Source organism: Kaistia soli DSM 19436 (genome assembly GCF_900129325.1).
Taxonomy (GTDB): Bacteria; Pseudomonadota; Alphaproteobacteria; order Rhizobiales; family Kaistiaceae; genus Kaistia; species Kaistia soli.
In genome coordinates, this window is record NZ_FQUP01000004.1 from 1 (window position 1) to 55,155 (window position 55,155).

General features: G+C 63.5%; 58 protein-coding genes, 1 tRNA gene and 2 pseudogenes (1 of these 61 only partly in view). 21 read left to right on the forward strand and 40 right to left on the reverse strand.

What is annotated here, in order from left to right; genetic code table 11:
• The 5 genes and pseudogenes from BUB39_RS16750 to BUB39_RS16770 all read right to left on the reverse strand — a co-directional run.
• Positions 1-510: pseudogene (locus BUB39_RS16750) on the reverse strand (phosphomannomutase/phosphoglucomutase); the annotation flags it as partial.
• A gap of 135 nt (positions 511-645) precedes the next feature.
• Positions 646-1,149 (reverse strand): retropepsin-like aspartic protease family protein, encoded by a 504-nt coding sequence (locus BUB39_RS16755; RefSeq protein WP_073055700.1) that lies wholly within the window; start codon positions 1,147-1,149, stop codon positions 646-648.
• A gap of 118 nt (positions 1,150-1,267) precedes the next feature.
• Positions 1,268-2,188: a polyprenyl synthetase family protein gene (locus BUB39_RS16760; protein ID WP_073055702.1), complete on the reverse strand. Its 921-nt coding sequence runs from the start codon at positions 2,186-2,188 to the stop codon at positions 1,268-1,270.
• A 60-nt stretch (positions 2,189-2,248) separates the two neighbouring features.
• On the reverse strand, positions 2,249-2,776 hold the full coding sequence (gene ahpD / locus BUB39_RS16765) for an alkylhydroperoxidase, AhpD family (RefSeq protein WP_073055704.1): 528 nt from the start codon (positions 2,774-2,776) through the stop codon (positions 2,249-2,251).
• A 100-nt stretch (positions 2,777-2,876) separates the two neighbouring features.
• Positions 2,877-3,428, reverse strand: coding sequence for a peroxiredoxin (locus tag BUB39_RS16770; protein WP_073055706.1), 552 nt, complete (start codon positions 3,426-3,428; stop codon positions 2,877-2,879).
• Between the two features lie 178 nt (positions 3,429-3,606).
• On the opposite strand from BUB39_RS16770, the gene BUB39_RS16775 reads away from it, so the two are divergent.
• Positions 3,607-4,524 (forward strand): hydrogen peroxide-inducible genes activator, encoded by a 918-nt coding sequence (locus tag BUB39_RS16775; protein ID WP_073056789.1) that lies wholly within the window; start codon positions 3,607-3,609, stop codon positions 4,522-4,524.
• Positions 4,521-5,291 (forward strand): monofunctional biosynthetic peptidoglycan transglycosylase, encoded by a 771-nt coding sequence (mtgA, locus tag BUB39_RS16780; protein WP_342169301.1) that lies wholly within the window; start codon positions 4,521-4,523, stop codon positions 5,289-5,291. Before BUB39_RS16775 ends, mtgA begins: the two co-directional genes overlap by 4 nt.
• A gap of 9 nt (positions 5,292-5,300) precedes the next feature.
• On the opposite strand, the gene BUB39_RS16785 is transcribed toward mtgA, so the two are convergent.
• The 13 genes from BUB39_RS16785 to BUB39_RS16845 form a co-directional block, all read right to left on the reverse strand.
• Complete coding sequence (locus BUB39_RS16785; RefSeq protein ID WP_084527545.1) at positions 5,301-5,981, reverse strand: GntR family transcriptional regulator; 681 nt, start codon at positions 5,979-5,981, stop codon at positions 5,301-5,303.
• Entirely contained in the window at positions 5,975-6,379 is a 405-nt protein-coding gene (hpxZ, locus tag BUB39_RS16790) for an oxalurate catabolism protein HpxZ (protein ID WP_073056794.1), read from the reverse strand. The genes BUB39_RS16785 and hpxZ overlap by 7 nt, the downstream gene beginning before the upstream one ends.
• A 16-nt stretch (positions 6,380-6,395) precedes the next feature.
• Positions 6,396-7,175: a 5-formyltetrahydrofolate cyclo-ligase gene (locus BUB39_RS16795; protein ID WP_073055710.1), complete on the reverse strand. Its 780-nt coding sequence runs from the start codon at positions 7,173-7,175 to the stop codon at positions 6,396-6,398.
• Positions 7,172-8,587, reverse strand: coding sequence for an AtzE family amidohydrolase (locus BUB39_RS16800; RefSeq protein ID WP_244540283.1), 1,416 nt, complete (start codon positions 8,585-8,587; stop codon positions 7,172-7,174). The genes BUB39_RS16795 and BUB39_RS16800 overlap by 4 nt, the downstream gene beginning before the upstream one ends.
• Positions 8,584-8,766: a DUF4089 domain-containing protein gene (locus tag BUB39_RS16805; protein ID WP_073055713.1), complete on the reverse strand. Its 183-nt coding sequence runs from the start codon at positions 8,764-8,766 to the stop codon at positions 8,584-8,586. Before BUB39_RS16805 ends, BUB39_RS16800 begins: the two co-directional genes overlap by 4 nt.
• A 15-nt stretch (positions 8,767-8,781) precedes the next feature.
• Positions 8,782-9,444, reverse strand: a complete 663-nt coding sequence (locus tag BUB39_RS16810; RefSeq protein WP_073055715.1) for a cysteine hydrolase family protein — start codon at positions 9,442-9,444, stop codon at positions 8,782-8,784.
• Between the two features lie 2 nt (positions 9,445-9,446).
• The gene (locus BUB39_RS16815) at positions 9,447-10,988 is read right to left on the reverse strand and encodes an ABC transporter ATP-binding protein (RefSeq protein WP_073055717.1); all 1,542 of its coding nucleotides are present in this window, start codon (positions 10,986-10,988) and stop codon (positions 9,447-9,449) included.
• The gene (gene atzD, locus BUB39_RS16820) at positions 10,985-12,124 is read right to left on the reverse strand and encodes a cyanuric acid amidohydrolase (protein WP_175561906.1); all 1,140 of its coding nucleotides are present in this window, start codon (positions 12,122-12,124) and stop codon (positions 10,985-10,987) included. The genes BUB39_RS16815 and atzD overlap by 4 nt, the downstream gene beginning before the upstream one ends.
• Entirely contained in the window at positions 12,121-12,849 is a 729-nt protein-coding gene (gene biuH / locus BUB39_RS16825) for a biuret amidohydrolase (RefSeq protein WP_073055721.1), read from the reverse strand. Before biuH ends, atzD begins: the two co-directional genes overlap by 4 nt.
• A gap of 9 nt (positions 12,850-12,858) precedes the next feature.
• On the reverse strand, positions 12,859-13,890 hold the full coding sequence (locus BUB39_RS16830; RefSeq protein ID WP_073055723.1) for a formamidase: 1,032 nt from the start codon (positions 13,888-13,890) through the stop codon (positions 12,859-12,861).
• 10 nt (positions 13,891-13,900) lie between these two features.
• A complete protein-coding gene (locus BUB39_RS16835) occupies positions 13,901-14,827 on the reverse strand; it encodes an ABC transporter permease (RefSeq protein ID WP_073055725.1) in 927 nt (308 codons plus the stop codon).
• Positions 14,824-15,942 (reverse strand): ABC transporter permease, encoded by a 1,119-nt coding sequence (locus tag BUB39_RS16840; RefSeq protein WP_073055727.1) that lies wholly within the window; start codon positions 15,940-15,942, stop codon positions 14,824-14,826. The genes BUB39_RS16835 and BUB39_RS16840 overlap by 4 nt, the downstream gene beginning before the upstream one ends.
• 111 nt (positions 15,943-16,053) lie before the next feature.
• Positions 16,054-17,169, reverse strand: a complete 1,116-nt coding sequence (locus BUB39_RS16845) for a BMP family ABC transporter substrate-binding protein (RefSeq protein WP_073055729.1) — start codon at positions 17,167-17,169, stop codon at positions 16,054-16,056.
• 427 nt (positions 17,170-17,596) lie between these two features.
• Here BUB39_RS16845 and BUB39_RS16850 point away from each other — a divergent pair, with 427 nt between their 5' ends.
• Positions 17,597-18,772, forward strand: coding sequence for a fumarylacetoacetate hydrolase family protein (locus BUB39_RS16850; protein ID WP_073055731.1), 1,176 nt, complete (start codon positions 17,597-17,599; stop codon positions 18,770-18,772).
• 63 nt (positions 18,773-18,835) lie between these two features.
• On the opposite strand, the gene BUB39_RS16855 is transcribed toward BUB39_RS16850, so the two are convergent.
• Positions 18,836-20,704 (reverse strand): ABC transporter ATP-binding protein, encoded by a 1,869-nt coding sequence (locus BUB39_RS16855; RefSeq protein WP_084527547.1) that lies wholly within the window; start codon positions 20,702-20,704, stop codon positions 18,836-18,838.
• Between the two features lie 237 nt (positions 20,705-20,941).
• Between BUB39_RS16855 and guaD the strand changes: the two genes are divergently transcribed.
• The gene (guaD, locus tag BUB39_RS16860; RefSeq protein WP_139251521.1) at positions 20,942-22,279 is read left to right on the forward strand and encodes a guanine deaminase; all 1,338 of its coding nucleotides are present in this window, start codon (positions 20,942-20,944) and stop codon (positions 22,277-22,279) included.
• Here the strand turns inward: guaD and BUB39_RS16865 are convergent.
• Positions 22,267-23,655 carry a glycoside hydrolase family 1 protein gene (locus tag BUB39_RS16865; protein ID WP_073055735.1) on the reverse strand — a complete coding sequence of 463 codons (1,389 nt, stop codon included), beginning with the start codon at positions 23,653-23,655 and terminating at the stop codon, positions 22,267-22,269. The two genes, guaD and BUB39_RS16865, sit on opposite strands and share 13 nt — an antisense overlap.
• A gap of 163 nt (positions 23,656-23,818) precedes the next feature.
• On the opposite strand from BUB39_RS16865, the gene BUB39_RS16870 reads away from it, so the two are divergent.
• From BUB39_RS16870 to BUB39_RS16885, 4 genes are all read left to right on the forward strand, one after another.
• Positions 23,819-24,769: a ring-cleaving dioxygenase gene (locus tag BUB39_RS16870; RefSeq protein WP_073055737.1), complete on the forward strand. Its 951-nt coding sequence runs from the start codon at positions 23,819-23,821 to the stop codon at positions 24,767-24,769.
• Positions 24,770-24,830: 61 nt separating this feature from the next.
• The gene (locus BUB39_RS16875) at positions 24,831-25,496 is read left to right on the forward strand and encodes an alpha/beta hydrolase (protein ID WP_073055739.1); all 666 of its coding nucleotides are present in this window, start codon (positions 24,831-24,833) and stop codon (positions 25,494-25,496) included.
• 56 nt (positions 25,497-25,552) lie between these two features.
• A complete protein-coding gene (locus tag BUB39_RS16880) occupies positions 25,553-25,738 on the forward strand; it encodes a tautomerase family protein (protein WP_073055741.1) in 186 nt (61 codons plus the stop codon).
• Between the two features lie 165 nt (positions 25,739-25,903).
• Positions 25,904-25,993: transfer RNA gene (locus tag BUB39_RS16885), tRNA-Ser, on the forward strand.
• A gap of 475 nt (positions 25,994-26,468) precedes the next feature.
• On the opposite strand, the gene BUB39_RS16890 is transcribed toward BUB39_RS16885, so the two are convergent.
• From BUB39_RS16890 to BUB39_RS16910, 5 genes are all read right to left on the reverse strand, one after another.
• Positions 26,469-28,334, reverse strand: coding sequence for a recombinase family protein (locus tag BUB39_RS16890; protein ID WP_244540284.1), 1,866 nt, complete (start codon positions 28,332-28,334; stop codon positions 26,469-26,471).
• On the reverse strand, positions 28,327-28,875 hold the full coding sequence (locus BUB39_RS16895) for a DUF2924 domain-containing protein (RefSeq protein ID WP_244540285.1): 549 nt from the start codon (positions 28,873-28,875) through the stop codon (positions 28,327-28,329). Before BUB39_RS16895 ends, BUB39_RS16890 begins: the two co-directional genes overlap by 8 nt.
• Before the next feature lie 11 nt (positions 28,876-28,886).
• Complete coding sequence (locus tag BUB39_RS16900) at positions 28,887-29,105, reverse strand: DUF3489 domain-containing protein (RefSeq protein WP_073055748.1); 219 nt, start codon at positions 29,103-29,105, stop codon at positions 28,887-28,889.
• Entirely contained in the window at positions 29,057-29,527 is a 471-nt protein-coding gene (locus BUB39_RS16905; protein ID WP_073055751.1) for a hypothetical protein, read from the reverse strand. Before BUB39_RS16905 ends, BUB39_RS16900 begins: the two co-directional genes overlap by 49 nt.
• Before the next feature lie 338 nt (positions 29,528-29,865).
• Entirely contained in the window at positions 29,866-30,741 is an 876-nt protein-coding gene (locus BUB39_RS16910) for a LysR family transcriptional regulator (protein ID WP_073055754.1), read from the reverse strand.
• A gap of 107 nt (positions 30,742-30,848) precedes the next feature.
• On the opposite strand from BUB39_RS16910, the gene BUB39_RS16915 reads away from it, so the two are divergent.
• The 4 genes from BUB39_RS16915 (at position 30,849) to BUB39_RS16930 (ending at position 33,849) form a co-directional block, all read left to right on the forward strand.
• Entirely contained in the window at positions 30,849-31,481 is a 633-nt protein-coding gene (locus tag BUB39_RS16915; RefSeq protein ID WP_073055756.1) for a glutathione S-transferase family protein, read from the forward strand.
• A 69-nt stretch (positions 31,482-31,550) separates the two neighbouring features.
• Positions 31,551-32,321 carry an enoyl-CoA hydratase/isomerase family protein gene (locus tag BUB39_RS16920; RefSeq protein ID WP_073055758.1) on the forward strand — a complete coding sequence of 257 codons (771 nt, stop codon included), beginning with the start codon at positions 31,551-31,553 and terminating at the stop codon, positions 32,319-32,321.
• A 79-nt stretch (positions 32,322-32,400) separates the two neighbouring features.
• Positions 32,401-33,078 carry a peroxiredoxin-like family protein gene (locus tag BUB39_RS16925; protein ID WP_073055761.1) on the forward strand — a complete coding sequence of 226 codons (678 nt, stop codon included), beginning with the start codon at positions 32,401-32,403 and terminating at the stop codon, positions 33,076-33,078.
• Between the two features lie 57 nt (positions 33,079-33,135).
• On the forward strand, positions 33,136-33,849 hold the full coding sequence (locus BUB39_RS16930) for an SDR family oxidoreductase (RefSeq protein WP_073055763.1): 714 nt from the start codon (positions 33,136-33,138) through the stop codon (positions 33,847-33,849).
• A 236-nt stretch (positions 33,850-34,085) separates the two neighbouring features.
• On the opposite strand, the gene BUB39_RS16935 is transcribed toward BUB39_RS16930, so the two are convergent.
• From BUB39_RS16935 to BUB39_RS16945, 3 genes are read right to left on the reverse strand one after another with little or no spacing between them, the layout of a single operon-like run.
• Positions 34,086-34,589, reverse strand: a complete 504-nt coding sequence (locus tag BUB39_RS16935) for an SRPBCC family protein (RefSeq protein ID WP_073055765.1) — start codon at positions 34,587-34,589, stop codon at positions 34,086-34,088.
• On the reverse strand, positions 34,586-34,930 hold the full coding sequence (locus BUB39_RS16940) for an ArsR/SmtB family transcription factor (RefSeq protein WP_073055768.1): 345 nt from the start codon (positions 34,928-34,930) through the stop codon (positions 34,586-34,588). The genes BUB39_RS16935 and BUB39_RS16940 overlap by 4 nt, the downstream gene beginning before the upstream one ends.
• Before the next feature lie 5 nt (positions 34,931-34,935).
• Positions 34,936-35,193, reverse strand: a complete 258-nt coding sequence (locus BUB39_RS16945) for an SDR family oxidoreductase (RefSeq protein ID WP_073055770.1) — start codon at positions 35,191-35,193, stop codon at positions 34,936-34,938.
• Between the two features lie 254 nt (positions 35,194-35,447).
• On the opposite strand from BUB39_RS16945, the gene greA reads away from it, so the two are divergent.
• Positions 35,448-35,939: a transcription elongation factor GreA gene (gene greA / locus BUB39_RS16950; protein WP_073055772.1), complete on the forward strand. Its 492-nt coding sequence runs from the start codon at positions 35,448-35,450 to the stop codon at positions 35,937-35,939.
• A 140-nt stretch (positions 35,940-36,079) separates the two neighbouring features.
• On the forward strand, positions 36,080-36,259 hold the full coding sequence (locus BUB39_RS16955) for a hypothetical protein (protein ID WP_073056801.1): 180 nt from the start codon (positions 36,080-36,082) through the stop codon (positions 36,257-36,259).
• 85 nt (positions 36,260-36,344) lie between these two features.
• Here BUB39_RS16955 and BUB39_RS16960 read toward each other — a convergent pair whose 3' ends face one another.
• Together BUB39_RS16960 and BUB39_RS16965 are read right to left on the reverse strand one after the other, a co-directional pair.
• On the reverse strand, positions 36,345-37,346 hold the full coding sequence (locus tag BUB39_RS16960; protein WP_073055774.1) for a phosphotransferase family protein: 1,002 nt from the start codon (positions 37,344-37,346) through the stop codon (positions 36,345-36,347).
• An 876-nt stretch (positions 37,347-38,222) separates the two neighbouring features.
• Entirely contained in the window at positions 38,223-38,981 is a 759-nt protein-coding gene (locus BUB39_RS16965; RefSeq protein WP_073055776.1) for an SDR family NAD(P)-dependent oxidoreductase, read from the reverse strand.
• A 96-nt stretch (positions 38,982-39,077) separates the two neighbouring features.
• On the opposite strand from BUB39_RS16965, the gene BUB39_RS16970 reads away from it, so the two are divergent.
• Complete coding sequence (locus BUB39_RS16970; protein ID WP_073055778.1) at positions 39,078-40,025, forward strand: helix-turn-helix transcriptional regulator; 948 nt, start codon at positions 39,078-39,080, stop codon at positions 40,023-40,025.
• Between the two features lie 644 nt (positions 40,026-40,669).
• On the opposite strand, the gene BUB39_RS16975 is transcribed toward BUB39_RS16970, so the two are convergent.
• The gene (locus tag BUB39_RS16975; RefSeq protein ID WP_073055780.1) at positions 40,670-40,951 is read right to left on the reverse strand and encodes a hypothetical protein; all 282 of its coding nucleotides are present in this window, start codon (positions 40,949-40,951) and stop codon (positions 40,670-40,672) included.
• Positions 40,952-41,119: 168 nt separating this feature from the next.
• Between BUB39_RS16975 and BUB39_RS16980 the strand changes: the two genes are divergently transcribed.
• Positions 41,120-43,213: a catalase gene (locus tag BUB39_RS16980; RefSeq protein ID WP_073055782.1), complete on the forward strand. Its 2,094-nt coding sequence runs from the start codon at positions 41,120-41,122 to the stop codon at positions 43,211-43,213.
• A gap of 116 nt (positions 43,214-43,329) precedes the next feature.
• A pseudogene (locus BUB39_RS16985) lies at positions 43,330-43,656 on the forward strand (HNH endonuclease); the annotation flags it as partial.
• A 130-nt stretch (positions 43,657-43,786) separates the two neighbouring features.
• Here the strand turns inward: BUB39_RS16985 and BUB39_RS25525 are convergent.
• On the reverse strand, positions 43,787-43,963 hold the full coding sequence (locus tag BUB39_RS25525) for a hypothetical protein (RefSeq protein ID WP_175561892.1): 177 nt from the start codon (positions 43,961-43,963) through the stop codon (positions 43,787-43,789).
• Positions 43,964-44,183: 220 nt separating this feature from the next.
• Between BUB39_RS25525 and BUB39_RS16990 the strand changes: the two genes are divergently transcribed.
• Positions 44,184-44,963 (forward strand): restriction endonuclease, encoded by a 780-nt coding sequence (locus BUB39_RS16990; RefSeq protein ID WP_073055784.1) that lies wholly within the window; start codon positions 44,184-44,186, stop codon positions 44,961-44,963.
• Positions 44,960-45,124 (forward strand): hypothetical protein, encoded by a 165-nt coding sequence (locus BUB39_RS25530; RefSeq protein ID WP_175561893.1) that lies wholly within the window; start codon positions 44,960-44,962, stop codon positions 45,122-45,124. The genes BUB39_RS16990 and BUB39_RS25530 overlap by 4 nt, the downstream gene beginning before the upstream one ends.
• Positions 45,125-45,228: 104 nt before the next feature.
• Here the strand turns inward: BUB39_RS25530 and BUB39_RS16995 are convergent, their stop codons facing one another.
• The 3 genes from BUB39_RS16995 to BUB39_RS17005 are packed head-to-tail and all read right to left on the reverse strand — an operon-like array spanning position 45,229 to position 47,541.
• On the reverse strand, positions 45,229-45,645 hold the full coding sequence (locus tag BUB39_RS16995; protein WP_073055786.1) for a DUF5681 domain-containing protein: 417 nt from the start codon (positions 45,643-45,645) through the stop codon (positions 45,229-45,231).
• Positions 45,632-46,171, reverse strand: a complete 540-nt coding sequence (locus tag BUB39_RS17000; RefSeq protein ID WP_073055789.1) for a DUF5681 domain-containing protein — start codon at positions 46,169-46,171, stop codon at positions 45,632-45,634. The genes BUB39_RS16995 and BUB39_RS17000 overlap by 14 nt, the downstream gene beginning before the upstream one ends.
• Complete coding sequence (locus BUB39_RS17005; RefSeq protein WP_073055791.1) at positions 46,168-47,541, reverse strand: site-specific DNA-methyltransferase; 1,374 nt, start codon at positions 47,539-47,541, stop codon at positions 46,168-46,170. The genes BUB39_RS17000 and BUB39_RS17005 overlap by 4 nt, the downstream gene beginning before the upstream one ends.
• A gap of 445 nt (positions 47,542-47,986) precedes the next feature.
• Here BUB39_RS17005 and BUB39_RS17010 point away from each other — a divergent pair, with 445 nt between their 5' ends.
• Together BUB39_RS17010 and BUB39_RS17015 are read left to right on the forward strand one after the other, a co-directional pair.
• A complete protein-coding gene (locus BUB39_RS17010; RefSeq protein WP_073055793.1) occupies positions 47,987-48,394 on the forward strand; it encodes a site-specific integrase in 408 nt (135 codons plus the stop codon).
• Between the two features lie 237 nt (positions 48,395-48,631).
• A complete protein-coding gene (locus BUB39_RS17015) occupies positions 48,632-49,549 on the forward strand; it encodes a GntR family transcriptional regulator (protein ID WP_073055795.1) in 918 nt (305 codons plus the stop codon).
• 1,271 nt (positions 49,550-50,820) lie between these two features.
• Here BUB39_RS17015 and BUB39_RS17025 read toward each other — a convergent pair.
• From BUB39_RS17025 to BUB39_RS17045, 5 genes are all read right to left on the reverse strand, one after another.
• Positions 50,821-51,639 (reverse strand): phytanoyl-CoA dioxygenase family protein, encoded by an 819-nt coding sequence (locus tag BUB39_RS17025; RefSeq protein WP_073055797.1) that lies wholly within the window; start codon positions 51,637-51,639, stop codon positions 50,821-50,823.
• A 34-nt stretch (positions 51,640-51,673) separates the two neighbouring features.
• Positions 51,674-52,504, reverse strand: a complete 831-nt coding sequence (locus tag BUB39_RS17030) for a carbohydrate ABC transporter permease (protein ID WP_073055799.1) — start codon at positions 52,502-52,504, stop codon at positions 51,674-51,676.
• On the reverse strand, positions 52,501-53,457 hold the full coding sequence (locus BUB39_RS17035; protein ID WP_073055801.1) for a carbohydrate ABC transporter permease: 957 nt from the start codon (positions 53,455-53,457) through the stop codon (positions 52,501-52,503). Before BUB39_RS17035 ends, BUB39_RS17030 begins: the two co-directional genes overlap by 4 nt.
• A 16-nt stretch (positions 53,458-53,473) precedes the next feature.
• Positions 53,474-54,685, reverse strand: a complete 1,212-nt coding sequence (locus BUB39_RS17040) for an ABC transporter substrate-binding protein (RefSeq protein ID WP_210187095.1) — start codon at positions 54,683-54,685, stop codon at positions 53,474-53,476.
• A 191-nt stretch (positions 54,686-54,876) separates the two neighbouring features.
• Positions 54,877-55,155, reverse strand: the end of a protein-coding gene (locus BUB39_RS17045) for a LacI family DNA-binding transcriptional regulator (RefSeq protein ID WP_175561894.1). The gene runs 381 nt beyond the window's last position; 279 of the gene's 660 nt are visible here — the last part of the coding sequence; the start codon falls outside the window, past its right edge — the gene reads right to left on this strand; its stop codon occupies positions 54,877-54,879.

A 55,155-nucleotide genomic window follows, 5' to 3' on the forward strand; every position in this document is an offset into this window, starting at 1 on the left:
GTCGTGGAACTGGTAGGAGCCGCCGCCCGTCAGGTTGAACGCGGCGGAAAGCACGATCTCCTTCAGCCGGCTCATCTCGTCCGGGCCGAAGGTCAGCGGCCGCGCCGCGCCCATCTTGACGCCGGTCCAGCCATTCTCGTTATGCGACGCGGTCACCATGGCGACGGCGGGAACGTCGAGCTCGAACTGGGCGAAATAGGCCATCGGCGTCACGGCAAGGCCGATATCATGCACCTTGCAGCCAGCCGCCATCAGGCCCGTGGCGAGCGCCAGCTTGATCGAGGCCGAATAGGACCGGTAGTCATGGCCGGTCACGATCTCGCGCTTGATGCCCATCTCGCCGAGCAGCGTACCAAGGCCCATGCCAAGCGCCTGCACGCCCATCAGGTTGATTTCGTCGTTGAACAGCCAGCGCGCGTCATATTCGCGGAACCCGGTCGGCTTGACCATCGGCTTCGATTCAAACGCGTAGGTGTTGCGCAGGAGCTTGGCGACCGGTTTCGGAAACACGTTGGGGAAACTCCCGTTGTGGATGGCTGGGCTGAGATTTGCGCAGAAGTCTGCTGCAAAGCAACCTTCGACCCGCGCATATCCCAATCTCCGTGTCGAGACAAAGACATGTATCGGCGAAACGGGCACGATGGCTCAGGGGGTGAGCGTCATTTGGCGGCCGCTGACCTTGATGCCGGAAAGGCGCGAGAGGAACGTCATGCCGAGCAGATCGACCGAAAGCGCGCCCTCCGGCATCACGACGGCGTCGACATCCGCAACGCGCAGCCCGCCAATGCGGATCTCCCGAAGGCGGATCGGGGCCACTGCAACGACGCCGTTGGCGGTGCGGCTGGCATTGGTGAACGCCGCGCCTAAGGGCATGATGCCAAGCCGTTTCGCTGTCTCGGCGGAGAGAGCGACAGCTGTCGCGCCCGTATCCACGACAAACCGCACCGGCCTGCCGTCCACCTGGGCATCGACGAAATAGTGTCCGCTCACATCGGCTGTCAGCGTAACCGGCTGACGCGCTGAGGCTGGCGTCGGCGCTGCGGCCTGTGGCGTCACCATAGAAGCCAGCCGGTCAAGCATCCCACTGCCGGACAGCGCGCCGACGGCAACAAGGATGACGGCAGCGAAAAGGGCGAAGCGGGCGAGCATCGATGTCCTCGCGGAGATGCCTTTGCCTGCCCGATCGCCCCTAACGGCGCGTCAACAGGAGAACCCTCGCTCCCATCATGCTGAAGAGCTGGTAAACGGCTTCCGATCCAAGCAGCCCTCAACTCTCGCGCAGCGCCACGAAGCGCGCGGCTTCGGCGAGCGGGGCGGCGGCCGGCCCAAACGGCGCCAGCAACCCCTCGGCCTCGGCGACGAGATTGGCGAGCCGCGCCCGCGTCTCCTGGATGCCATAGAGCGCGACGAGTGTCGCCTTGCCGCGCGCCTGGTCCTTGGCGGTCGCCTTGCCCAGCGCCTCGGGCGTCGCGGTGGCGTCAAGCAGGTCATCAGCGAGCTGGAAGGCGAGACCGATGATTTCGCCATAGCGGCGGATGCGGCGGCACGCCTCGGCATCGGCGCGCCCGAGGATCGCGCCCGCCTCGCAGGAGAAACGGATCAGAGCACCGGTCTTCATCGCCTGCATCTCGAGCGTTGCGGCTTCGCCAAGCCTGCTGCTCTCGGCCTCGAGGTCCAGCATCTGGCCGCCCGCCATGCCGCCGAGACCGGACGCGCGGGCAAGCCCCAGGACAAGTTCGGCACGGACGAGGGCGTCGTCGTCGGTCTCAGGCGCGGCGATGATATCGAAGGCGAGAGTCTGGAGCGCATCCCCGCACAGGATCGCCGTCGCCTCATCGAAGGCCTTGTGGACCGTCGGCCGGCCGCGGCGAATGTCGTCGTCGTCCATGGAAGGCAGATCATCATGCACGAGGCTGTAGCCATGCAGGCACTCGATGGCGGCGGCGACGCGCATCACGCCGGCATCGGCTCGGCCGAACAGCCGCGCAACCTCAAGCGTCAGCGCAGGTCGAAGCCGCTTGCCGCCGCCGAGCATGGCGTGGCGCATGGCCGCCAGCAGTCGCGCCGGTCGAGCGATCTCACCGGGCTGCGGTTTCTCGGCGAGGAGGTCGCCGAGCAGCGCCTCGACATCACGGGCAGTTTCGGAAAGACGGTCGGCAAAGTCTTGCAAGCGAAAGCTCCGGGCCATCGCCCGGAGCGCGTCGATGCGGATCGGGCGATGCCGAATTGGCAGCTTGCCGGGAAGGCGTCAAGCGGCCTCGGCGGCCTCGAGTGCGATCGCGGCGGACTGGATGATTGCCGCAAATCGCACGGCCGTCTGCACGACTTCGGTCGGGACCTCGGCCTTCTTCAGCACAGCCTCATGACTGTCCATGCACATGCCGCAGCCATTGATGGCCGAAACCGCCAGCGACCACAGCTCGAAGTCGACCTTGTCGACGCCGGGATTGCCGATGACGTTCATGCGCAGCTTCGCGGGCAGCGTGCGATATTCGTCGTTCGAGACCAGATGCGTGAAGCGGTAATAGACATTGTTCATGCCCATGATCGCAGCGGCCGATTTGGCAGCAGAGAGCGCGGCCGGCGTCAGATGCTGGGCGGCCTCGGCTTCGAGGGCCGCGCGCACCGCCGGATTGCGACTTGCGATGCCGCAGGCGACCATGAGGCCGTATTTCTGCTGCGGCGTCAGCGTCTCGTCGGAGCCGAGCGTCGACAGATTCAGACGAACGTCCTTGGCGAAATCAGGGATGCGGGACTTCAGGCTGTCGATCGACATGGGGCGCTCTTCACACTCGCTTCAAAAGGACATGCTCCGGAAAGCCGAAGCGTGAGAACTGGCCGGCGCCGGGGTGCTACCCGCGCGCCGGCCAGATCGATCAGGCCGCCAGCGTATTGCCGCCGACTTCGCGGTTGCAGGCGCAGAGCTCGTCGGTCTGCAACGCGTCGAGCACGCGCAGCGTGTCCTTCGGGTTGCGGCCGACATTGAGATTGGTCGCGTAGACGTGCTGGATGGTGCCTTCCGGATCGACGATGAACGTCACGCGATAGGCGACGCCATCGGGCGAGCGCACGCCGAGGCCATCGACCAGCGCACCATTGGTGTCGGCGAACGACCAGATCGGCAGCCGGTCGAGATCCTTATGGTCGCGGCGCCAGGCCAGCTTGACGAACTCGTTGTCGGTCGAACCGCCGAGGACGACGGCGTCGCGATCCTCAAAATCGCCGGCGAGGCGGGCGAACTCGGCGATCTCGGTCGGGCAGACAAAGGTGAAATCCTTCGGATAGAAGAAGATCACCTTCCACTTGCCGGGAAACGAGGCAGCGGTCAGCGTCTCAAAGGCGCTCTCGCCATTTTCCTCATGCTTGTTGAAGCCGGGCTTGACGCCGGTGATCGAGAATTCAGGCAGCTTGTCGCCGATGCCGAGCATGTCTTACTCCTGAGGATGTTGAGGCGAGCGCTTCGGCAGCGCACACAAAAACAGAGAGGCGCTGCTGCATATGCGAGAAGGTGCCATGCTGCATCGCATCGGTCAAACCGTTAAAATCGAAAGCGACGATCGGATTTATCGATTGCCGGTGATCGGCCTGACCGGTATTGCAGGATCGATGCAGCTCCCGACACTCCGCCAGATGCAGTATTTTGTCGCGCTCGCCGAGAGCGGCTCGTTCAGCCGCGCGGCGGCGGCTTGCAATGTCACGCAATCGACCCTTTCTGATGCCATCCGCCAGCTCGAGGAAACGGTCGGCGTCGTCCTTGTCGACCGTTCCAACCGCATGGTCGCGCTGACCGCAGCGGGCGAAGCGATCCTCGAACGGATGAAGGCGCTGCTGGTCGATGCGCGGGAAATGGTCGACGCGGCGCGCGCGTCTCATGCGCCGTTGGCCGGACGGATCCGTCTCGGCGTCATTCCATCGATCGCCCCCTATTTCCTGCCGCGGGCTTTGCCGCAGCTTCGTCGCCTCTATCCCGACCTCCGGCTGCACCTGCGCGAAGACCTGACGCGCCCAATGCTGGAGGACCTTCGCGGCGGTCGGCTCGATGTCGTGTTGATCGCCCTGCCGGCCCCGGTTGAAGGCCTGATGGTGGACATCATCGCCGAGGACAGCCTGTTGCTCGCCGTGAATGGCGATCACAAGCTGGCGGGACGAAGGACCGTGGCCGCATCCGAACTCGACGCCGAAACGCTCCTGTTGCTGGAAGACGGCCACTGCCTCAGCGACCATATCCGCGCGGCCGCGCCGGAACTCGTCGCCCGCGAGAGTGAGGACATCCAGGCTTCCAGCCTCTCGACTTTGGTGCAAATGGTCGATAACGGCCTCGGCATCACCTTCCTGCCGCGCATCGCGACCGAGGCCGGCATTCTCTCCGGCACGGACATTGCGCTGATGACCATCGACCAGCGACCGACGCGGCGAAGCCTGGCCCTCTGCTGGCGCAAGGGCACCAGCCGCGAGCCCGACTTCCGCCTGCTGGCCCGCTGCCTCGGCAGCTTTGCCCTCGAGCCGGCGCGGACAGCGGCATGACCCTGCCCGCCAGCGACCCCACCACCAGTCCCGATGGCCATGCCGAGTTTTCGGCCAGTTCGGATGTCGCGACAACCGCTGAGACGGAGATCGCCATGCCGGCAAGACGTCGCCGCCGCTGGCTCTCCCTTGCCCTCAAGATCGCGATCGTCATCATCGCTCTGCCGCTCGTGCTGACGCCGATCTACTGGGTCATCCCACCGGTTTCGACACTGATGCTCTGGTCGGGCCTGACCTTCCAAGGCATGCAGCGCGACTGGGTGTCCTTCGACGCCATTGCGCCGGCGATGGTCAATTCGGTCATCATGTCGGAGGATGGCCGCTTCTGCGAGCATGCCGGCGTCGACTGGGACCAGCTCAATCTGGTCATGGGAGCCAAGGGCGGGCCTTCGCGCGGCGCTAGCACCATCCCCATGCAGACGGTCAAGAACCTCTATCTCTGGCAGTCGCGCAGCTATATCCGCAAAGGCTTGGAAATCCCCCTCGCCTATTACGCCGATTTCATCTGGTCGAAGCGCCGCATGATCGAGATCTATCTCAACATCGCGCAATGGGGGCCCGGGCTGTTCGGCATCGAGGCGGCATCGGAACACTATTTCGGACGTCCGGCCCGTGACCTCACAACCCGGCAGGCGGCACTCCTCGCCGCGGCGCTGCCAAACCCGATCACTCGCAATCCCGCCAAGCCTTCCCGCGTCATGCAGGGCACCGCGCGCATCATCGAGCGCAGGGCGAGGCAGGCCGGTCCCTATGTCGACTGCCTCTGAGGCCTTGGCTCAGCGGCCTTCCATATAGCGGTCGAAGGCTTCCTTGACCGTTCCGATATGGGCCCGCATCTCGCGGGTTGCCTGCTCGCGGTCGCCGCGCAGGATCGACTCCACGATGCGGTCGTGCTCGTCGAAGGAATCCGCCAGTCGGCCGACGCGGCGGAACTGCGCCCGGCGAAATGGGGCGAGCCTCGCCCGCGTCGCCAATGTCAGCTCGGCGAGATAGCCGTTATGAGCCCCGGCATAGATCGCGCCGTGAAAGCGCTCATTGGCCTCGGCATAGCGCAACGGGTCGCCAGACTTCACGAGTTCGCCAAGAACACTGTGCACGCGCTCCAGTTCTCGACGCTCCAGCAGGCTCATCGCCTCGGCCGCCAGCGCGGCGCAGAGGCTTTCGAGCTCCGCCATGACGATGAACATCTCCATCAACCGGCTTTCGGACGGCCGGGTGACGATGGCCCCCCGATGTGCACGAATCTCGACCAGTCCGCTCGCGGCAAGCTGGCGCAACGCCTCGCGCACCGGCGTCCGCGACACGCCATAGCGTGCCGCGAGCCCCGCCTCGTCGAGTGGATCGCCGGGCGCAAACACGCCGCGCACGATCTCGTCCGCAAGCTGCAGCCTCAGATCCTCGGTCCGCGTGCGGCGGACGGGAACATCTCCCGGGTCAGCCGCGCGCGCCCTCACGATCCTGTCCCGCCGCCGTCCGGATCGGCGATCAGGCTGACATGGGCGGCCGCGACCCGCCAGCCAGCGACCGTGCGTACCCAGGTCTGCGACTGGCGTCCGACCTTGCCGGGCGCGCTGTCGCGATAGAACAAGGTCGATGCGACGCCGCAGTCACGGCCATAGGTGGTAATCACCGTCCGGGCGAGCCGCCGCGCGAGGCCCGCCGGCGAGCGACCGGAGCGAAAGGCCGCGATCTCGTTGTAGCCGTAGAGGTTCTCTGTCGCTCCGTAACGGATCGTCGACGGCGAGACGAGGAAGAGCTCGTCCAGAACGGCGACGTCGTTGGCGACCAGCGCGGCCTCATAGCGGGCAAAAGCCGCTTCGAGTTCCGCCTTGGTCTCCGGATGGTCAATCTCGATTGTCACGATCCCTAGCTCAGCCCCCGCTCTTCTCGATGCGCGCCCTCAGATCGTTGAGGAACGGGATCGAGGCATATTGGTCGGCCTGCACGAAATCCCAGGCGACGCCCGTCGGCCGCGCCATGGTGGTGGCCGTTTCGATCAGGCCGACATCTGTGGCGATGAAATCGAGCGGCGAGTCGTGCGGCTGCATCGGAAGGAGCGCGTCGTCGACGACCTGCACCGAATGCACCGATGTCGCGACGGGCGTTTCGGGCGTCACTTTGCCGAGCTCCCGGAAGATCCCGAGCTCGAGGTCGGCAAAGCCGCCGCCCTTGCCTGTCCGGCCACCGGCGCGGCTGACCGCAACACAGCCGACGACGACGAAATCGAGCGGCTCCATCTCTTCGAATTCCACCGGCTCGCCATGCTCGACGAAGCCCTGCGACACGGCGGCGAGTTCGAACTGGACGCCCTTGGCCTCGAGCACCGTCGGATCGAGGCGGACGAAGGGGAAGCCCTTGGTCAGTTCCGGCACCGGCGCATAGAGGATCTTGCCGTCATAGAGCGCACGCAGCCGGACCGGGATCTGTGGCGGATCGGGATTGCATTTGACGACGCGCGCATTCTTCCAGGCGTCGAGCCGGGAGAGATGCAGCGCCGCGAGATCGGCGCCAGCAAAGTTCGGGATGCGGCTGTCGACGGGTCCGACATTGACGCCGTCAGTCATGAGCTTTGCCCAGACACGATCGCGCAGCCGATCCTTGTCGTTGTTGCGTCCGGCCCAGCGGGCGTTGAGTTCGAGTTCCGTGGTCATGAACCTTGCAATCGTATGGGGGCAACCGGCGCCGCGGTGGTGCCGGCCTGATGCAACGCTTCGGCAACCCGCAGCGCGATGTCTTCTCGCCATGCAGGCGCGATCACCTGCACGCCGATCGGCAGATGCGTGCCCGCCGGCCAGACCGGGACCGCGACGACCGGCAGGCCGATGAAGCTGATCGGCTGAGCGAAGATACCGATATTGGGCCGGGCCGGAACCCTGTTGCCGGCAAGTTCCACCTCTTTCGTGCCCGAGAGAAGCGCCGGAAACGGTGTCGAAGGGGCGAGAATGACGTCGACGGTCTCGAAGAGCCGCTCCATTTCGGCACGGAACCAGGAGCGGAAGCGCTGTGCAGCGACATACCAGGCCGCCGGCACCATGGCGCCGGAGAGAAAGCGGTCCCGGGTGTCAGGGTCGTAGTCACGAGCGCGCGACTGCAATCGCGGCAGATGCAGGGCCGAGGATTCACTGGTCGTAATGACATAGGCGGCCGCGCGAGCCCGATGCACTTCCGGCAGGTCCACCTCGCGGTCCGCACCGAGCGCCTTCGCCACATGATCGACAGCAGCAAGCGCTTCGTTGCCCGCCTGGCTGCGGAAATAGTCGCCGGCGACTGCAATACGAAGTCCGTCGATGCCAGTTCTAAGAACGCGTTCCGCATCGAGCGAGCGCCGCGTCAACTGGTGGCGATCGTCGGGGTCAGGAAACTGCAGCGCGTCGAAAGCCATGGCGAGATCGCGCGGCGAACGCGCGATAGGCCCGAGATGGTCGAGGCTGGCGACGAACGGAAAAGTTCGGGCGCGCGAAAGGCGGCCGAAGGTCGGCTTCAGGCCATAGAGGCCGCAGAAGGACGACGGCACGCGGATCGAGCCATTGGTGTCAGACCCGAGCGACAGCGCCACCATGCCAGACGCGACGGCCGTGCCCGATCCGCCGGACGAGCCGCCCGACATCCGCGCCGGATCATGCGGATTGAGCGAGGCGCCGTCATGGACGTTCTCGCCGGTGAAGTCATAGGCGTATTCGCCCATATTGACGCCGCCGATCAGCACCGCGCCCGCCTTCTGCATGCGCGTCACAAGGCTCGCATCGGCCGCGGCAGGTGGGTTCTCGCGGTTGATCTTCGAACCGGCGCGGGTGACGACCCCCTCGATGTCGAAAAGGTTCTTGACCGCATAGGGAACGCCCGCGAGCGGCGGCGCCGTACCACCGATCACGGCCGCATCGACGCGGTTCGCTTCCTCGATGGCCCGCTCGGCCGTCACGTCCGTGAAGGCATTGAGCTTGCCATCCAGCGCCTCGATGGCGTCCAGCGCCGCCTCGGTCACCTCCCGGGCGGAAACCCGGCGCGCGCGAACGTCGGCGGCGATCTCATGCCCTGGCCGGAACAGGATGTCGAAAGCACTCACGGCTCGAATACCGGCGCCGGCTCGACGTGATCATCGAGTTCGAACGCCATCACAAGCGCTGCCGCGCGCGCAGTGGCCGCCATGTTTGCGACGACGGACGGCAGCCAGGCCTCGTCGATGGTGAGCGCCATCACCGTCTCCATATGCGCGACATGCGCCGCGGCATCGAAATCACTCATCACTCAGTCCCTCCTTCACGCGGACGCAGCTTCAAGCGCGGCAAAGGGCGCCACGCACCCGACGATGGCCCCCTGCGCGGCGATCATCGAGACGGTCGCGGCCTTGTACTCGGGAAAATAGCTTTCGGTCGCATCTTCGATCAGCAGGCAGTCGAAGCCACGATCATTGGCCTCGCGCATCGTTGTCTGCACGCACACCTCCGTCGTAACGCCGGCAAAGATGAGATGCGTGATACCGATCCGCGCGAGGTCCTCGCCGAGCGGCGTGGCGTAGAAAGCACCCTTGCCCGGCTTGTCGATCACGATCTCGCCGTCAACAGGCTGAAGCTCCGGAATGATCGCATTGCCAGGCTCGCCGCGCACCATGATCCGCCCCATCGGCCCGGCATCGCCGATGCGCATCGACGGCGCGCCGCGGCAGATCTTGCTCGGGGGACAATCGGAAAGATCGGCCGCGTGACCCTCGCGCGTATGGATCACCGGCCAGCCGTTCGTACGGAAAAGGCCGATCAGCGCGGCGACAGTCGGGATGATGGCACGCAGCAGCGAGACATCATTGCCGAGCGACTCGCCGAAGCCGCCCGGCTCGACGAAATCGCGCTGCATGTCGATGACGATCAGCGCTGTCTTGTCGGGAGGGAAGGCATAGGGGAACGGCTTTGCGTCGACGGTGATCATGCTCAGTGCCCTGCCATTGCCTTGCCGATGGAATTGCGGTCGGCCTCGGCGATCGGCACGACATAATGGATGCCCCCGCCCGACATGACGGCGACACGGTCGGAAAGCTCCAGCACCTCGTCGAGATCCTCAGAGACCAGCAGCACGGCGGCGCCGCGGTTGCGCTGGTCCATGATCTGCGAGCGGATCTCCGACACCGAGGCGAAGTCGAGCCCGAAGCAGGGATTGGCGACGATCAGGACATCGACCTGTCCGGAAAGCTCGCGCGCGAGAATCGCGCGCTGGACATTGCCGCCCGAGAGATTCTCGATCGGTTCCTCGGTCGAGGGCGTCTTGATGCGATAGGCGGCGATTAGTTCGCGAGCCCTTTTGCGCATCGGCTTCGGCGACATGAAGCCGAAGCGCCGGGCGATCGGCGGCTCGTCGAAGGAACGGAACGCGATGTTTTCCGCAACGGTCATGCGTGGCACCGCCGCATTCTTCAGCGGCTCCTCCGGCAGGCCGAACACTTTGAATTTCGCCATCTGCTGACGCACGGGCTCGAAATTCTCGCCGTCGATGAAAAGCTGGCCCTCGGTCATGTCGCGCTGGCCGGAGAGCACCTCGATCAGCGTTGACTGGCCGTTGCCGGAAACGCCGGCGACGCCGACGATTTCGCCGGCATGGACCTTCAGATTGACCGCGTCGACCGCCGGCATGCCGCCGTCGTCCTCGGCGCAGACACCGGCCAGTTCCAGCGTCACCTTCTGGCCGGTGAACGCCTTGCGCGCCGCGCGCTCGCGGATCTTGGTATCCCCGATCATCATGCGGCTCATCTCGTCGACGCTGAGCGCGCTCACTGCGCCGCCGCCGACCTTTTGCCCCCGGCGGAGCACCGTGACGTCGTCGGCATAGGCCATGACCTCACGGAACTTGTGGCTGATCATCAGGATGGTCAGGTCGCCGGCCTGTGTCATGCCGCGCAGCAGGCCAAGCACCTCGTCCGCCTCGCCCGGCGTCAACACCGATGTCGGCTCGTCGAGGATCAGGAATCGCTGGTCGAGATAAAGCTGCTTCAGGATCTCAAGCTTCTGCTTTTCGCCGGCCGAAAGGCTCGAGACAGGAACCGTCAGCGGCACCTTGAACGGCATGCGCTCCAGGAACGCCTCGAGCCCGGCGATCTCCTTCTTCCAATCGATCACCGCCGGGGGATGGGCGCGGCTGATGACGAGGTTTTCTGCCGCCGTCAGCGAGGGCACCAGCGTGAAATGCTGGTAGACCATGCCGATGCCATGCGCATGCGCATCGCGCGGCGTGGCGATGACCACTTCCTTGCCGCCCACCATCACGCTGCCACGCGTCGGCTGGTAGAAACCCATGATGCATTTGACGAGCGTCGATTTACCGGCGCCGTTCTCGCCAAGCAGAGCATGCAGCGTGCCCGGCTTCACATGGATGGAAACATCCTCCAGCGCGACCAGCGATCCGAAGATCTTGGTCATGCCGACGGTTTCGAGTTCCACCGCGCGGCGCGTGGTTCCTGTCGGTTCGGCGAACGCGGTCATGACGGCGATCCTTCTGCTGCGACAAGCGATGGGAGGCGGCGGCGATCGGCAATGAGCGCGACGGGCCCGCCGCCATCGGGACCCTGGTGTTCGGCACCGCCCGACACATAGATGCCGGCATGGCCGACAAGCGCCCCGAGGCTGCCGGCAACGAAAGCGCGGGCATGGCGCGTCGAGGAGATGTCGGAATCGTCGAGCATCGTGTGGCGGAGACCGCGGAGGCGGCCGCTGGTGCCGGCCTCGGCCTTGGCAAGGAGCGCCATCAGCGCGGGACGCTCGCTGGGCGAAAGTTGTCCGTCGGCGTCAAAGCCGAGGCGACGCAGCGCGGCCCGCACCGGCTCGACATCGATGCCGTCTGCCATCACGGCATGATCGATCGCGAGCGGGCCCGACCAGTCGCGGCTCATGCCGAGCACGACGATCTCGTGATTGGCGAGCTCGACGCCGGCCGACGCCGAGGCCCTGCCCGACCAGAGCGAGGCATCACGGCCGATTGCTGCTTCATCGAAGCTTTCGAGCGCAATCTCGCCGAGCGCGACCGCGGCGCCAAGCGAGGAGGCACCGCGCGAAAGGCCCATGGATTTCAGCGTATCCCGCGTCGCGACGCTGCCGCCGCGCACCTCGACGGACGTGATGCGTTCGGCAGTCAGGAGCGGACATTTGATCTGCACGAAGTGAACGTCGGCGGGGTCATCGATGCCGGCATGCGCCATAGCCGCGCGGACGCCCTCGGCGACGAGGCGGACCTGTCCAAGCCGGCCGAGCTCGTCGAAGGGCAGCGCCGGCGTATGCGCGCCGCCGACAGCGAGCGCCGGGCCAGCTCCGGCATCGGCCGTCTCGCCGCTGCCGAGCACCAGGAAATGCGGCGACATCGCCCCCTCCGTGCCGCCAGACATTACATAGGATACGGTCTCGACGGCCTCCGGCGAGAGATGTGGCCTGAGCGCATCCTTGAGCGCGCGGACGGCAAAGGCGCGGGTGAAGTCGTTGACATTGCCATTGCCCTCGGTCTTGCCGAGGATCGCGACAATCCCACGGGGATCGATGGTGCCCGACGCAATCGCGTCCGTCAGCCCCGAGACATCGTCGGGCGCCGCGGCCGCAATGCGATGGACAAAAGCAGTGCGCGCCATCAGACGAGCCCCGCGATCAATGCATCCGACGTCGCAACGGCACCGAAGACGCCACCCTGCATCTTGACCATGTCGATCGCCGCAAGGTGGTTCTCGCGCTTGGTAGCGGCTGTGCAGTCGCTGAGCAGCACGCATTCATAGCCGAGGTCGTTCGCATCCCGCATCGTGGTGTGCACGCAGACGTCTGTAGTGACGCCAGCCAGCACGATGTTGCGGATGCCCTTCTGCCGCAGCACCAGTTCGAGATCGGTCGCGACGAACGAGCCCTTGCCCGGCTTGTCGATGATCGTCTCGCCCTCAACCGGCTGCAGCTCGGGGATGATCTCCCAGCCTGGCTCGCCGCGCACGAGGATGCGCCCGCACGGACCCTGGTCGCCGATGCCGGCGCCGATCCGCTGCGAGCGCCAGCGCTTGTTGGCCGGCAGGTCGGCGAGATCAGGGCGATGCCCCTCGCGGGTGTGGATGATGTGATAGCCCTTGGCGCGCATCGCATCGAGGACGCGGCGGATCGGCTCGATCGGCTCGCGCGTCAACGAGATGTCGTAGCCCATTGAGTCGACATAACCGCCCGGAGCGCAGAAATCGACCTGCATGTCGATGACGATGAGCGCGGTGTTTTCCGGCTTCAGATTGCCGTCGAACGGCCACGGATAGGGATCCGACGCAATCGTGCGCCCGCCCGGAACGACGGCTGCGGCGACCCGCTCGTCAAGAGTGTCTGTGCTCATGTCCCGCCCCTATTCCGCCGCCTGCTGCGCGTCCGAGGCAGTTGCGCTCTCGCCATAGAGCCGTGTCGGGGCAGCAAAGCCGCAGGCCGTGCCGTCCGTATGGACGACATCCGCCTCCCATGGCAGGCGATAGCGGCCAGCGGCGAGGTCGGTCATGTAGCTGTAGGGGCAGTCCTGCGCGCCGCCTTTGACCGCGACATAGCCGCGATGGCCGAACTGATAGATGTTGTTCTCGACGCCCCAGTTGATGCGCGCTTCGCGCACGAGATCGGGCCGAACCTCGGCAGTGATAATCTCGTCAGGCCGGCCGCTCGTGCCATGGGCGATGATCTCGCCGTCGAAGTTGACGATCATGCCCTCGCCCATGGAATCGAACGTGCCGTCCGAGCCCGACATGCAGACATTGGCGGTGACCATCAGATTGCAGAAGGCGTTGGACTGGTTGGTGAAGCGCCAGCTCTGGCGGATCGGCGCGGTGTAGCCCGCCGTGCGGATCATGATCTCGGCGCCCTTATAGGCACATTCACGCGCCATCTCGGGGAACATGCCGTCATGGCAGATGATCAGCGCCAGCTTGCAGCCCTTGGGGCCGTCGATGACGGGAATTCCGATGTCGCCCGGTTCCCATGGCTCGACGGGCACCCAGGGATGGAGCTTCCGGTAATAAAGCTTCAGCGTGCCCGTATCGTCGATGACGATGCCGGAATTATAGGGATTGCCTCCAGGATTGCGCTCCATGATCGAGAAGCAGCCCCAGATCCTGTGGCGCGCGCAGGCCTCCTTGAACGCGGCGACCTCCGGCCCGTCGAGATCGCACATGATCTCGGGATTGGTATCCATCGAGAGCCCGTGCAGCGCATATTCCGGGAACACGACGAGGTCCATGCCGGCATTGTTCCGCCGCGCCTTGCCGACCAGTTCGACGACCCGCGCGGTCTGGCGCGCGAGGTCGTCCTTCGTCACCGTCACCGGCAATTGCAACTGAACGAGGCCGATGACGACGCCAGCAGGCGCTTTGTTGAGACCGCCCAGACCGTTCATGGCGACACTCCTATTTGGTGATCGACAATTCGCCCGGCGCGCCCTTCAGCGAGCGCTTCGGCGAGACGGAGGCGATCATGATGAAAAGGGTCAGCAGGTAGGGCGCCGCATTGAAGAAGTAGTAGCCCTGCGTGATGCCGACCGATTGTAGCGCCGGCCCGATGGCACCGGCCGCGCCGAAGAGCAGGGCCGCCGCGAAGCAGAGCAGCGGGTTCCAGCGCGAGAAGATGACAAGCGCCACCGCCATCAGGCCCTGTCCCGAAGAGAGGCCTTCGCTCCAGGCGCCCGGATAATAGAGCGACAGGAAGGCACCGCCGACGCCCGCGAAGAAGCCGCCGACCGTCGTGGCCAGAAAGCGGACGAGATCGACCGAATAGCCCATGGCCAGCGCCGCCGGCGCGCTGTCTCCGGTCATGCGGATGATGAGGCCCCAGCGCGTATTCTTGAACGCCCACCACATCGCCACGGCGAGGACAATGCCCACCAGGAACAGCGGGTTGATCTCCAGCGCCGACTGGATCTGCGGATAATCAGACCATCCGCCGAGATTGATCGATGGCAAATGTGGCGCCTGCGGCTGGATGAAGGGCTTGCCGAAGAAGAAGGCGAGGCCCGTGCCGAACAGCATCATGGCGATGCCGATCGCGATGTCGTTCACCTTGGGAAGCTTGCAGATATAGCCGTGGATGGCGCCGAAGAACATGCCGGAGATACCCGCCGCCAGCACGCCGAGCCAGGGCGAGCCGGAAAGATACGAGACCGCGTAGCCCGACATCGCGCCAAAGACGAGCGTGCCCTCGAGGCCAAGATTGATGCGGCCCGACTTCTCGGTGAGGCATTCCCCGAGCGAGACGAAAAGGAAGGGCGTCGAGACGCGGATTGCCCCGGCGAACATCGCAAGAGGAACGCCCCAGAAGCCGATATCGGTCCCGCTCATCGCTTGTCTCCTCTCGCCCGGAAGAATGGCATGCGGCCATAAAGCGTCTCGCTGACCAGCAGCACCACGAACATCAGCCCCTGCAACACCTGCACCGTCGCGTCGGGCATGCCCATCCGGCGCTGGATGAGGCCGCCTGCCGCCGCGATGCCGCCGAGGAAGACCGCGACAGGGACGATGGCGAGCGGGTTCTGGCGGGCGAGGAATGCGACGAGAATGCCTGTGAAGCCGTAGCCGGCGGCGAGCGATGCATTGGCCTTGCCCTGGATTGCCGCGACTTCGAAGAAGCCGGCGAGCCCCGCGCAGGCGCCGGCGATCGCGCATGAAATGACGATAAGCCGGCCGACCGGCAGTCCCTGGGCCCGCGCCGCACGCACATTGCCGCCGGTGACGCGTGCGGCGAAGCCGAAGGTGGTGCGGTTCATCAGCACCCAGAGCAAGATCGCCACAACGATACCGACCGGCAGCCCCCAATGGACGCCAAGGCCCGGCACGTCGCCGATCATGTTGGCCTCGCCAATGGCCTGGGTCGACGGCTTGTTCGGATTGGCTGGATCGCGTAGCGCGCCTTCGACGAAGAAGTTCATGATCGCGATGGCGATATAGGACATCAGCAGGCTGGCGATCGTCTCGTTGATGCCGCGATAGTGGCGGAGTACGCCGACGAGCCCGATCCAGAGCCCTCCAACGGCGATGGCGCAAAGACCCATGACCGGGAGAACGACGAAGCTCGGCGCGCCGGCATTCACCAGCGGAATGGACGCCACGGCGGCAGCGAATCCGCCGAGCACCAGCGCGCCCTCGCCGCCGACGATGGTGAGACCGAGCCGGGCCGGAACGGCGACGCAGAGCGCGGTGAGAATCAACGGCGCGGCGCGCACCAGCGTGTTCTCCCACGAGAACCCTGTGCCGAAGCCGCCGCGCCAGAGCAGTGAGAAGAAGGTTGCCGGTGACTGGCCGAGCGCCAGCAGGAAAATCGAGAAGAGCAGCCCGGCGGCCACGAGCGCGAACAGCGGGATCAAGACATATTCCGACGATCGCCGTAGCCGGTCGAGCAACTCGGCAAGCCCGCCATAGACTGCCGGCGTCGCGTCCTGCTGTGCAATATCCGCCATCGAAGCTCTCCCGAGGAGACAAGGGACCGAAGCGGCGGCGCCGCCCGTCATCCGCCCCGGCCTCGACCGGAGCGGTGCTCTCATGCGGCGGGACTTACCCGCCGGGGCCTATCAGGTGATGGAGCCGGTGACGCCTTCGACCAGGAAGTTGATCTGGTCGATCCACGGATCGTAGGGCGCATGCACGGTACCGGCCGGGATGACTTCCTTGCCGGTGTTGTCCTTGAGCGGACCGACATAGACCGGCACCTTAGCCTTCATCTCGATCTTCGCCGCGTCAGCCGCCTTGATCGCCTCAGGCGTCGCTCCCGCGCCGTAGGGGGTGTTCTGCACGAAATCGAGGTCATAGCCGCCCGACAGGAAGTTCGGCAGCTCGCCGCCCTTGGCCAGCGTGTCGGCATACTGCTTGTAGATCGTCTCCCACTTGTATTCGGCGCCGGTGATGAAACCCTTAGGCGCGAGATCGGCCTGCGAGGCATTATGGCCGCACGACTTGACGCCTTTGGCTTCGGCGTTCTGGATGACGGTCTTCGGGCTATCGACATGGCAGGTGATGACGTCGCAGCCGGCATCGATCAGCGCGTTGGTTGCCTCGGCCTCGCGCACCGGCATCGACCAGTCGCCGGTGAAGATCACCTGAACGGTCGCGTTGGGATTGACCTTGCGGGCCCCGATCGCGAACGAATTGATGTTGGAGAGCACCGAGGAGATCGGCTTGGCGGCGACAAAGCCGAGCTTGTTCGACTTGGTCGAGAGGCCGGCGGCGATGCCGTCGATGTAGTGGGCCTGATCGAGATAGCCGAAATAGCTGCCGGCGTTCTTCGGATCCTTGTCGGTCCAGAGGGGCGCCGCATGGCGGAACTGAACGTCGGGATATTTCTTCGCGGCATCGACCATGAATGGCGAGTAATAGCCGAAGGACGTCGCGAAGATCAGGCCGGCGCCATCGAGTTCGACCATCGACTCCATGGTCTTGGCCACAGCAACCGTCTCGGGGACGTTCTCTTCTTCCACAACCTTGACGCCCGGCACGGCAGCCAGCGCCTTGGCCGCCACGGCATGCGCCTGGTTCCAGCCATAGTCGTCGCGCGAGCCGACATAGATGATGCCGATCGTCAGATCGGCCGCAAACGCCGGGCGGCGTGTCAACAGGCCGGTCGTCAGGCCGAGAGAGCCGATGGCGGCGCTCTTGAGCAGCGTCCTGCGATTGAGCGAAAATGCGGACATGGGCAATACCTTTTGCAACGGACATCGGCGCAGGCCTCCCGGCGCCGGGGTGTTCCCACTTCCGTCTCTCGCAACAGATGTGCCAAGGCGGCGACAGGTGACGGCGTGCTGCGCACAAGCGCACGCAAACATTTGATTGAACGAGCCGATTCCGATTGGGATCGTCGCTGTCCGAAGACCTCACCTGCCATGTTGCGTTCCGCCACCGATGCTCACACGGCTCCATTGCATACAATAGCGCTCGATTGCATACAATTTAGACAGGCGCATGGAACGGCTGATATTGCGGCCCACAAATGCGGCAGCTGCGACGCGGCGATGCGTTGACTTGGTGCCTGCCGGCGGTTGGCAGGGGCCGCCCCGCATACTAGGTTCGTCCACCGCCGGCCTCGACGCTGGCGCCCCGAAAATGCGAGAGGACCGCTCCATGTCGTTCGATGTGACACCCGCTTTTGCCCTGCCACAGGATGCCGGCGAGGCGACGCTCGTTGGGCGGGTGTTCAGGCCCGATCTCGACGGTCCCTCCATCATTTCGCTGAGGGGCGACGAGGTCTTCGACATCACGGCCGCGGTCGTCACCATGCGCGACCTCTGCGAGACGGAAGATCCGGGCCGCGTTGCCGCCATGGCCGACGGCGAGACGCTTGGCAGCCTTGCCGATATCCTCGCCAACACGCCGCTCGCGACGCGTGATCGCACCAAGCCGTGGCTGATCTCGCCGATCGACCTCCAGGCGGTGAAGGCCGCCGGCGTCACCTTCGTCGTCTCGATGCTGGAACGCGTGATCGAAGAGCAGGCGCGCGGCCTGCCCGAACGCGCCAATGCGATCCGCTCGGAGATCCAGACGACGATCGGCGACGATCTCGCTCGTCTCCGCCCCGGCTCCGAGCAGGCGGCGGCGCTGAAGGCGCTGCTGATCGAAAAGGGCATGTGGTCGCAATATCTCGAGGTCGGCATCGGCCCGGACGCGGAGATCTTCTCGAAGGCACAGCCGATGTCGAGCGTCGGCCATCTCGCCGAGGTCGGCATTCATCCGATCTCGACCTGGAACAATCCCGAGCCGGAAGTGGTGCTCGTCGTCTCTTCGAGCGGCCATATCGTCGGCGCGACGCTCGGCAATGACGTCAACCTGCGCGATGTCGAGGGCCGCTCGGCGCTGTTGCTGTCGAAGGCCAAGGACAACAATGCCAGCGCCTCGATCGGACCGTTCATCCGCCTGTTCGACGCCTCGTTCTCGCTCGACGATGTCAGGCAGACCGAGGTCCGGCTGACGGTGACGGGCGAGGACGGCTTCCGCCTGGACGGGTCCAGCGCGATGTCGAAGATCAGCCGTGACCCCGCGGATCTCGTCAAGCAGACCGTCGGCAAGAACCATCAATATCCCGACGGCTTCGTGCTCTATCTCGGCACGATGTTCGCCCCGGTGCAGGACCGCGACGGTCCCGGCCAGGGCTTCACGCACAAGATCGGCGACATCGTGACGATTGCAGCGCCGAAGCTCGGCCAGTTGTCAAACCGCGTGGTTCTATCCTCGGATGCCGAGCCCTGGACCTTCGGCGCCACCGCGCTGATGCGGAACCTGTCGGGGCGCGGCCTCCTCTAGAGGCCGACGTTCGACGCCGCGGCGAAGCAGCGTTGCCGGGTGTGCCCGGCAACGTCACGCGCCTCAGGCGCTCTGGCGCTCCAACGCCGGATCCTCGGCAAACTGGTAGCGGTAGAGCTTCTCATAGAGGCCCTGCTTGCGCACCAGCTCGGCGTGGGTGCCGCTTTCCAGCACCTTGCCATGCTCGATAACTGCGATCTCGTCGGCAGTCAGGATGGTCGCGAGGCGGTGGGCGATGACGATCGTCGTTCGGCCCTCGACCAGCTTGTCGAGCGCGGCCTGGATCATGCGCTCGGATTCCGAATCGAGCGCCGATGTCGCCTCGTCGAGCAGCAGGATCGGCGCGTTCTTGAGGATGGCGCGGGCAATGGCGATACGCTGGCGCTGGCCACCCGAGAGCTGGACGCCGTTCTCACCGACCGTGCTGTCATAGCCGTTCGGCAGGTTCATGATGAAATCATGCGCAAAGGCATCGCGTGCCGCCTGCTCGACTTCGGCATCGGTCGCGTCGAGACGGCCGATGCGGATATTGTCGCGTGCCGTGCCGGAGAACAGGAACACGTCCTGGCTGACAAAAGCGATATGCTGACGCAACGTATCGATCGAAACCGTGCGGATATCCTGCCCATCGACGCGGATCGCGCCCTTCTGGACATCGTAGAACCGCTGGATCAGCGACAGGATTGTCGACTTGCCGCCGCCCGATGGCCCGACCAGCGCGAGGCGCTTGCCGTGCTCGACCGAGAGCGTGATGCCATGCACCACCGGCTCGCTGGTACGGTAGCCGAAGGTCACGTCATCAAGATCGATGCGGCCGCGCGTCAGCTTGAGCGCCGGGTTCTCGTCGTTCTCGGTGACGCTGACCGGGTGGTCGAGGATCGAGAACAGCGCGCGAACGCCGACAAGGCTCTCTGCAAGTCCGACCTGGACACGGGCAAGGCGTTTGGCCGGCTCGTAGGCAAGCAGCAGCGCGGTGATGAACGACATGAATTCGCCCGGCGTCTTGCCGGCCGAGATCGTGCTCCAGCCGGCATAGAAGATCACGAGGCCGATCGAGACGCCGCCCAGCGTCTCCATCAGCGGGCTGGTCCGCGCCTGCAGCTGCGAGATCTTGTTGGCGCGCTTCTCGACGGCGCCCACGGCGTCGGACATGCGCGTACGCATATGGTCGCCGAGGCCGAACGCCTTGACGATCTTGGCGCCGTGCACGGTTTCCTGGATGATCGATATGATCGCGATGCCCGATGTGAACTCGGCCCGCGCGATGCTGCGGATACGCTTCACCAGCCGCGTGATGAACATGATCGCCACCGGCGCGACCACCAGCGCGAAGACTGCCATGATCGGCGCCTGGTAGACCATCACGAAGACGAGACCGATCAGCGTCACGAAATCGCGGCCGACGCTAAGCACGAGCGTGTCGATCACGCTGCGGATGCCGTTGGCGCCGGCGGAGATCGACATGATCATCTCGCCCGAGGCGCGCTCGTTATAGAAATTGAGGCCGAAACGCAGGATCCGGTCGTAGAAGCGGTTCTGGTTCTCAGCGACGATGCGGTTTCCGATGCGGCTCTGGACGACCATCTGCCCGTAGGTCGCCGCGCCCTTCACGACGAAGATGCCGACGACAGCACAGGAGAGGAGAACCAGCATCTCCTTGTCCTGCTTGACGAAAATCTGGTTCACGACGCTGCTCATGATCCAGGCCGACAAAGAGGTCATGCCGGCCACGATGAACAGGAAGAAGAAGGACAGCGTGTAGCCCTTCCAGTGCGTCTTGTAGTTGCCGCGCAGGATGCGCGCGATCATCGCCACCGTGCCGTCGGGATCGGCGAGATCCGCTCGGAACGATTGCCAGCGCCGGACGAGGAAGGAGGGACGGACGACGCTTGCCAGACTGTCCTCGGCGGCTTTGACTTCGGTATGTTCCATGAGACATGAGCCCGTCGCCTCGAAGTGCAACGCGATCGGACACGGTTCCCGTCGTTGATGATGGCGCCCTTTTACCGCCCCTGCCCTCTTCTGTCCATCGACCGCCCTTGCGGCTAATTCAAGCAGGATCGCCCCTCTTGCAAGGCGCCCCCGCGATGACCAGCGGCGACGAGCCCACTTTCAATTCTCCGCGAGACGCGGGATCGTTCGCGCAGGCAGATTCAAATGGGGTTGGCGATGGCGGCAAGGGCGATCCGTGGAACGGTGGCTCGGTTTCAGGGCGACCCCTTCGGCCCTGCAGGACGCGAGGCGCTGGTCTTCGAGGAAGATTGCCTCGTCCTCGTGGAGGACGGCATCATCGCCCGCGTCGGCCCGGCCGAAACCATGCTGGCAAGCCTGCCGCCCGGCACGCCCGTCGATCACTATCCCGGTGCGATCCTTTCACCTGGATTCATCGACGCTCATGTCCACTATCCGCAGATGCAGATGATCGGGGCCGCCGGTGAGGAGTTACTCGCCTGGCTCGACGCCTTCACATTTCCCGCCGAGGCTGGGTTTTCCGACCCGGAACATGCCGAGGATGTCGCCGGGCGCTTCCTGCGCGAATTGCTCCGGGCCGGCACGACCACCGCTGCGGTCTACTGCACGGTGCACGCCCATTCGGTCGATGCGTTCTTCGCCGAGTCCGAGCGCTTCGGCACGCGCATGATCGCTGGCAAGGTGCTCATGGACCGCAACGCCCCGCCGGACCTCACCGACACGGCGGCCAGCGGCACCGAGGAAAGCGCCACGCTGATCGCCCGCTGGCATGGCAAGGGCCGCCAACTCTACGCGATCACACCCCGCTTCGCGCCATCCTGTTCGGAGGAGCAACTCGAAGCCGCCGGCCGCCTCTGGCGGGAGCATCCCGGCACCTACGTCCAGACCCATCTTTGCGAAAACGTCGCCGAAACGGCTTGGGTCGCTGAGCTCTTTCCCGAACGATCGAGCTATCTCGATGTCTACGACCATGCCGGTTTGACCGGCCCGCGCGCCATTTTCGGCCATGCCGTGCATATGACGGAAGCGGACTTCGCCTGCTGCCACCGCACGGGTTCGGTACTGGCACACTGCCCGACCTCAAACCTGTTCCTGGGCAGCGGCCTTTTCCGCCTGTTCGAGGCAAAACGCGCCGATCGGCCGGTCAAGGTCGCGCTCGGCACGGATCTTGGCGCCGGCACCAGCTTTTCCCAGCTCCAGACCATGAACGAGGCCTACAAGGTGGCAAAGCTCGGCGGCACCACGCTGTCCACAGCCGAGGCGCTCTGGCTCGCGACGACAGGCGCTGCCGAGGCGCTGCATCTCTCCGATCGCATCGGCGCCATCGAGCCTGGCCGCGAGGCGGATATCATCGTGCTCGATCCCGCGGCGACACCGCTCCTTCAGTTCCGCACCGCCTATTGCCGCGACCTCACGGAGACGCTTTCCGTCCTAATGACGCTTGGCGATGATCGCGCCGTCCGCGCAAGCTATGTCGCCGGCGTACCAGTCTATGACCGCGACCGGGCCGGCGATCCGTTCGTCTATCCCACCTGAGCCACGCCGCGCGCGATGATCGCGCGGTATGTTTCGAAGCTCAGCTTCGGCGTCCGCTTCTGCGTCTCGAAATCGACATGGACGATGCCGAAGCGCCTCGCATAGCCGAACAGCCATTCGAAATTGTCGAAAAGGCTCCAGACCATGTAGCCGCGAAGATCGACGCCGTTCTTCTTCGCCTCCAGCGCCGCGGCAATGTGGCGGGCGACATAATCGGCGCGCAACGGGTCAACGACCTGACCCCGCTCCATCACCTCGTCGTTCGGTCCGAAGCCGGCGCCATTTTCGGTGATGTAGATGGGCGGATTGCCGTAGTCGTCGCGAATGCGCTCGAGCAGCGTCCGCAGCGCGTCGGGACGGACAGGACCGTTGAAAGCCCGCGGCGCCGGGTCGGGATTGGTGTCGAACCAGCGATATCCAAACGGGGCGGCGGCATCGCTGCGGATATAAGACGGCGCATAGAAGTTGACGCCGAGGAAATCCGGACGGTTCGCCGCCATCAGCGCAAAATCCGCTGGTTCGACGCGAAAGGCCGGATCGAGGCGCCCGAAGATCTCCATCACCTCATCGGGATAGCGGCCCTTGAACATCGCATCGAGGCACCAGCGATTGATGATCGCATCGGCGCGGCCGGCCGACGCCGCGTCCTCGGCACTGCCGCTTTCCGGCAGCATCGGCATCAGCGGCAGCGCCAGGCCGATCTCGCCTTGAAATCCAGCCGCGCGGAAATCGGCGATCACCGCCGCGCTCGCCACCATCCAGTGATGCAGCGCGATCCCCTGCCGGCCCAGCATCGCCTCGGTAACCGCTCCCCCCTCCTTGATGGCGGCAATCATCGGCTCCATCAGAAAGAGGTCGATGAAGGGCTCATTAAAGGTGATGTATTTCGAGACGCGGTCGCCGAGCGCCTCGCGCGCTACGCGGGCGTAATCGCGGAACCAATCGACCGAGCGGCGGTCGTGCCAGCCGCCCTCGGCCTGCAGTGCCTGCGGCAGGTCCCAATGGAACAAGGTGACGATCGGCTCGATGCCGGCGGCGATAAGGTCGTCGCAGAATCGCTGGTAATGGGCGACGCCGGTTGCATTGATCCGGCCAGCACCGTCCGGCAGCAGTCGCGACCAGGACAGCGAGAAACGATAGCAATCGAGGCCGAGCCGCTGCATCAGCGCGATATCCTCGAGATATTGCGTGCGGTCATAGGCATTGATCGCAACATTGCCGGTCTCGAATTTGCCGGACACCGGCTCGGTAACGCGGTCGATATTGGTCCACACATCCCAGTTGCTGAGGCCCTTGCCACCCGCCTGCCAGCCGCCCTCGACCTGATAGGCAGCGCTCGCCGCCCCCCAGAGAAAACCGCGCTCGTCTTTGGCCATGATATGCCTCCCCATTCCCGCACCACTGAATCCCGCTTCGTTATCAATCAAAGCGGATTGTCCACTCCACGTAGACAACCTTGTGCCGGCCGACCGATTGTGTTTGGCCAGATGACAGCCGATCTTTGCGTCAGACAATAACTTCAAACGGGAGACTGCCGCTATGGACCTCACCCTCGGAGGCTTCCACCATCTGACCGCCATCACGGCCAACGCGCCGGGCAATCTCGATTTCTACACCCGCGTGCTGGGCCTCCGCCTCGTCAAGAAGACGGTGAACCAGGACGACACGACGGCCTATCACCTCTTCTATGGCGATGGCGACGCGACGCCCGGTTCCGATATCACCTTCTTCGACTGGCCAGCCGCGCCTGCCCGCCGTGGCACGCATTCCGTCACCCGCACGGGCTTCCGCGTCGATCCGGCCAGCATCGGCTGGTGGCGCGACCACCTCGCCGCCGCCGGCGCCAAGATGGCCGAGCCCAACGAGACAACCGGACGCCTGTCCCTTGCCTTCGAGGATCCCGAAGGCCAGCGGCTGGCACTCGTCGCTGACGAGCGCATCGCCACGCGTCATCCCTGGGAGAAAAGCACCGTTCCGGCCGAACACCAGATCCTCGGCCTTGGCCCAATCACCATGAGCGTGCCGGCGCTCGGGCCGACCGAGCAGGTTCTGACCAAGGTGATGAACATGCAGAAGCTGCGCGACTATCCGGTGAGCGCGATCTCGTCGAATAGCGTCCACGTCTTCGGCATGGGCGAAGGCGGACCGTCGGCGGAGCTCCATGTTGCGGTCGAGCCCGACCTTCCCGTTGCCCGTGAGGGCGCCGGCGGCGTGCATCATGTCGCTTTCCGCACGCCGGACCACGACGGACTGACAGCCTGGACCGAGCGGGTGCGCGGTTTCCGCATCCCGTCGTCCGGCGAGGTTGAGCGCTATTATTTCCGCTCGCTCTATTTCCGCGAGCCGGGCGGCGTCCTCTTCGAGATCGCCACCGACGTCCCCGGCTTCACGGCTGACGAACCGCTGGAGACGCTCGGCGAACATCTGTCGCTGCCGCCCTTCCTCGAGCCGCGCCGCGCCTCGATCGAGAGCCGCCTGCAGCCGCTCTAGCCTGCCACGCGGCGCCCCCACCGGGCGCCGCGTCTCTCCATCCCGACATCGGATCATCATCATGACCCTCTCTCAGACACGCAGCGCGCCGCCCCATGGCGGCCGCCCCATCCTTGCCGCCGGCGCTGCGCCGGAAGAGGCTCGTGGTGCCGTCGTCATGCTGCATGGGCGCGGCGGCAGCGCCGAGGATATCCTCTCGCTCAGCGCCTATTTCCGTCATGGCGACCTTGCTTTCCTGGCGCCGGCGGCCGCTGGCAATGTCTGGTATCCGCAGCGTTTCATCGAGCCGCGCGCGGTCAACGCACCGTATCTCGGCTCAGCCCTGGAGACGGTCGCCAACCTTCTCGATGATCTGAACGCGGCTGGCCTCGCCGATGAGCGGATCGTTATTCTCGGCTTTTCGCAGGGCGCCTGCCTCGCCCTCGAGGCCGCCGCGCGGCGCCCGGCCCGCTATGGCGGCGTCGTCGCGCTGTCTGGCGGGCTGATCGGCGTCGATGCCGAACTCTGGCAGGGCGACGAGCGGCTCGCTGGAACGCCGGTGCTGCTTGGTTGTTCTGAGCGGGACGGTCATATCCCGCTCACTCGCGTCGAGGTCTCGGCCGAGCGGTTCGCGGCCAGCGGCGCCAGCGTGACGAAGCGGATCTATCCAGGATCGAGCCACGGCGTGAACGACGACGAAGTCGGCCTCATCCGCACGCTGCTGACCGGTCTCGGCCAGCCGGCTTGACGGCTCGTGTGTGGCGGGCTCCGATTGCCATCCATTGGCCGCAGAGGAGCCTGACCATGCCTGAAGTGATCGTCTATGCCGTCGAAGGTCGCTCGATCGAGCAGCATCGCGGCCTCGTCAAGGATATCACCGATGCCGTGACGCGGAACTTCGGCGTCACCGCGGAGCAAGTCGTCGTGCAGATCGTCGAATCCGCGCCATCCCGCAAGGCGCGCGGCGGCATCCTCTTCAGCGACCGCTGAAGAGGACAAATGGACCTACGGAGGGAGCGAGCCGGCAGATCTCCGACGCGGCGCGGGCGGCGCATCCACAGGCCGTCTTGAGGATGGACTGCGAAAGCGCGTACCGGCCCTTGTCATCCCTCCCGCGGCCATGTATCACCCGCTTCGCGCGAACGGCGCCACCGCGGAGAGGTGGCAGAGTGGTCGATTGCACCGCACTCGAAATGCGGCATACTCGCAAGGGTATCGGGAGTTCGAATCTCCCCCTCTCCGCCAATAAATTCTTGTTTTCAATGGCTTTTTGACCTTTGAGAGACCGCGGCCGATAACGCCGTCGTTTCCGAGGCTTGCGGGCGGTCGATCTTCACGAGGGTGGAGAGAGACGCATATTGCGCCCAGCCACCCGCGCATTTTAAGCCCCCGTCTCCGCGGCGGCTTTCGGCAGTACCCCCTTTTTCCATTTTGGGTACCGGCGGTTCGCTGACTGCGCCTCTATCAGTCTCACGGCTTCCTAACGCCTGCGCGAGGCAAGGGCAGCTACCGGCATCTGACCAAAGGGGGCGCACTGGACCCGGCGCCCGCCGATCAAGCTTTCCGCTACCGGCAGACCGCGTGAGACCGTCCTGGAAACCCCGACACAAGATGCTGACGAAGCCCGAGAAGCAAAGCTGCCGAAGTGGCATCGATGGCATACGCCCTTGCTTCCATTTATTGGATCCTAGCGCAGGGCAGGCTGGAAAGCTGCGAGGCGTTACTCGAATCCAAGCACGCGGCGCTGCTCCGCCCAATCGATCGGCAGCCGGGTGTCGGCCATTAGCTTGTTGGCTGTGAGGGTTACAGGCTGCCGGCCTTCGAGGATTGCCGTCACGATGTCGGGTGCAAGGAAGGCCAGCCTGACGAGCCGCGAGACATAAGACTTGTTCAAGCCCTCGTTCCTGGCGAGTTCGGCCGCGGTGAGTTCGGGATCGCTGTTCAACCGGTCGAAAAGACGGCTCGCCCGAGCGAGGATTCTCGCGAGGCTCCGGTCGGGCTCCGCCGCCGCCGTTCTGCCCGGCACGATCAGCCTGAGTTCGTGGCCGGCTCGCCTGAAAGCAACCGGGACGGTCAGTTTGATGTCGCCACGACGAATCTGCTCGCCATCTGAACCTAAGGGTGCCGCGGCAACTTGCTTCGAATTCGTTTCAACACGATCGGCCGGTAGGCCTGCGTCGCGGACGTTCAGGATCTGCACGAGCGCCGACCTGTCGATCGAGACGTCGACACGATCACCATTGACAGCGATGCGCTGGAGGATGGCGAGCAAGAAATCTCGTTGAGCAACCTCGCCGCCGCTAGCGAGGACCGACGCCTGCCGTCCGGCCGCGTCCAACAGAACTCTCTGGCTCACTGCATCGAGGGCGCGAAGCTGACGATTGGCCGGTTCCTCCTCCGCATCCGCTGCCGCGACGATCTCGGCCGGAGTGGTGAGGAAAGTGCGTAACCGGTCGAGAACAAGGCGTTCGATGCCGGCGGAGGGGAGACGCTGCCCGGTCAAGGCTGCATTGACTGGTCTCGGCTCGTCGCCAACGTCCGACTTCCCCGGTCTGGCGGCTATCAGCGTCTGCGAGACATAGTAGCGATAGCGGACGCCGTTCTTGCTGGCATGGGTGGGCGTCATCCGGTTGCCGTCGGCATCGAAGATGAGCCCGGCGAGCAGCGACGGCGCATCAGCATTGGTGCCACGCTCGCGGTCGACCCGATTGATAGCAAGGATCCGCTGGACGTCGTCGAACAGCGCCTCGTCGATGATCGGATCGTGCTGACCAGGATGCGACACACCCTTGTGCGCGATCTCGCCGCGATAGAGCCGGTTCGCCAGCATGGCATAGAGCGCACCACGGCCGAGCGGCTGCCCGCCATAGGCTGCGCCATTGTCGCGCTGACGAACTTTGCTGACGACGCCGGTACGGTCGAGTTCCGCCTGCAGGAGCCGGACCGACTTCAACGCCGTGTAACGCTCGAAGATCAGCTGGACGGTTCTGGCTTCCGCCGGGTTCACGACCAGCTTGCGATCCTGGACGTCGTAGCCGAGCGGCGGCAGGCCGCCCATCCACATGCCCTTCTTCTTAGATGCGGCGATCTTGTCGCGGATGCGCTCGCCGGTGACCTCGCGCTCGAACTGCGCGAACGACAGCAGCACGTTCAGCGTCAGCCGTCCCATGCTCGATGTGGTGTTGAAGGCCTGGGTGACCGAGACGAACGACACCGAGCGCTGGTCGAAGATCTCGACGATCTTGGCGAAGTCCGCCAGCGATCGCGTGAGCCGGTCGACCTTGTAGACGACGACCACGTCGATCTTGCCGGCAGCCATATCGATCAGCAGCCGCTTCAGCGCCGGCCGCTCCATCGTGCCGCCGGAGATACCACCATCGTCATACATCTGCGGCAGGGCGATCCAGCCCTCGTGGCGCTGCGACAGGATGTAGGCCTCGCAAGCCTCCCGCTGCGCATCGAGCGAGTTGAAGTCCTGCTCAAGCCCCTCTTCGCTCGATTTGCGGGTATAGATCGCGCAGCGGAGCTTTGTCGTTGCAGCCGAAGCCATCCGGTGCGAGGACGATGATGAAGACGACCTAGCCATCGTTTGATGCCTTCGCCTTCCGGGGCCTCGGTACCGGTGCGGAGGCGAGCTTGCCCTTTCGCTGTAAGCCACCGGTCTTTCCACTTGCCGCGCCGATACCGAAGAAGCGCGGTCCTGACCAATGCGTGCCGGTGATCTCGCGGGCGATCTCGGTCAGCGATCGGTAGCTGCGTCCGGCGTAGTCGAAGCCGGCGTCCGTCACGGTGACGCTATGGGTTCGGCCATGCCACTCGCGAACAAGCCGCGCGCCGGGCATCAGCACCACGCGAGCGGCACCAAGGCGATCATCCCCCGCCGACGACGTTGCTTTGCCGGCGGAGGCCGCCTCCGCCGCATCGGCGAGGGTGCGCAACCTGCGAGCATCGGCCTTGCCGAGTCCGCCAAACGCGATCTCCTGGTAGCGATAGCCGATCGCCCGCATCAGCAGATCGCGGCTGAGCGAGGGCGGCTGCGAGCGGAACAGGCGGCGCCACTCGGTCTGTAGCGCCGCCGTGTTCATCGTCTCCAGCTCCGCCAGCCTGCTGGCGAGGGAGGTAGTCACTGGCATCGACTTCAGACCGCCGCGTCCGATACTGAAGGCGCGGCCTCAACCGTCGGGCTCAGGAGGATCCGGTAGACCGAACCGGCATCCCCATCCTTCTGCCGGTCAATGCGGTGGCCCTTCTTGCGCAGGCCGCTCAGCACCGCCCGCACCGTATGCGGCAGCCAGCCGGTCGCCGCTATCAGCACCTCGATCGTGGCACCGTCCTGACGCGACAGCAGAGCGATGATCTGGTCCTGCTTCGAGGGCGCCGTTGCGGCTTCTCCATGTCAGCATCGACGGGCGCTGTGGCCGCATCTCCACCATCGCTGATCGGCTCGATCCCGATCGCGGCGAGGCCGGCTGGTGCCAGGCGAAGCCCGATCCAACTCGAATTCTCATCTCCTCGCCAGCTCTCGACCTCCGTCTTGACGGCAACCTCTTCAACGAGCTCTCGCGACAGAAGGCTCGTCAACAACGCCGTGAGCGCGCTGCCGCGCGCCTTCAGTCCATCCGGCACCGGCAGCATCATTCCGTTGTCGCGATTGGCGGCGGCGTTCAGCAGCACCAGCGCCGTGTCGGACAGCTTCTTGGCCGGCATATTGCCGGTCGCCCGCGGCTCTGCCGAGACACGGCCCTGATCGCCGCCGTCGATGGTGAGATTGATGTCCATGATCTTGCTCCATTCGGCACCGACACGTTGCTGGCGCTTGCACGGAGGCGAGCCCGGCGGAGACCACAGGCCGGACGGAGGCTGCGTCCGGCCGGCTATCGCGCCGTCGACGCAGACACAGCAATGCTTGCCGGCGGTGGGAAGTCCAGTCGGAATGTCGGAGCGCTAGAAACGGTGGAGCAGCCGCTGTCGACTCAAAGCGGCCTTCCCTAGACGCCTTTGCGAAGGTCCGCTCTGCGCCCTCATTTCGGTCGTAGCCGGTGCCTTGTGCGCATCCCGAAAGCGGACATCTCGGCATCTCGGCGGAATGGTAAACCTGCGCCGATCGTAGATTGGACTTACCCGACGACCCGCTCCACGAAGTCTGCGAATGCCCGCGCCTTGGCGCCTGCAAGACGCCCCGTGGGGAAGACCGCCCAGAGGTCGATGCTCGTAAGCTCCCAGTCTTCAAGGACGCACGTAACCTCACCGCTCAGTAGTTCCGGCCAGAACATCCAGTCCGAGGTGACGGCCAGCCCCATGCTAGCCTTAACCGCTGCGCGAATGCCTTCGGCTGCGCTGAACTGAACCCGACCGGAGACCACAACAGAGGCTTCGGTTCCCTCCCTGCGGAAGGTCCAGCTCCTGCCGAGCTGGGAATAGACCACCGCCTGATGCGCGGCGAGATCTGCCGGCACCTGAGGCACGCCGTGCTTTTCAAGATAGGCAGGGGTCGCGACCACGGACCGCCGACCGGTTGCAAGACGTCGCGCAACGGCAGAAGAGTCGGTGAGTTCGCCCATGCGCAGCGCGATGTCGATGCCCTCGGACACGAGATCGATCACCCGGTCGTCGAGTACCACGTCCACTTCCAGTTCAGGGTGCTCCTCGAGGAATTCCGGCAGGCGCGGAATGATCATCAACCTCGCGAATGTCGTCGCCGCGCACACGCGAAGGCGCCCGAACAATCCTGCGCCCGCTCCCTTCGCTTCCAACTCGGCCTCGTCCGCTTCATGGATCGCTGCCTTTGCCCGCTCATAGAAGCGAACGCCGGCGTCGGTCGGCGACAAACCGTGGGTCGACCGGATGAGCAGGCGGACCTGAAGGCGGTCCTCCAGCTGTGCGATCGTCTTCGAGATCGCCGGCTGACCGACACCTATCTGTCGGGCCGCCTGCGAGAATGACCCCGCTTCCACCACCCGCACGAATGTGGTCATCGCCTGCAATCGATCCATTGCTTATTCTCCCTGGGAATAAGCAATATGGCCTTCAGCTGTCTGCCTCAAGCCCCTTGGAATGGTCATAACTCTCTCCAACGAACACGATCCGATGGAGACGAGCGATGATCGAAGTCTATGCCTTTTCCACCCCCAACAGCGTCAAGGTGCCGATCGCGCTGGAGGAACTCGGTCTTGCCTATGACCTGAAGGCCGTGAACGTCCGCAAGGGCGAGCAGAAGGCGGCGGCGTTCGTGGCGCTCAATCCGAACGGCAAGGTGCCCGTCCTGCTGGACGACGGCTTCATCCTGACGGAAAGCGCCGCGATCCTCATCTACCTGGCTGAGAAGACCGGCAAGCTTTTGCCGAGCGACGGCGAGGGCCGCGCCCGAGTCTTCGAACAGCTGTTCTTTCACGCTTCGGGCCTAAGCCCCGCCTTCGGCAATGCCGGCTTCTTCAAGCGCTCCTCGCCCGAGCCGCAGCCGATCGCCGAAGCCCGCTTCACCACCGAAGCCGAGCGCATTCTCGGCCTCCTCGATACGAAGCTTGCCGATCAGGCCTTCATGGCTGGTGAGGCCTTCACCATCGCCGACATCGCCCATTTCGGCTGGCTGTGGCGCCGGCAATTCCCCGGCCTGACGCTCGACGACCGCGCGAACCTTTCCCGTTGGTACGAAACCGTGGCCGCCCGCCCCGCCGTCCAGCGCGCCATCGCTCGCGTCGAGGCGCTGGTCGAAGCTCCTACCTCTGCGGCCTGACCCAAGGCGCTTCCTGTCCCGCTTCCTCTTCAACCCGACCACAGAACCCGGACATACAGGAGTACCCCCATGTCTCGCTTCGATACCTACAAGAACAACTTCCCGAATGCCCGTCTGACCCGTTCGCCGAGCGGCGTCCTCGAAGTCGCGCTCCATACCGATAGCGCCAAGCTTCTGTTCAACGGCCACACCCATGAGCAGTTCGTCGAACTCTTCCACCAGATCGGTTCGGATGCCGACAACCGAGTCGTCATCCTCACCGGCTCGGGCGATGCCTTCATGGATGCGATCAGCCCCGAGGGCTTCGATTTCTTCTCGCCGCTCGGCTACGACAAGATCCTGCGCGAGGGCAAGAAGGTGCTCATGAACATCCTCGACATCGAGGTCCCGATGATCACCGCGCTGAACGGTCCGGTCCTCCTGCATTCGGAATATGCGCTGCTGACCGACATCATCCTCGCAACCCCGGAAACGGTCTTCCAGGACAAGCCGCATTTCGACTTCGGCATCGTGCCGGGCGATGGCGTCAACCTGCTCTGGCCGGAAGTGATCGGCAGCGTGCGCGGCCGTTACTTCATCCTGACCCGGCAGGTCCTGGATGCGAAGACCGCCCAGGATTGGGGCGTCGTCAACGAGATCGTGCCAGCCGACAAGCTGCTCCCCCGTGCCCGTGAAATCGCCGAAGGCATCGCAGCGCTTCCGCCGCTCACCAGCCGCTACACCCGCATTGCCCTGACGCAGAAGCTGCGCCGGATCATCGACGAAGGTGCCGGCTATGGTCTGGCCCTCGAAGGCATCAGCGCCGCCGAAGTGGCGCGGTCGATGGCCGCCAAAGGCTGATCATTCCCATCCATCGCCGGGCTTCAGCGCAAAGCCTGGAGTCCGGCACGTCCCACGTTCAGAATAGAGGGGCAGATCCATGACCCTGCAATCCAAGATCGATGCCTTCAAGGCCGATTTCCAAGCCGGCAAACCGCCTTACAGCGTACCCTATTCGGTCATCGAGACCATGCAGCGCGCAACCGCCGAGCTGATTGCCTCGGGCGCGGCCCAGAAGGCACTGAAGGCTGGCGATCGCCTACCGGAATTCATGCTGTCCGATCCCGACGGCAAGACGGTTTCGTCCGCTGATCTTCTGGCGCATGGCCCGCTGGCGATCAGTTTTTATCGCGGTGTCTGGTGCCCCTACTGCAACATGGAACTGCAGGCGCTCCAGAAAACGCTGCCGCAGTTCGAGGCGCTCGGCGCGCAGCTTGTCGCCATCTCGCCGCAGAACCCGGTCAACAGCCGCAAGTCGATGCGCCAGAACAACCTGACCTTCCCGATCCTGTCGGACCCGCACAACGACGTGGCCGCCGCCTTCGGCCTGCGCTTCCACATGCAGGATTACCTGATCGAGCTCTACAAGTCGCTGAAGAACGACCTTCCGGCCTTCAACGGCGACGACAGCTGGACCCTACCGATGCCGGCCCGCTACGTGGTCGGTCAGGACGGCGTGCTCCTCTATGCGGAGGTCAATCCGGACTATACTCGCCGTCCGGAACCGGAAGACATGCTGCCGGCGCTTCGCCTTGCGGCCAGCCGCGCCGCTGCCTGATCCATTCAATCCGTATCGGCGCTGCTGATCTTGAGGTAGGGCCTGAGGTTTCTTCCCATGCAGAGAACGTTCCTGATCACTGGCGCCAGCAAGGGCATCGGTCTCGCCCTGGCCCACCGCCTCGCCGAACGCGGGCACACCGTCATCGGCATTGCCCGGAACCCGAGCGCCGATTTCCCCGGACCGCTCCACACGCTCGACCTGTCCGAACGCGCAGCCAATGACGACCTGGCCGCAATCGTCAGGGGCAGCGACGTCGATGGCGTGATCAACAATGTGGGTCTGGTCCAAGCCGAGCCGCTCGGCGACATCGCCGTCGAAACGCTCGAGGAGGTGATGCGCGTCAACCTGCATCCCGCCCTCGTGGCTGTGCAGGCGGCCTTGCCCGGCATGCGCACGCGCAGCTGGGGCCGTGTCGTCAATATCTCCAGCCTCACCGTTCTAGGGAGCGTGCAGCGGACGAGCTATGCCGCTGCCAAGGCCGCACTCGTCAGCTTCACACGAAGCTGGGCTCTGGAACTCGCACCGACCGGGATCACCGTGAATGCTGTCTCGCCCGGGCCAACCGAAACGGAACTGTTTCGGGCGAACAATCCGATCGGCAGCGCAGGTGAGGCGCGCTACCTCTCCGGCGTTCCCATGGGCCGGTTCGGCCGACCGGGCGAGGTGGCCGCTGCGATTGAATTTTTGCTGTCGGACGACGCCGCGTTCATCACCGGCCAGACGCTGCACGTCGACGGTGGAGCCTCGATCGGGAAGTCTTTGCTGTAGGATGACTGCAATCGGTCCAATGCCTGCTCTGGATCGGTCTCGGGAGCAGCGCACCGAAGTTCCATGACTGTTCTCATCCTCTAAACTCCAGAAGTTGACAGTCTGCCAGCGGCCCCGAAGCGGCCTTTCCGGCACGCCATTGCGAATGGCCGCTTTGCGCCCTCGCTCCGGCCGGACAGGCCGGTGGAGTCACTCCCCAAAAGTAGACGTTCTCCGCAAAGCCAGTTTCCCGACCCCTACTCGCCTGTGCGGGAAAGCAATTCGTCGAGCTGCTCCAGCTGCTCCGGCAATCCGGCCGCCGAGCCCTGTAGTGCTTCCTCAAGCGCCTCTTTGGACGGATAGATTTCGTGGAAAGTCAGTAATGTCTTCCCGCCCTGGTCCTCGAAGGTAACGGTCGTAATCGCGCCCTCTTCGCCCTCGTCGTTGGTCCAGATGATGCGCTCGTCCGGCACCACCTCGAGATACTTGCCGTAGAAGGCCATGGTGTCCGAACCGCCGGCGCCGAACTCCAGCCGATATCTTCCTCCGGTACGGACGTCCGTCTCACACGATACGAGCGAAACGCCGGATAGTGATTTGGGCACCCACCAGCGCTGGAACAGCTCGGGCTGGCTCCACGCCCTGAAAACAATGCTCGGCGGCGCATCGAATATCCGCATAACGACGAGTTCGCGATCCCCTCTGCGCTCGACTGACGTTGGGTTCTGCGCACCACCTGCACGGCCAACTTGCTGACTCATTCGCTTTCCTCCGGTTTCATTTCCCCGATGATTTCGTCCAAGGCGTCAAAGCGGGCCTCGAAGAGCTTGCGGTGCGCCTCGATCCACTCCGCCTCTACCTTGAGGCCACTCCTTCCAAGCTTGCAGGTTCGAACCCGTCCTACCTTTTGCGTGACGACGAGCCCCGCCCGCTCCAGGACATGGACGTGCTTCTTCATGCCGGTCAGCGTCATCTGGAACGTATCGGCGAGACTGGTGATCGACGCGTCCGCTCGGCCAAGCCGATCGATGATCCCGCGGCGGGTCGGATCAGATAGCGCCGCAAAAGAGCGATCGAGGAGACGACTTGAATACTGAACCATATAGTTCAGTATTTAACCTGTTCCCGTATGAAGCGCAAGCGTCCGGAACTTTCCTTGCCGTAGCCGGCGCAGGGGCCAGCCAGCCAAGCGACTAGATCGGCGATCTCGTCGGCCTTGCCAATTCGCCCGAGCGGCAGCTTCGGCACGATGTAATCCATCAGGCTCGCCGTCATTTCCGTCTCGATCAGGCCGGGCTGCATGTTGTTGACCGTGATCTGACGCGGGGCAAAGTCGAGAGCGGCACCCCTCACAAGCTGCGCCACAGCTGCCTAGGTCATTGCCTAGACGCTGGAGCCGGCCAAGCTGATCTGATGCGCCGTATTGCTGCCGATCGTGACGATACGGCTCCGATCGTGCAGATGCGGCGACGCATAATGGATTGCAGCGAACACGCCGCGGATATTGACGGCGACCGGAAAAGGAGATCGTGCTGCCGGACAGCCGTTCCGTGAGTGCAGCTTTATCTCGGATAGTCCGTTAATCGAGTTGGGATAGCCCCAGTCAGGAGACCGACCCATTGAGCGTGGCGTTCGTCAAAGAAGAAAGCGCCGAGGCCGCATCAGAGACCATTTTGCCAGCTCGTCCGATCTCCGATCGGATCAACCTCGTCACGGAAGCTGGCCTGCGTACCCTGCAAGACGACTTGGCCAAGGCGAGAGCGGCTTTCGAGGCCGCTGACGCGCTGGATGACATCAACGAGAGGCGGCGGCAGTCGGCGCTTCCTGTTCGGGATATGCGCTACTACGCCGAACGCGTCCGCACGGCCCAGGTGTCGCCGCCGCCCCTATCGAATGACATGGTAGCCTTCGGTCACACCGTCACCTTCGTGCGTGACGATGGTCGCAAGCAGACCTTCCGCATCGTCGGCGAGGACGAGGCCGACCCGTCTCAGGGTTCGATATCGCATGGCTCTCCGGTGGCCATCGCCCTGCTTGGAAAAAGCGTCGGCGATGTTGTCCAGCTGGGGAATTGCGAACTCGAGATTCTCTCAATTGCTTGCCGCACATGACCTGTTTTCGGTCGCGCGGTTTCAACGATTGAGGCGCGTTCGGATGTCGGCCCGCCCTGTTCGGACATCCTTGGCTCGGTGAGATATGAGAATGCGAGCCGGCTGCGTCACGCGACCAATTGGCCGAACAGGAGCACGTCTTGACCGAGCGAGTTGAACGGCACCGGCAACCCTGGACACACGAGGAGCTCGAGAAGCTCAGATTGCTCGCCAAGAAGGGCATGGCACTGAAGGCGATATCGAAAGCGATGACGCGCAGCCAGGAATCCATCCAGGACCGCGCCAAACTCGATGGCATCGGGATCGCCAAGCTTCGCTAGATCGCGCTCGTGGACCCGACGTCGGACAGGCAAGGCCGGCTTCCGGTGTTGGGAGCACATGTCCGCTTGGCGCGAAGACGATGACCTACCAGACGAGTCCATCGAGATGGTTATGGCCGGACAGCAGGCGGGCGATGCGGCCGCGCGCCGCCTCGCGCATTTCTGGCTGGGGGTGGTGTGCGTGAAGTGCGAGTTCCCCATACATGTCATAGAGATTCAGGCGCTCACGCAGATGCGCGCGCTCGAACAGCTCCGGATACGCGCCGTGCAGCCATCCGGGAACTTCTTTCAGCGTAGTCTCGTCGAGCCCTTGTTCGTCGGGGCGGGGCGGGAAATCTCGTGCTTTCGCGCACCAGCGCAGAATGGTATCGAGCTCGACATCCGCCGGCTGAGCCACCGCCTCCGCGAAGTCGACAAGACCGGTGACGCGTCCTTGGTCGACGATCACGTTGGAGCCATGCAGATCGCCGTGGACGAGGACGGGTTCGTCGTCGGCGAACAGTGTCAGCCGCTCCTTGATCCAATCGGCGGCGTCCGCGAGCAGGCGCGCGTCGTGACCGGAAAGTCGCCGGGCGGCCTTGACCTGCGGGAGCGTCGCACTCACGACCGGTGGGTGGTAGGCCGGCCACGGTCCGCCGGAGAGCGCGTCGGCCAGCCAGGGCGGCAGCAGGCCCGCCGGGACAGGAACGCGGTGCAGCGCACGCAAGGCAGCGCCAAGGCTCTCGATGATTGCTTGGCGCGTGGGTGAGTCCGCCGCTGGCCATGCGTCGCTGAGGCTCCGGCCGGGCAGGCGTTCCGAGATATACCAGGGCCCGTCCGGGCCCTCCCCATGGGCGATATGCCGGGCATGCGGAACCTCGCTGCCGGCGAGCAGACTGACGACCGCGGCCTCGTGACGATAGGCGCCACTAAACCTTGTGTCGGTGTTCAATCGAACAACGTATTCGTTGCCGACCCACACGCGGCTGACCCAACCGGACGTTTGAACATAGCGTCCGGTTGCAGGCAAACCAGCGGCCGCCAGCGTTCTTCGCAGCGGCGGATCGGTAGCTGGCTCGGCGGCGAACGGTGCTGATCGGGCGCTCACGTTTCATGCCTCACAGATATTAGTTCACTGTCTTGAGACACGTCGACTGTCAGATCAATTAGGTTTGAGGCCGCACGCGGCCTGGCTGTTGGCCTATAGTCGAAGATATCCCAGATTTCGCAAGCTCATCGCTGCCGGGGAAAAGTCAGGAAAATAACTGTCGCGAAAGGTCAGCCGCAAAGCTCGGCATTCCGCTGATGACATTTGCGTCACCAAGGTCATCGTCGGTGTTACCTTGCAGCTGGAAACAAGCACTGCCTCGAGAGTTGAGTGCATCATGCCCGCTGCCGGGTAACCAGACTCGCTTCCTTCGCTGCCACTCTTTGCGGCTCCGGTCCTTCGGCCGCGGTACGCGCGGTGCGTGAACGCTGGGTCATGTCATGTGGTGGTGACTCCGCGTGAGGCCGCGGGAATGGTCCTGCGGCTGATCTGAAGGGTGCGAACCATCCCGATACCAGCAGACGTCGCCTTGGGCGCGAACCCCGACTGTCCGATCAAGTGGCAGAGTTCCCAATACCGCTCCGGATACAATTTCCGCTCGTGGTGCAACGCCGACCAAGTTCGTTCCCACCTCAACACAGGCTGGAACCCGGCGCGTCCGACCTATCTAGAACTTATACGTTAAAGGAGACAATCACACGGATAGGCACTTGGAACGGGCTTGGGCCCTGCCGACGTCAACAGTACTCTGAAATATTATATCGCGTATTCTGAAACTAATCTCGATATTTTGTCAAGTTACAACTATTACTATTGCTTTTAACATAAGGTACAACTTTTCTTCACTATAGACTGTGCGCGACGAACTGTGGTCCGTACTTAGTTATACATCCTGGTTTCGGTCCGCCGGTATAGCGGCGGCGGACCTTGGTTCGATTACCAGGGATAGGTTTCGTCGATCGACCCGGTAAATGTGCCGGTCGGGCCGTCGCTGGCGAGTAGCGCGACGCGGACGGCCTCGGCGGCGCCCTGCTGGACGGTTTCGGTGCCTTCGTAGTTGTTGAGCGCAGTGCTGGTGAAGCCGGGCGTCACGGCGTTGACCTTGATGCCCTCTGCCTCGAGATCGATGGCAAACGCCAGCGTAATGGCGTTGAGCGCGGTCTTTGAAGCGCCATAGCCGGGGTTGAAAGCCGCGCGATAGGGATGAGGCGCGGCGTTGATCGTAAGCGACCCGAGGCCGCTCGAGACGTTGACAATGCGTGCGCCCTTCGACTTGCGCAGCAGGGGTACGAAGGCCTGAGTCACGGCGAGGACGCCAAAGACATTCGTCTCCCAGATGGTCCTTACTTCGTCGACCGAGATCAGCGTCGCCCGCGAGCGCTGAACATAGTCCTGCATTGTCTCGACTTCCTGGCCATTTGCCCGGGAAATGGCGGCATTGTTGACGAGGATGTCGAGGCGGCCAAATTGCTGTTCGACCTCAGCGACGGCGGCTCGGATCGAGGCGTTGTCGGTGACGTCGAGCTGAATGGGATAAACGTCTCCGTCAATGGTCTGGGCCGCCGATTTGCCGCGATCGAGGTTACGGGAGGCGAGCAGCACCGTGAGTCCATTGGCAGCGAGATCGGTGGCGATCTGAAGCCCGATGCCCTGATTGGCGCCGGTAACGAGGGCGATGTGTGAGTTTTCAGCCATGGCGTGATCCTGTTCTGGGTTGGCGAACAGGAGATGGTCATCGACAGTCGGACGTTCTATATCTAAACGTCCAATATTCATTCGAATGAGTCCAGAATGGCTGATCCCCTCACTCAGATTGTCGGCCTGCTGCAGCCGGGCGCGCCGTTCTCCAAATGCGTCACGGGATCGGGACCATGGCGTGTGAGACGGACGCAATCGCCTAATCCCTATTACGTCGCGGTGCTCAAGGGGAGCCTACGCTACCTGGATCACCAAAGCGGCGAGGTCATCATCGGTGCAGGCGACTTCATCCTGATCCCCTTCGCTCATGACTTTATGATGTGGAGTGACGTGGCAAGCGATGACAATGACATGGTCATCGATCCTGTCATATTGCCGGGAGGCGGGTATCGCGTCGGCAGCGTTGATGGCCCGATCGATATGCGCGCGCTGGTGGGCTACTGCGTATTCAACTCCGACGATGCGACCTTGCTGTCGTCGCTGCTGCCGGGACTAGTGGTGGTGCGAGGCGAGCATCGCCTGGCTATGTTGATGCAGTTGCTGGGCGACGAGGCCGTTGGCAGCAAGCCGGGACGAGAAGTGGTCCTGCAGCATCTCCTGGAAGTGCTGCTGATCGAGGCGTTTCGGTCGGCGGCCGAGCTGGGCGACGCCCCTGGATTGCTACGCGGCCTTGCGGACGATCGACTGGCCGTGGCGATAAGGGGCATGCATACAAGGCCAGAGCGCGGATGGACCGTGGCCGAACTGGCGCGAGAAGTAGCTTTGTCTCGGTCGGGTTTTTATCAGCGGTTTCAGAGCGCGGTCGGCATGGCGCCGATGGAATATCTGAAGGCCTGGCGGCTGGCTTTGGCCAAGGACCTTTTGCGCAAGCGGGAGGCCAGCGTCGGGGAAATCGCCCGACGGGTTGGATACAGCTCCGCGAGCGCCTTCAGCGTGGCTTTCACGCGTGATGTGGGCATGTCGCCGGCACGCTACGCGCGCGACACATTTGCGAGCTTGCCCGGTATGGCGTCAGAGGAGTTTGAAGGCGCCATCGCCTAACCTTGCTCGCCTGGCTTATCGCTTGAGGAAGGGACGAGCCAATCCGCGCGAGCATCGGATCCGCCCTCCCCTGACGCGAGGCGGCTAGCCGAGCGCGAGCGTGCTCGACCACAGGTTGGGCGTCGGCACCCGGCATGTGGAACGTCGCGGCGCCGAGGCGGAGGATGGTGACGCCCCGAGATGTGACGGTTTCCATGATCTTGCCATCTGAGCCCGCGGAGCCGAGGCTCATGTGGCAGCGTTGCCGCGACTGGCCTTCACCAGCTCGGCGATGACGCTCGAGGGTGATGGCCGCCTTCCGCGCCGCACGGCCCTCTTGGGCAAAGTCGATCCAACCTTCGTTGCCGGCGACTGATCGGTCGCGAGGCTGTATGCAGATTGCAACAGCCGCGGCAGGCGTCACCGTCGGGACCTGTTTGCCGGCATTGATTCGAAGCAGCCTCAAATAGCAGACTCATTGATGGAATGGGCATCGGCCGCCGAGCCTCTACGGCGCATTCGGCGACAAGAGCGGCCTGCTTCTTGAGGCGCTGCGTCGCTATTCGGACAATTCCCTGGCTGAGATCAACCTTGCCCCCTCGTGTCTCCGCTGCCCATATCGAATGACATAATCGCTTCGGCCACTGTCACCGTCGAGCGCGACATCAACCCTTGATTTTCAGGCGTAGGCCGTTGGTAAGTTCGATCATCCCGCCGGCGAGATCCTCGTGGCTTTGGTCCAAGCGGCAATTCGTGACTCGCGTGTCATACCAGGGCGAGAAGATCACCAGACTGCTGGATGCACCGCGTTTACGAGGTTCCGCCTCGCCAAAGCATCTGCGGGCCTCGCGCTCGCAGTCGGCCCTGACCCAGCCGCCCGTGGCGATCGCGGTTCCTTGCCATGCCGGCGCTACGCGGTCAACGATATCCAGCTTGTAGACGGGCATTCGCTTCTCCCGGGATGCAACGCTGACGCTCACGCGATGGCAACGTCGGCCCCTCGGCGACGTTCCCGGTTACACCTCCACCCCGTCAACGGAACCGCCCTCAATTCGGCACGTTTGCTCCGGTGAATCGGCCGCTTGTCGCGGCCCCCAAAGAACCGGGAGTGAACGATGGCCGATCGCAATAAGACGGGGACAAGCGAGCCGACATCCCGCGGAGCCGGGGGCGAACTACACCAGACTGCGTCGCAGCGTGACCAGCGCACCACGACCAATCATGGCGTCCCGATCAGCGATAACCAGAATTCGCTGAAGGGCGGCAAGCGCGGTCCGACTCTGCTCGAAGATTTCGTCCTCCGCGAGAAAATCCAGCATTTCGATCATGAGCGCATCCCGGAGCGCATCGTTCATGCCCGCGGTTCCGCGGCGCATGGCTATTTCGAGCTGACGGAATCGCTCGCCGACGTAACGCGCGCAAAAGTCCTGACGGAGGTCGGCGCGAGAACCGAAGTCTTTGTCCGCTTTTCGACGGTGGCTGGCGGCGCCGGCTCGGTCGATACGCCGCGCGATGTCCGGGGCTTCGCAGTCAAATTCTACACGAATGAAGGTAATTGGGACCTAGTCGGCAACGACATCCCGGTGTTCTTCATTCAGGATGCGATCAAGTTCCCCGATCTGATCCATGCGGTCAAGATGGAGGCCGACCGCGGCTATCCGCAAGCCGCAAGTGCTCATGACACCTTCTGGGACTTTATCGGCCTCATGCCGGAGTCCACCCACATGATAATGTGGGCGATGTCCGATCGCGGCCTCCCGCGTTCTTACCGGATGATCGAAGGCTTCGGCGTCAACACCTTCCGCCTGCTCGATGAGAATGATGACGCGGTGTTCGTCAAGTTCCATTGGCGGCCGAAGCTAGGTCTGCAGTCGACCTGCTGGGACGAGGCGGTCAAGATCGCAGGCGCCGATCCAGATTACCATCGCCGCGATCTGCACGAAGCGATCGCGGCGGGCGACTTCCCCGAATGGGACTTCGGTGTTCAGGTCCTGACGCAGGCTGAAGCAGACGCACTGCCATTTGATATCCTCGACGCGACCAAGCTGATTCCGGAGGAGATGGTTCCGATCCGTTTCGTCGGGCGCATGGTGCTGGACCGCAACCCGGACAATTTCTTCGCCGAAACGGAGCAGGTAGCCTTCCTGCCAACCAATATGCCGCCCGGCATCGATGTATCGGACGATCCGCTGCTTCAGGGACGACTGTTCTCCTACCAGGACACGCAGCTCTCACGCCTCGGCACGGTCAACTTCAACCAGCTGCCGGTCAATCAGGCTAAGGGGTGCCCCTACCAAAATTTCCAGCGTGATGGCCAGATGCAGACCAAGGTATTCACCGGCCGCGCCAATTATGAGCCAAACAGCCTGGCCGAGTATGGCGAGATCGGCGGCCCGCGCGAAGATCCCAAGGGTGGATTCCGCAGCTTTGCCGCGCCTACCGAAGGTAGCAAGGTGCGGCTTCGCGCCGAAACTTTTGCGGATCATTATACCCAAGCTCGGCTGTTCTTCCGCTCGCAGACGCCGATTGAGCAGGCACATCTTGCCAGTGCTATCGTCTTCGAGCTGTCCAAAGTGGTGCTTGAGCCGGTGCGGCTGCGCGTGATCAGCAACCTGCGCAATGTCGACGAGGACCTCGCTAAGCGCGTCGCGGACGGCCTGAACATGGATTTGCCCGCGGCGTCGAAGGCTGACGTTGAACCCCAGGCGATGGACCTGTCGCCGGCGCTGCGCATCATCGGCAAGTATCCCCCGTCGTTGAAAGGGCGCACGGTCGCGATCCTGGTGACGGACGGTGCTGATCGAACGATCATCGACGCACTGCGCGCAGCGGCCGAAGGCGACGGTGCAGCGGTCAAGATCGTGGCGCCCAAGATCGGCGGCGTGGTGCTGAAGAACGGCGAGAAGGTGAAGGCAGATGGGCAGCTCGCCGGCTCACCGTCGGTACTGTTCGACGCGGTCGCCCTGGCGCTTTCCGATGCGGGATGCGCGCAGCTCCTGAACGAAGCCGCAGCCGTCAATTTCGTCAGTGATGCATTCAGCCACCTGAAGGCGATCGGCTACAGCCAGGAAGCGAAGCCGCTGCTTGACAAGGCCGGTGTCTTTGCCGATCCGGGCATCGTGTTGCTCGATGCGAAGCAGGGTGGTTTTGCCGAACACGCTGCAACCCGCCAATGGGATCGTGAGCCGAAGCTGCGCATGTTGGCATAGGCAGACTCCCCCCCTCCGCATCGTCGAGGAGGTTGGCAGTATCGGGGGCTTTGGACGGCACCGCCTCGCCCGACGCTGGTCTGGCGGTCGAGGATCGCGAGATGACTTGCCATGCGCGCGTCGTTCTCGACGCCTATGACGAGCGCTGTGCCATCAGCGGCCTGAGGCTGATCAATGGCGGCGGCCGAGCCGAGAGTCCCAGCAGCGCATATCGTCCGGTCGAAGCCATTGGGCGGGATATCATTAGCAACGGCATTGCGCTTTCCGGAACGGCCCATTGGATGTTCGACCGCGGATTGATCGGTCTATCGGATGAGCTCAAGATCTTGATCTCCCGCCACGTGAATGACGCGGACAGCGTACGATCCTTCGTCAATCGCAGCGGACGGGTGCTGGCGCCCGAAAGAGCTTTTCAGCGACCGCATCCGCACTTCCTGCAATAGCATCGGCAGCACTGCTTCAAACAGTAAGTCAGCAGTTTCGGCTCCGCCAGTCGGCTCGTCCTCGGCTCCCGGCAAGCAAAAACCCAACCGGTACAGAAGGTCGACGACCGCGCGGATCTGCGGCCATGGCTCATCCTCGTAATCCAGCCGGTTCCATCACGCCGAGCAGGGCACCGAGCTTGGCCATCACGCCAAGGATGCTGGAAGCCGGGGTGGCGAAGAGATTGGCAGCGAGCGCGTCCTCGCGAACGCCGGCGCGCTCGTCCTGACGATCTACGTCGGCCGCTCGGCAATATGCCGCCAGCATCGTCCGCGGCTGTCTCGCTGCTGCTACTCGCCCCTGCGCCGCTCACGAGCCCGACGCGCCTCGTGCCAGTCTCGTCACGCGAGCGCCGGATCGATCTCCGTCGGGGTTTCGCGGCTTTTGACGGCGTTTGCCCTCAATCAGTGTCATTCCGGCTTGACTACCCCTCGCTCCGCAAGCGCACGTTGCGGTCATCATCACTCATCGTCGACAGGAGCAGCGGGTGAAGATCGAAGCGTTCAAGCCCGGCAAGGTTCGCTATATCAAGCTCGGCAAAGGCGGCGCCTGGGCCCGGACGGCCATTGATGACGGCATCATCCCGCTCGGGTTTCGGAACGTCGAGCACGAGATTTGCGCCGCGGGGGAATGGGACGAGTTACGGCGGCGGCTGACAGCGGCAGATCGCCCGGCATCAGGGGCAACGCAGGATGTTCGTGAGCTGAGGGACTTCTACGAACTTCCCGACGACACGCTGTTTGTGACGATCGCCGACGGCCATCTCTATTGGGCCTTTCCAGACGGGCCGGCCATGGCGGTCGAGCCTGCCCTCCCCGATGGCCCCAGCCGCTATCGCCGCGCGGCAGCCCCAGGCTGGCGCCGCACAAGCCTTGCCGGCGAGCCGCTCTCGGTCGCCGGCCTTAGCTCAGCATTGACGCGCACGGCGGGCTATCGTCGGACTATCTGCGCCATCGATCGCGAGGACTATCTGCTGCGCCGCATTCGCGGCGATAGCGATCCTCTGCATGCTGAGGCAGCGACCCTTCAGGCGTCGATGCAGACCTTGGCTGTTGCGATGATAAGGCAGCTCGACTGGCGGGAGTTCGAGACGCTGGTCGATCTCGTCTTCACGCGTGGCGGCTGGCGGCGGATCAGCTTGCTCGGCGAGGACATGCCTGACATCGACCTCGCCCTCGACCAGCCGCTCACTGGCGAGCGCGCCTGGGTGCAGATCAAGACCGAGACAAACAGGCTGAGCTCGACGACTATCTCGAACGCTTCATGAGCGACGGCAGCTATGACCGCTTCTTCTTCGCCTGCCACAAGCCGGCAGGCTCGCTTGTGATCGCGGCAGAGCCGCGTCTGCATCTGTGGACAGGCGAGGCGCTCGCTGCCATCGCCATCGAGGTCGGCCTGTTCGGCTGGCTGATGGACCGAACGCGATAACGAGCCGGGGCAGCGGCGGCCGCCGCGGACGCTAAGCCTAGCGGAGGCTGAGAGCGCGGCGCCTGCGCCGCCGCCCTAAGCAGCCCCGGCACACCCTTTTGACGCTAGAAGCGCGGCGTCAGCGCTTCTCCGCCATATCCATAGGGCACATCGTCCTTAGGCGAGTAGAGCTCCATCCATTCCTCGATCGTCAGCGCCTCGGGAAACACAGCGTATTTTGGCGTGTCGGTCGGTTCCGGTGCGAAGCGGATGCGATATTTGTCGAGCAGCTTGTTGGCCTTGACGCTGCCCTGCAGCGACCGATGCTTGAGGATCTGGACCAACAGCTCGACCGTGTTCATCGTGCGCGGCCGGCCCTCGATAGTGACCCGATGCCGCTCGGTGGCGATCGCCTGGACGATGGTATTTGTGTTGAGCGCGCCCTTCCGTCGGCCCTTCGGATTGCCAGACTGGCCGTGTTGGAACTGATGTTCGGCCGGCGGCTTGCCGTAGCCCGTCGGCGCCCTGTCATCGCTGTTCAAGATCGGGATATCCTCTTCTCAAGTCATCATTGCGCTCATCATCGCTCACGCTCGCCAGATAGCGCTCGCGAGCAATCGCTATCTGGTCGGCTGACCATATCGGCACCCCGGTCGCGGTTTTCTCTTTGGGCCGCCCGAAAAACTGAACCAAGAGCGTCCCCATGCCGATGGGCATCGTCTTTGGAATATGGATGACGCCGCCCTGCTCGAGCTCCGGCATTGCGATCGCGCCGTGCGCGTCGAACTGCTGCAGGCAATAGGCAACCGCCTCGAGATCGCCGGTCATCGCCTTCTTCAGCATCGCCCGGAGCTGCGCTTCCTTCATCGCCACCGTCTTAGCTCGGCCACCCTGCCGCAGCTTGACCGGCGCGTCGAGCAATGCAGCCATGTCGGTGACCGCCGGTCCCTTCTTCCGCGGCCGCCCGCCGGGATTCCCCGACTGGCCCTTTTTGAACCGCGTTCTGGGCGGGGGCCGGCGATAGCCGACGTCTGAGGGAGGACTCTTGTTGTCGGAGGCGTCGCTCATTCAGCAGCCTCCCGAGTCGCTTCAACGACATCGTCACGCGTCGTGTCATCAGCCGCGTTGGCCTCGGCGCGCCGTTCCGCCTCGACCTCGGCGAAGCTCTGCCCAGTCGCAAGGAGCGTCGCATCGAGCCGGCAAACCTTCTTCGTCCGCCGCAGGATGACATCGCAATAGAGCGGATCGATCTCGATGCCGTAGCCGCACCGACCGGTCCGCTCCGCGGCGATCAGCGTGGTGCCGGAGCCGGCGAACGCATCGAGCACGATGCCCTTGCGCCTCGAGCAGTCGAGGACCGCATCGGTCACCAGCGCGACCGGCTTCACCGTCGGATGCAGGCTGAGATCGTCGCGGTTGCCGCCGAAGGCGTTGATGCCCGGATAACTCCAGAGATTGGTTCGGTTTCGGCCGTGCTTGCCGAGCTCGACATTGTTGATATGCGGCGCCGTCCCGGACTTGAACACGAAGACGAGTTCATGCTGCGATCGATAGAGCGATCCCATGCCGCCGTTCGACTTCGCCCAGACACAAAGGTTCTTCAGTTCGCTATAGGCCGCTTGGCCTGCGGCGAGCACCTCCTGCATGTGCCGCCAATCCATGCACTGATAGTGAATGGCGCCGTCGATCGAGACCGCGGCGAGATGCCGGAACACCGTGGTGAGGAAGTCCGTGAATGCCTCCGGCGACATCTCGCCGGAGGCCATCGCGAACTCGCGATGCTGGACCTTGCCGAGGCCCGAGACATGGCCTGAGATCGGCACGTTATAGGGCGGATCGGTGAACACCATCTGCGCCCGGTCATCACCAAGCAGCGCCGCATAGGTCTCGGTTTTCGTTGAATCGCCGCAGATCAATCGGTGACGGCCGATCGACCAGAGGTCGCCCGCGCGCGTGATGGCGGGGCCGACGATGGCCGGCACTTCATCCCCCGGGTCGGGCTTGCTGTCCTTACCGTCCAGCGACAGCTCGCCGATCAGCACATCGATCTCAGGCAGCTCGAAGCCGGTAATCGAGAGGTCGAAGTCGATGTCGAGGCTGGCGAGATACTGAAACTCGATGCCGAGCAGTTCGCGGTCCCAGCCGGCCTTTTCCGCCAGCCTGTTATCCGCAATCACATAGGCGCGAATTTCTGCCTCGCTCATGCCGGAGAGCTTGATCGTCGGTACCGTCACCCGGCCCAGGATCTTCGCGGCCGCGACCCGGCCATGTCCGGCGATAATGCCATTCGCATCATCGATCAGGATCGGACTGGTGAAGCCGAACCGCTTGATCGACGCGGCGATCTGCTCGACCTGCTTCGGGGAATGCGTGCGAGGATTGCCCGGTCGCGGCTTTAACGCCGCAACGGGTTGATCAACGATTGAACGCTTTGACATGCGAGAACTCCATCACGACGAATGATCGGAGCTCTTCGCTGAGTGAAGCGGCCCCGGCTTAAATCCGGAACCACCTGGCAAGAACCCAGGAGACGCCGAACGGCGCTCACGCCGGGTTCTGGCGTGAAACCTAATGGTCGCTCGTCGCGATCCACATCGCGCCGCCCACAGCCAATCGGTTGTTAACTTATAGTTAAGAATACGGCTGTCGGCCTGCAACGGTCGCGGTGACGTTTTTACGACCGATCCCGCCGCCGACACGGAGCGCGGAATCCTCGCCGGATGACAAAAATGGGGACTGCGGCCCAGTCGGTTCGCGAACCGAAACACAGCGTGAAGCGCGGCAAGACACCGGTGTTGGCGCCGGACGAGGCACGGCAACTGCACGATGCCATCGACGTGTCGACGCCGATCGGCCTCCGCGACCGCACCTTGGATCAGCCTGATGGCCTATTCCTTCGCCCGCATTGGCGCCGTGCTCAGCATGAAAGTCGAGGATGTCTTCATCCAGAATCGACGGCTCTGGGTTCGGCTGCATGATAAAGGCGGCAAGCAACACGAGATGCCCCGCCACCATGATCTCGATGCCTATCTGCAGGCCTATATCGATAGCTGTGGCCTCGCCGACGCCCCGAAGGGCCCGCTGTTTCGCACGATCGGCCGGGGAAACGACCAGCTGACGACCACGCCCCTCACCCAGCCCAACGCCTATGCCATGGTGCGGCGGCGGGCCGCTGCAGCGCTCATCCCTAGAAGTCGCAACGCGATGGCGAGCGCGGCCAAACAAGCGCAAACGGCATTCACGACCAAGTCTGGCGGCGAGATCGTTTCCGAAATCGACGTCGCTTCATAGTAATGAATGACGACTGCCGATGGCACCGTACTGAACGACTCCGCTACAGGCGCGAGAGCCGCATATCATCGCGTCTTCACCCAGGCTCTTACCCCTTTCCGTAAGTCTTGACTTTTACGATTCAATTTTTATCGATAAACACGTTTATCAGTCACTCTTCCCGTCCAGTCTCCCAAGTGGTATCGCAGCGATCATCCCCGCGGTGCGGGACGTCCTTCGGCATTCTTACCGGTTGGCATGGCGCGATCACGCTCGGTCTTCAAAAACAGCTACAATCGCTTGCTGGACATCCTTGCGGAAAAGGCCGTCGGCGATCCGCTTCGTTCGCTGACTGAACTCGGATCGGACCTCCACGTCAGTGGCTCGACCATTGCTCAGCTAGTCCGCCAGTTGGAGAAGTGCGGCCTCGTCGCAGGACAACGGCGTTGGCGCGTTATCGTGCGCTTGCCCAACGCCTCAGACTACTACCCGATGGGCGAGACGCGTTCCGCCACGCAACACCTCGAAGAGCAATTCCTGCGCTCGATCATAGGCGGTGACGCCAAAGAGGGCGACGTGATCAATGAGCTGCAGATAGCCCGGCGTTTCAACACGAGCACTTCAAGCGTGCGCGAGTTCCTCATCCGGTTTTCCCGTTTCGGCCTCATTGAAAAACGGCCCAATCGCAGTTGGATATTGCGCGGCATCACTACGGAATTCATAGACGAAGTTCTGACGCTCCGAGAGGCCTTTGCTGGCATCGCCGTCCGCAGATTGCTGCTGCTGCCGACCGCGGATTCTGTTTGGGCGCATCTTGCGGAGTTGCGCATCCGGCTGCTGGCATTCATCGACAAGGTGGAGGTTGGCGACCGAGAGTTCCAGGATCTCGAGAACGAGACCTACGGCCTCATGGCCCGGGCCTCGACAAATCGATTCATTGTAGAGTTCACAGAACTGTCCCTCAGCATCGTTTATTACAATTATCGCGTGGATCGTGCTTGGGAGATTTCTGAGAACAAAGCTGGCGCACGAATTCTGGTCGAGATGATCGAAGCGATCGTCTTGAAAGACATGCAGAAATCTCAAGAATTGATTAAGCAATGGATTGAGAGGGCACGCTATTCGTATCGCTATACATTGTCGTCGCGGGCTCATACAACCCATGGCGACAGATGACATCGCACTGCTTGCAAGTCGCGTGATCGCGCTAGTCGGCCGTTTGGCCACGATCGCCGCCATTTTGGACCGCTCCGGCGTTTGCCGAAGGCTGAAGTTTTGAGCCGTCACGATTGAGTGCTCGCGTCGATGGCGATAGTTCGCAGAAGCTCAATCTGTAATCAGCGATACCGACGTCGCCACGACCGACGATTATAGTTGTGCGGAATTAGGCGGTGCAAACCGTGCCGTCGTGGCATGCGGGGCTGATGGTTAGAGATGCCGAACTGACATAGGCGCCCGCTTGCCATGAGATCATAGAGGCCGGAGCCACTACGCAGCACGTCAGATCCTGCGTTTGGCAATCGCTTTCGCCGCGGGAGCGAGCTCCTCTACCCCGAGGCCTCGCTCTCGTCCGAAGCTCAAGCAAGGGGTTGGATGACACTATGACGTTAGCGCTCTAGGCCGGATCGACGTTCAGATTATCCGAATGGTGCGGCCGCGAGCAAGACGAGTCCACGGAAGTCGATGGTTCGTCGTTCTCAGTGTGTCGCGAAGCGTCGGAAGTGCTTGAGGCGGTCGACTCATCGCTCGATCGGTTTTGACGTCTGTAGATGTCGGCGGCGTGATGAATAGCGATCTTGCGGCATCCCTTCGATGGGATGACGGCGTCGGGCGCCCGTGGCGGCGCTGCTGGCACCCAAGACATTGGCGTCACAGGCCTTGTCGGCAAGGACTGCGCCGCCAACCTGGCCTACGAGCAAAGCCTCAGCCTCGAAGACGTCGCGACGCTAACCCGCCTTGAGGATGATGCGCAGCGGGCGGCCGAGCGCATCGTCGATGCGTGTGGATCTTGGTGGTCAGTCCGTCTCTTGAAGGCCCCAACAGCTGATCCTTGGCGCCGCTTTCCGCTGACCGCCTGCTGGTGCGCCTGCACGACGCTTGAATCAATCACCAGATATTGATTATCGCGGCCGGCGGTGAACGCCTCGAACACCCGCTCGCAGCCGCTGGCATGGCCAGCGGCTGAGAGCGGCGGCGGAGGGTATTCCCGTTGCCTTAGCGCTCGGGCAACCCGCATCAGTGCGCGCGGAAGCGCAGCAGCCAAAGGTATCCGCTCGCAAAGATACGATTGTCGGAGGTGGTCCGCGCTGTATAGCCAGCCAGGAAGCAGACCGGCGATCCGATGCCACTGCAGGTCATTCAGATCGTAACGCTTCACGCCCATCAAACCGCCGCGAGCATCGCAGCTGACGGCGGTTCACTTCTGAAACGGGAGGCGGCCAGAATGGTCAGGCAGCGGCGTCGATTGGATGGGTGTCCAGGAGATAGTGCAGCGCCGGCGTCAGGCGCTTTTCAAAACTCGGCGTCAGATAGTCCTGCTGGACAAGCTGCTGCGGCAATTCGCGGCGCGTGAAGCTCAGATGCAGCATGCGCCGGTTGCGACCGCTTTCATTGCGCGTGCCTCCGTGCCACAGCGCCCCGTTGATGACCACCACGTCACCGGCTCGCAGCTCGACCTCGATCTGCCGGGGGTGACGCGCTACTCGATCTTCGGGCAGCAGGCTCTGCTCGGCCTCGGTCAGTTCCATGGTCACCACTGCGTCCGGTCCGGTCAGTGCCGGCAGGAGGTGTGAGCCCGGCACCACGCGAGTCGCGCCGTTGGTCCGGTCCATATCGTCGAAGGGAATCAGCGCGTTGGCGACCCGCCAGTCCTTCTGTGAAGCTTTCGGAGCATCCGAATGCAGATTCTGATGACCCTGGCCCTTCAGCGGATTGCGCATGTTGGCACCGTGAAGCTTCATGTCGCCGAGCAGATGGTGGGCGGCGTGCAGGATGGAACCAGAGCGAAGGCAGACATCGAAGACATCGGTCTTGTTGAACACGTTCGAGACGCGCGGCGCGCCGGCTTCCGTGTGCACCTCCTTGCCGCCCTCGGCGCCCTCGATCGCCGAGAGACGGTCAAACTCTTCTGCGAACACACGGCATTGTTCAGGTGAAAACACGTTGGGCAGGATGACGTAGCCCTGTTCGTCGAAATGCCGCTTTTGCTCCTCGCTCAGGGCGCCGTCGGGTCCACAAATCTGGTCGAGTGCGGAAAACACGTCCATCATATCCTCCTTAGTATTGTTGGTGATTACCTGCTCAGCCTTTGACGGCGCCTACGGTCAGTCCGGCGGTGACATAGCGCTGAGCAAGGATGAGAAGCAGTGCCGCCGGGATCGAGGCGAGCACGGATGCCGCCATGATCAGGTTCCACTGCACGGAATACGTCCCGATATACTTGTAGATGCCAATCGTGAGCGGAACGATCTTTCCGGTCGGCGTCAGAGTCAGCGCATAGACGAAGTCGGCCCAGGAAAACAAGAAGATGAAAAGGCCCGCCGTTATGATCGCCGGCCGAGAAATCGGAATAATGATCCGCCAGAGCACGGAGAACTCGGACGCCCCGTCGATGAGCGCCGCCTCTCTGAGTTCCTTCGGCACCTTTTCAAGGAAGGCCCGCAGTAGCACGACAGCGAAGGGTATGCCGCTCGTCGAGGTGGCCACCACCAAGCCAAGATAAGTGTCGGTGAGGCCCGCGCGGTTGAACATCAGATAAAGCGGAGTAGCCAGCATGATGCTTGGGATCATCTGCGTGATCAGCAACGCGAGCATCAAGACGCCAGTGATCCAGAGCCTGAATAGAGCGAGGCCATAGGCCGCAGGAATCGCGATGGCGAGCGAGAAGGCCACCGTCAGGGCACCGATAATCGCGGACGTGATGATGGGCTTCAGTTGATCGGAGAAGGCCACCGCATAGGAAGACAGATCGAGTTGCGGCGGCAGGAGATAGGGCGGTAGGCGATACAGCTGCGGCTGCGTGAGGATTGAGGTCATCACCATGGAATAGAGTGGAAACAGCATGACGACCGTCGCGAACCCGGCGACGAGAAAGTAAAAGAACGTGGCAGCGCCTTGATCGCGGCGTATCATTGGCGCGGCTCCCTGCGCGTGAAGAAGGCGTACCAGATAGCGGCGGTGAGCGAGATGAGCAGCATGATGTTGCCGACAGCAGCGCCCTGGCCAAAGCGCATGTCTCGAAATGAGAGACCGTACGACCAGGTGGAGAGCACCTGCGTGGCGTTGCCGGGACCGCCCTTAGTCAGGATGTAGATGATGTCGAACTGCTTCAGCGTATAGATCAGACCGAGTAGCAACAGCACGGCGTTGACCGGCCTCAGGAGCGGCAGAGTCACGAAGCGGAAGCGTTGAAAGGCGCGTGCGCCGTCGATTTCAGCGGCCTCATAGAGCTCCTTTGGAATGGCCTGGATGCCGCTGTAGAGGATCACCAGGTTGAATGGGATTCCGACCCAGACATTGACAATGATGATTGCCGCCAGCGCCGAAGCTGGACTATTCAGCCAACTCACCGGCATTGCGATTACGTGCAACTGCATCAGGAAATAGTTGATGAGCCCGTTGGTGCCGTCGAACAGCCAAAGCCACACTGTGACCGTCGCAACCGATGGCAGCAGCCATGGCAGCAGCATGATTCCGCGCATGAAGCCCTTGAGCGGGAAGGCGCGCGTGAACAACAGCGCCAGGGCGAGGCCGATCACATATTGGAGGAGAAGCGATGATGCCGCGAAGATGGCGGTGTTCCTTAGCGCCAGCCAGGTCACGGGGTTGCTCAGGACCGCGCGAAAATTGTCGAGGCCTACGAAGTCCGCGGTTCCGGTGACGACAGAGCGGATCGTGAAGTTCTGAAAGCTGATCAGGGCGTTATAGAACAGGGGATAGGCGAAGACCGCCGGCAGATAAACAACGAGCGGTGCGATGAACAGATAAGGTGTCCATTCGCGACGCCAGCGGAGGCTCGAAACCCGAAGCGACGCTGCGCTTCGGGCATCGAGAGATCGGGGCGACAATCCTTCCGACCTCGACATGTTCGGCTCCTGTGGCCTAGATTGCGCCGAGTGCCGTCTTGGCGTCGGCAGCGCCGGTCATGACCTGCTGGATCGCCGTTGTGATCTTGCCGCTGACCTCATAGTAGGATGCCCCCAGCAGTTCGGTTCGCGAGCGTGCCGTTGGCAGCATCTGCGAAACAGCCTTGAACAATCCGTTCGCCGGATTGCTCTCGAACAGAACCGTCGCAGGCTTGCTCGCCGGGACGTAGGCCGACTGTTCGACAAAAGGCACGATAACCTTGGGCGTCTGGACCCACTTGATGAATTGCCAGGCGGCCGCCGCCTTGGCCGGGTCGAGGCTACCGACGGCCATTACTTCGCCGCCGAAGGGTGCGATCGGCTTCTCGCCCGGCTTCATCGCCGCAGGGAGAATGGCGATCCCGTAGTCGAGGCCGACCTGCTTCGCATTGGCATCGAGCGAACGCAGCTGCCAGCTGCCGAGCATCGCCATCGCGAGTTGGCCGTTGACGAAACGCGGCTCGATCTCGGCGGTCTGCCAGCTCAGCTGTGCCGCTGGCGCGATACCATCCCTGACCAACCCACCCCAGAATTCAAGCGCATCGACGGCGGCCTGCGAATGCAGGTCGTCCAGATTGCCGCCCCGACTCCAGAAATAGGGCAGCCAATTCCAGGTGCATTCCTCGCCGCCATAGGCCGAGGCTGCGAAGCCGTAGACCCCGTTGCCAGCCAGCTTCTTGCCTGTCTCGCGGAGTTCGTCTTGGGTCGCGGGGACGGTCAAACCCTTATCAGCCAGCATCTTCTTGTTATAGACGAGCACCTCGGCATTGTTGCCGGCCGGCAGGCCATAGAGCTTGCCCTTCCACCGGGCCGTAGAGAGAGGAGCTGGATAGAAGGTCGCGTCGAGATCGAGGTCGACATAGGCATCGATCGGCGCGAGAACGCCGGCTTCGGCGAGGCCTGGCGTCATGGGCCCGTCGATATCCAGGATATCCGCCGGCTGTCCGGCCGCGGCGCGCTGAAGCAGCGTGTTCTGATACTGGTTCTGCGGCACCGTCTGCCGTGTGATCCGGATTGCCGGATTTTCGGCCGTGAAGTCGCTTGCGAGCCTGCTCAGAGTTTCCCCTGCGGGACCCGTCGAATAGTCGAGCATCGTCAGCTCGACGGGAGACTGTGCGCGCCCAATAGCTGGTGCCGCCAGAATCGAGGCGATCCCCGCTCCTGACCAGAGCGCCTGTCTCCGGGTCATCCCATGTCGTTGCATCGTCGTCCTCCCAAACGTCGTTCTCTTATAATGTTTATCGATAATAATGTTTTTGATGTAGGTCAATTCCCTCTCGAGGCCGCGGCGACGATGCGCGGGGGATTCGGGTTATGGCCGGGCAATTACCGCCCAGAGGTTAGCAATGCATGCAGCCAACCGTCGGGGATCCGTCGAACTCAGCCCGAACTGTCGTCGGTCGGCCGGCTGATTCGGATGGTGGGGTGCTCGTCGGGCGCTTCCATCCGTGCGAAGAGCATGTCGACCGAGGCGGCTGCCAATTCGGCGATGTCGGGGTTGATACCGAAGATGACTGTGTCGAAGCGCAGCAAGGCATTGCGGGCCTGAACGAACACGGCCGGCATCGCGGCGTCCTCGAGCAACAGCGCGGCCGGACTCTTCTGTCCCTTCACGGGCTTCACGATCACGCCGGCGACACGCCAGTCCAGCATTCGCAC

Excerpts from the sequence above, each read along its gene's own strand:
- BUB39_RS16915 (WP_073055756.1), top strand. The coding sequence starts at position 30,849 with ATGATCGAAGTCTATGCCTTTTCCACCCCCAACAGCGTCAAGGTGCCG.
- BUB39_RS16975 (WP_073055780.1), bottom strand. The coding sequence starts at position 40,951 with ATGCCCGTCTACAAGCTGGATATCGTTGACCGCGTAGCGCCGGCATGG.
- BUB39_RS16815 (WP_073055717.1), bottom strand. The coding sequence starts at position 10,988 with ATGACCGCGTTCGCCGAACCGACAGGAACCACGCGCCGCGCGGTGGAA.
- BUB39_RS17035 (WP_073055801.1), bottom strand. The coding sequence starts at position 53,457 with ATGTCGAGGTCGGAAGGATTGTCGCCCCGATCTCTCGATGCCCGAAGC.
- BUB39_RS16980 (WP_073055782.1), top strand. The coding sequence starts at position 41,120 with ATGGCCGATCGCAATAAGACGGGGACAAGCGAGCCGACATCCCGCGGA.
- BUB39_RS25525 (WP_175561892.1), bottom strand. The coding sequence starts at position 43,963 with ATGCTGGCGGCATATTGCCGAGCGGCCGACGTAGATCGTCAGGACGAG.
- BUB39_RS17040 (WP_210187095.1), bottom strand. The coding sequence starts at position 54,685 with ATGACCCGGAGACAGGCGCTCTGGTCAGGAGCGGGGATCGCCTCGATT.
- BUB39_RS16840 (WP_073055727.1), bottom strand. The coding sequence starts at position 15,942 with ATGGCGGATATTGCACAGCAGGACGCGACGCCGGCAGTCTATGGCGGG.
- BUB39_RS17030 (WP_073055799.1), bottom strand. The coding sequence starts at position 52,504 with ATGATACGCCGCGATCAAGGCGCTGCCACGTTCTTTTACTTTCTCGTC.
- BUB39_RS16940 (WP_073055768.1), bottom strand. The coding sequence starts at position 34,930 with ATGGTTCAGTATTCAAGTCGTCTCCTCGATCGCTCTTTTGCGGCGCTA.
- BUB39_RS16760 (WP_073055702.1), bottom strand. The coding sequence starts at position 2,188 with ATGGCCCGGAGCTTTCGCTTGCAAGACTTTGCCGACCGTCTTTCCGAA.
- BUB39_RS16970 (WP_073055778.1), top strand. The coding sequence starts at position 39,078 with ATGGCTGATCCCCTCACTCAGATTGTCGGCCTGCTGCAGCCGGGCGCG.
- BUB39_RS16830 (WP_073055723.1), bottom strand. The coding sequence starts at position 13,890 with ATGAACGGTCTGGGCGGTCTCAACAAAGCGCCTGCTGGCGTCGTCATC.
- BUB39_RS16755 (WP_073055700.1), bottom strand. The coding sequence starts at position 1,149 with ATGCTCGCCCGCTTCGCCCTTTTCGCTGCCGTCATCCTTGTTGCCGTC.
- BUB39_RS16850 (WP_073055731.1), top strand. The coding sequence starts at position 17,597 with ATGTCGTTCGATGTGACACCCGCTTTTGCCCTGCCACAGGATGCCGGC.
- BUB39_RS17000 (WP_073055789.1), bottom strand. The coding sequence starts at position 46,171 with ATGAGCGACGCCTCCGACAACAAGAGTCCTCCCTCAGACGTCGGCTAT.
- BUB39_RS16810 (WP_073055715.1), bottom strand. The coding sequence starts at position 9,444 with ATGATCACCGTCGACGCAAAGCCGTTCCCCTATGCCTTCCCTCCCGAC.
- BUB39_RS25530 (WP_175561893.1), top strand. The coding sequence starts at position 44,960 with ATGAGCGACGGCAGCTATGACCGCTTCTTCTTCGCCTGCCACAAGCCG.
- biuH (WP_073055721.1), bottom strand. The coding sequence starts at position 12,849 with ATGAGCACAGACACTCTTGACGAGCGGGTCGCCGCAGCCGTCGTTCCG.
- ahpD (WP_073055704.1), bottom strand. The coding sequence starts at position 2,776 with ATGTCGATCGACAGCCTGAAGTCCCGCATCCCTGATTTCGCCAAGGAC.
- BUB39_RS16925 (WP_073055761.1), top strand. The coding sequence starts at position 32,401 with ATGACCCTGCAATCCAAGATCGATGCCTTCAAGGCCGATTTCCAAGCC.
- BUB39_RS16880 (WP_073055741.1), top strand. The coding sequence starts at position 25,553 with ATGCCTGAAGTGATCGTCTATGCCGTCGAAGGTCGCTCGATCGAGCAG.
- BUB39_RS16870 (WP_073055737.1), top strand. The coding sequence starts at position 23,819 with ATGGACCTCACCCTCGGAGGCTTCCACCATCTGACCGCCATCACGGCC.
- BUB39_RS16770 (WP_073055706.1), bottom strand. The coding sequence starts at position 3,428 with ATGCTCGGCATCGGCGACAAGCTGCCTGAATTCTCGATCACCGGCGTC.
- mtgA (WP_342169301.1), top strand. The coding sequence starts at position 4,521 with ATGACCCTGCCCGCCAGCGACCCCACCACCAGTCCCGATGGCCATGCC.
- BUB39_RS17025 (WP_073055797.1), bottom strand. The coding sequence starts at position 51,639 with ATGGACGTGTTTTCCGCACTCGACCAGATTTGTGGACCCGACGGCGCC.
- BUB39_RS16775 (WP_073056789.1), top strand. The coding sequence starts at position 3,607 with ATGCAGCTCCCGACACTCCGCCAGATGCAGTATTTTGTCGCGCTCGCC.
- guaD (WP_139251521.1), top strand. The coding sequence starts at position 20,942 with ATGGCGGCAAGGGCGATCCGTGGAACGGTGGCTCGGTTTCAGGGCGAC.
- BUB39_RS16855 (WP_084527547.1), bottom strand. The coding sequence starts at position 20,704 with ATGGAACATACCGAAGTCAAAGCCGCCGAGGACAGTCTGGCAAGCGTC.
- BUB39_RS16920 (WP_073055758.1), top strand. The coding sequence starts at position 31,551 with ATGTCTCGCTTCGATACCTACAAGAACAACTTCCCGAATGCCCGTCTG.
- BUB39_RS16930 (WP_073055763.1), top strand. The coding sequence starts at position 33,136 with ATGCAGAGAACGTTCCTGATCACTGGCGCCAGCAAGGGCATCGGTCTC.
- BUB39_RS16965 (WP_073055776.1), bottom strand. The coding sequence starts at position 38,981 with ATGGCTGAAAACTCACACATCGCCCTCGTTACCGGCGCCAATCAGGGC.
- BUB39_RS17010 (WP_073055793.1), top strand. The coding sequence starts at position 47,987 with ATGGCCTATTCCTTCGCCCGCATTGGCGCCGTGCTCAGCATGAAAGTC.
- BUB39_RS16835 (WP_073055725.1), bottom strand. The coding sequence starts at position 14,827 with ATGAGCGGGACCGATATCGGCTTCTGGGGCGTTCCTCTTGCGATGTTC.
- BUB39_RS16805 (WP_073055713.1), bottom strand. The coding sequence starts at position 8,766 with ATGAGTGATTTCGATGCCGCGGCGCATGTCGCGCATATGGAGACGGTG.
- BUB39_RS16905 (WP_073055751.1), bottom strand. The coding sequence starts at position 29,527 with ATGGACATCAATCTCACCATCGACGGCGGCGATCAGGGCCGTGTCTCG.
- BUB39_RS16845 (WP_073055729.1), bottom strand. The coding sequence starts at position 17,169 with ATGTCCGCATTTTCGCTCAATCGCAGGACGCTGCTCAAGAGCGCCGCC.
- BUB39_RS16910 (WP_073055754.1), bottom strand. The coding sequence starts at position 30,741 with ATGGATCGATTGCAGGCGATGACCACATTCGTGCGGGTGGTGGAAGCG.
- BUB39_RS16795 (WP_073055710.1), bottom strand. The coding sequence starts at position 7,175 with ATGACCACGGAACTCGAACTCAACGCCCGCTGGGCCGGACGCAACAAC.
- BUB39_RS16890 (WP_244540284.1), bottom strand. The coding sequence starts at position 28,334 with ATGGCTAGGTCGTCTTCATCATCGTCCTCGCACCGGATGGCTTCGGCT.
- BUB39_RS16935 (WP_073055765.1), bottom strand. The coding sequence starts at position 34,589 with ATGAGTCAGCAAGTTGGCCGTGCAGGTGGTGCGCAGAACCCAACGTCA.
- BUB39_RS16875 (WP_073055739.1), top strand. The coding sequence starts at position 24,831 with ATGACCCTCTCTCAGACACGCAGCGCGCCGCCCCATGGCGGCCGCCCC.
- BUB39_RS17015 (WP_073055795.1), top strand. The coding sequence starts at position 48,632 with ATGGCGCGATCACGCTCGGTCTTCAAAAACAGCTACAATCGCTTGCTG.
- BUB39_RS16865 (WP_073055735.1), bottom strand. The coding sequence starts at position 23,655 with ATGGCCAAAGACGAGCGCGGTTTTCTCTGGGGGGCGGCGAGCGCTGCC.
- BUB39_RS17005 (WP_073055791.1), bottom strand. The coding sequence starts at position 47,541 with ATGTCAAAGCGTTCAATCGTTGATCAACCCGTTGCGGCGTTAAAGCCG.